Genomic DNA, 54,544 nt, shown 5'->3' with positions numbered 1-54,544 from the left:
CAGCGTGAGGATCTCGTCGATCTCGGTGCCGTCGAACAGCTCACCAGGGCTTTCGGGCGCGATCGACGGGTCGTCGTACAGGATGATGGGGGACGCCAGCATCACCCCGCTTCGTGACGACCCGCCGATCAGCACCGGCCACACGCGCTCGTTCACACACGCCTCGACGGCCGGCTTCGCCCACTCGGGCGGGTCGAGCATCGAGAGGAAGTGACCGGAGTCCACCGCCAGGATCACGTGCGCGGCGAGCAGCGCCCTGCGCAGCGCCGATTCGCGGACGCCGTCCGACGGCCACGTACTCGTGTTGCGCAGGTCCAGTCGCAGCCGCGTGCCGCCGAAGGGGCCGTCGAGCGCGTCGAGGCGAGCCGTGAGCACGCCGGTCAGCTCGCCGGAGCGGCGCACGAGCGTGCAGTGGTCGCCGACGCACTCGCGCGTTTCGGCCGGTGGAACCGAGAATGGCAGCTCCACCGGCTGCGCGAGCAGCTCGGCCACGGGGACCACGAAGTTCAGCTCGTGCTCCACGGCTTCGTCCCACGTCGTGTAGTCCTTGCCGGCCACGGTCACGGAGTCGACGAACCCGTGGCCGTCGTGCACCAGGCGTTCCTGGGCCTGCAGGAACCGCAGCGTCAGGTGCACCGAAGTGTGCTTGCGGGGCTCCAGCAGGCACTCCGTGCGTGACGTCGCGTACTCGCCGCGCTCCTCCGACGCATACGTTGGCGGCATCAGCACGCCCCACTGCCAGCGCACCCGGTTCTTCCGCGCCGACGCACGGTAGGGGTAGAGCAGGTAACCCTCGTACAGCACGGCGTCGCCGACGGCGCGGGCCTGGTCGAACACGCTGGTCACAGGTCATCACCCACGTTCGCCAGCAGGTGCTCCATCGCCGCGTCCCACGTCGGGATGGCGTGGCGCGACTTGTACCGCAGCAGCGCGTCCACGGTCTCGCGGTGCAGCTTCAGCCACGCGACGTTGGGGAAGTACTGGTTCATCAGCTCCTCCCACGCGGCGATCGGCATACGGCACTCGGCTTCGGTGTGCCACGGCACGGGCTCGACCCAGAACCCCGGGCCGCCCTTCGCGAACACCGTGCCGCTGAAGAGCAGCACGAGCGGGACCACGCCGTCGGCGAGCGCGTGGAAGTACTTGCCGGCGGCCACTTCCAGGTCGTACGTGCAGGGCACCTCGAGCTGGAACTCCGTGGTGCGCGTGAAGCTCGGCACCATCACCGCCACGGTCGCGAACTGGAACGGCTTCAGCGTCTCGCCCCAGCGCGAAGGGTCGCCGAACAGGTTCGTGAGCAGCTCCGCCTCCCCGCTGCTGTAGCGGCGCCGCTGCGGTTCGATCCGCAGCTGCACCCGCAGCACCAGCGCGTGGATCGGCTGGGCGGTGAGCTCGGTGATCTTCATGCTGAACGCGAGCGTCGGCGACGCCGCGTACTTCACCGGGCGCACGTCCAGGCAGTCGAAGGTCAGCTCAGCCATCCGCGGCGACCTCTCCGCGGGCGCGAAGGTCGGCGAAGAACCGGTCGATGGCTTCGTGCGCTTCGGAGCCGCCGTCGAAGCCGCGCCAGTGCAGGCGGACGAGGCCGACGAGTTCGTAACACACGTCGATCGGCACGAGGAACGCCTCGAAGCCGACGTCGTGCTTGTTGACCAGCACCGCTTCGACGTCGGGGGCCACGGTGGCGAACTCGGGCTGCTCCTGCAGCAGCTCCGTCCACGTGTCCAGCGGCAGCAGCGACTCCGTCGCGCCGGCGGGGCTCGGGTAGAACGCGACCGCGCGCTCCTGCACCGAGTTGTAGAACAGGAACGCCATCCGCACGGGGATCCCGGCCGTCTCCCACAGCGTCGCGCCGGCCGGGAACCGTGCGGTGTGCCGGTAGCGCGTCGGCACCGCGCGGTGCCGTTGGCCGCCGGCCCCGGTGTGCGTGAACAGCAGGTAGCAGCCCCGGCAGGTGCACATGATGGTGCGAGATTCCAGGTCGATCACGTGCCCGTGGCCGACGCCGACCGGCTCCGTGCACAGCTCACACCGTTCCCCGGGCGCCGGGCGCTCGGCGGGCGTCAGGAACTTGCGCAGACCGCCCGTCATGCCTGCTCCACGGGGACGGGGCACTCGATCGCTTCCAGCGGCAGCAGCGGACGTCCGCCCGGGCCGGTCTGCTCGGGCACCACCCCGGCCACGATGACGTCGGTCAGCTCCGGCGCGGCCTCGCGCACCACGCGTTCGATGGCCAGCTTCGCCGTGACGGTCGAGGACGGGCAGCCGTCGCACGTGCCCTGCAGCTGCAGCCGCAGCACGCCTTCGGCGTCGATGCCGACGATGTCGACGTCTCCGGAGTGCGAACCCAGGTACGGCCGCACCTCGTCGAGCGCCTCGGTTACGCGGTCCAAAGTGGACTTCGGGTGCAGGTCGTGGAGCACCAGCAGCCCGCGCACGTGGTCGTCGCCGGCGAGGCGCTCCAGCAGCACCTCGCCGGCGACGTCCTCTCGCAGGACGGACACGATCGTCGTCAGGCCGGCGCCGTAGAACTCGAGCAGCGTGTGGACGAGGTCCTCAGCCCTGTCCGCCACGGTGCTGCCCGCCTCCGCCGCGAGCTCACCGAGGAGCTGCTCGATTCGTTCGCCTACCTGGCCGATGTCGCGTTCCGTCATGGTTCAGAACACCTCTCCGCCGAACGCGTGGGGGGTGTGGATCCGGTCGAGCGTCTTGCCCTTGCCGGTGTACATGTGCACGCCGCAGGGCAGGCAGGGATCGAAGCTGCGCACGGCGCGCATGATGTCGATGCCCTTGAAGTTCTCCTGCGTGTTCTCCTCGAAGATCGGGGTGTTCTGCACCGCGTCCTCATACGGGCCCGGCGTGCCGAACGAGTCGCGCACGCTGCCGTTCCACGGGGTCGGCGGGTACGGGTGGTAGTTCGCGATCTTGCCGCCCTTGATCACCATGTGGTGCGAAAGGACCCCGCGCACCGCCTCGGTGAACCCGCACGACACGCCTTCCTCGGGCACCTTGAACGGCTCCCACGTCTTCGTGTTGCCACCGCGGACCTCCGCGAGTGCGCGTTCCGCGAAGTGCAGCGCGAGGCCGGCCGCGTACGCCTGGAAGTACGTGCGGGCGCGGTTGCGTTCGAGCGCGTTGCTCCACTTCGGGATCTTCCACTCGAAGCTGACCTCGGGTTTCGTGGCCGTGCGCGGCAGGTTGATCACCACGCTGTGCCCGGTGGACTTCACGTAGTCGGTGTCCACGAGCCCGGCCAGCGCCGTGACCCACAGCCGGGCGATCGGGCCGCCGCCGGTGTCGAGCGCGAGGTGGTCGGTGCCGTCGAACCAGCGCGGCGACATCGTCCACGAGTACTTGTCGTCGAAGTCGCGTTTCTGCGGACGCGGGATCGTGTGCTGGTTCCACGGGTGGCGCGAGTCCACGGGGTTGCCCAGCGGGTCGTGCGTCACGAACTTGTCCATGCCCTCCCAGTCCTCGTAGAAGGACGAGCCGAGCAGGATCCGGATGCCGAGGTTGATGTCGAGCAGGCTCGTGGTGACCAGCTTGCCGTCGACGACCACGCCGGGCGTCACGAACATCTTGCGGCCCCACGACTCCATGTTCTCGTAGGTGAAGTCGCAGTACTGCGGGTCGTTGAGGCTGCCCCAGCAGCCGAGCAGGATGCGCCGGCGCCCGACCTCTTCGTAACCGGGGATGGCTTCGTAGAAGAAGTCGAACAGGTCGTCGTGCATCGGCAGACAGCGCTTCATGAACTCGACGTAGCGCATCAGCCGGGTGAGGTAGTCGGTGAACAGCTGCACCGTCGCGATCGTCCCGACGCCGCCCGGGTACAAAGTGGACGGGTGGACGTGGCGGCCTTCCATGAGGCAGAACATCTCGCGCGTGGAGCGGCTGACCTGCAGGGCCTCGCGGTAGAACTCGCCCTCCAGCGGGTTGAGCGAGCGCATGATGTCGCCGATGGTCTTGTACCCGTGGTCACCCGCGTGCGGCGCCTCGGTGCGGTTGGCCAGCTCCAGCACGCCCGGGTTGGTCTCGGCCACCATCTTCTCGCAGTAGTCGACGCCGACCAGGTTCTCCTGGAAGATGTTGTGGTCGAACATGTACTCGGCGGCCTCGCCGAGGTTGATGATCCACTCGCCGAGGTGCGGCGGGCGCACGCCGTAGGCCATGTTCTGGTTGTAGACCGAGCAGGTGGCGTGGTTGTCGCCGCAGATCCCGCAGATGCGGCTGGTGATGAAGTGCGCGTCGCGCGGATCCTTGCCCTTCATGAAGATGCTGTAGCCGCGGAAGACCGAAGACGTGCTGTGGCACTCCACGACCTTCTTGGCCGCCCAGTCGATCTTCGTGTAGATCCCCAGGCTGCCGACGATGCGCGTGATCGGGTCCCACGCCATCTCGACGAGGTCGGTCCGGCCCTTGGTGCTGACGGCCTTGTCGCTTTCGGTTCGCGTCATGTCCCCAGTCCCTTCAGCGCCAAGAGGAGCGGTAGCCGGTTTCGAGCTGCTTGCCCTTGTGCCGCCACTTGGGTTCGGCGTCGGCCTTGCGTTCGGTGATCTTGCGCAGGCGCCGGATCACCGAGCCGTACGCGCCGCTCGCCAGCGAGGAGACGTGGGCGCCGGGCGGTTCGTCCATGAACGGCATGAACTTGTCCGGGAAGCCGGGCATGGTGCAGCCGATGCAGATGCCGCCGACGTTCGGGCAGCCGCCGACGCCGTTGATCCAGCCGCGCTTGGGCACGTTGCACTTCACGACCGGGCCCCAGCAGCCGAGCTTGACCAGGCACTTCGGCGAGTCGTACTCCTCGGCGAACTGGCCCTGCTCGTAGTAACCGGCTCGATCGCACCCCTCGTGGACGGTCGCGCCGAACAGCCATTGTGGACGGAGGTGGTCGTCGAGCGGGATCATCGGCGCGTGGCCGGCGGCCTGGTAGAGCAGGTAGGTGAGTGTTTCGGAGAAGTTGTCCGGGTGCGTCGGGCAGCCGGGGATGCACACGATCGGCAGGCCGGCGCCCGATTTCCAGTCCCAGCCCAGGTAGTCGGGCACGCCCATCGCGCCCGTCGGGTTGCCCTCCATCGCGTGGATGCCGCCGTATGCGGCGCAGGTGCCGGCCGCGACCACGGCGAGGGCCTTGGGAGCGAGGCGGTCGAGCCACTCGCTGGTGGTCATGGGCTGGCCGGTCTCGGGGTTGTTGCCGAAGCCGCACCAATAGCCCTCGGCCTTGATGGCCTCGTTGGGGATCGAGCCCTCGACGACCAGCACGAACGGTTCCAGCTCGCCGCGGTCGGCTTTGTAGAACCACTCGATGAACGTGTCGGCGCCCTTGTCCGGACCGCACTCGAAGTCGATCAGCGGCCAGTGCACCTGGATCTTCGGCAGGCCGGGCAGCGCGCCGAGCACGATCTCCTCGATGCTCGGCTGCGTGGCGGCGGTCAGCGCGACGGAGTCGCCGTCGCAGGACAGTCCGGCGTTGATCCACAGGATGTGGATGGGCTTCTCTTCTTCTCGGGCTTGGGTCACGGCTGTTCACCCTCGAGATCGTCGAGCGCACCGAGGGTGAGTTCCCACAGTGCGTGGTAAAGGGTCGTCTGGGCTTCTTGGATGCGGTGCACGGAAGGCGACGGCACGACGAAGAGGTGGTCGATGCTGGTGAGCTCGGCCATCTTCCCGCCGTCGTACCCGGCGATGCCGACGGTGACGAGGCCGCGGCGCGCGGCCTCGTCGAAGGCGGCCAGCAGGTTCGCCGAGTTCCCGCTGGTCGACAGGCCCACGGCGATGTCGCCGCGGCGGCCGAACGCGGCGACCTGCCGGGAGAACACGACGTCGAACCCGATGTCGTTGGACAGGGCGGTGACCACGGCGATGTCGTTGGTGAGGCCGAAGGCGGGCAGGGGCCGCGCGTTTTTGCGGGCGCCGCCGGCGGGGCTCTCGGGGCTGAGGAACAGGCTCGCGAGGTCCTGCGCGTCGGTGGAGCTGCCGCCGTTGCCGAAGGCCAGCAACCGGCCACCGCCGGCGAACGCCTTCGCGAGGTCCCGCGCGCACGCGGCGAGGCGCTCGCCGTCGGTCTCGAGAACCTGACGGCGCAGCGCGACGATCTCGCCGGCTTTCTCCACAGTGGACTGCCGGACCTGGGTCAGGACGGCGTCGAGGTCGCTCTTACCCGCGTACAGGAACGGGTACAGCTCCTCGAGACCACTCGCGCCCACGGAATCCATGGCCGCTCAGCTCCCTCGGCTACTCGGAAATCTCCAGACGTGCGATGGCTTCGCCGGCGTGGACGAGGATTCGGTCGCCGACACCGGCATCCACCAGTGCCACGCTCACTTCTTCCCTGCCCTGGCCGGTATCCACGACTGCGAACCCGAGGTCCAGGAGTTCGACGACGGTCACTTCGACCGCGGTATCGGAACAGGTGATGCACACCCCGTCATGACAGGCGGGGGCCGGTGCTCTGTCGGCGTCATGGGCGTTCACGACGCCACCTCCGGTGTGAGGACACCGGGCTGTTCGAAGAACACGTGCACGAGTTCCCACAGGACGTGGTAGGTCGTGACGTGGATTTCCTTGACCACGCGGGGGTCGTCGGAGCGTGCGTGCAGCACGTGGTCGGCCGTGATGGTGCCCGGCCCGGTTCCGCCCGTGAGCGCGATGGTGAGCATCCCCAGCTCACGGGCGGCTTCGAGACCGCGCCGGACGTTGACGCAGTCCCCGTCGGACGAGATGCCGAGCGCGATGTCCTGCGGCTCGGCGAGGAACTTGATCTGGTAGGCGAAGATCTCGTCCAGGCCCTTTTCGTTCGCGACGCTGGTGAGCGTGGCGACGTCGGCCGTCAGCGAGATCGCCGGCAACGCGCGTTTCCCCACGATCACGGGGTGCACGAACTCCACGGCCACGTGCTGCGCGTCGGTGCCCGCGCCCCCGTTGCCGAACACCACGAGCTTCCCGCCGCGGTGAAACCGCCGCGCCATTCCGTGACACGCCTGCGCCACCGCCTCCGCTTGCGAGCCCAGCTCTCCACCCGGCACGACGCGGCGCTCGAACAGCGCCGCCACCGCACCGGTAGAAGTACTCGGAAAGCCGACCATGGCGGCACTTCCCTGCGCTCGGTGGTGGGAGCAGTCTCGTCCCACACTAGAGCTGTGAGTTGGATCACACAATAGACCGCGGGAATGGGCAGTAATTCACCCGAGTGGCGTCTGGTCATGATCCGCGCGGCGGTGCGCGGAACCGGGTCCGGCGTTTCTTGCGAACGACGTGGGGATGGCTGCGGATTTCGGCGGGTGATGTTGCGGTGGAACCGGGTTCGGGCGGCTGCGGGGTTCGGTCGGGGATTCGGCGCTGAGCCACGGGGCGCTTTCGTTTTTGCGGTCTGTCCACAGGCCACTCCGAGTTGTGGACAACTGGGCGGGGGTGGCGGCGATTTCTCAGAACTGTCGGTGGTGGCCGACAGAATGGGACGGCGACGCCTCCCAAAAAAGCGGCGGCTGTATGTCCGGTTGGGGTTCAAGCCCGGTCATGCTCCCCTTGGGACTCCTCCGCCCGCGACAGCCACGTGTCCGCCTCCTCCGCCGCACCCCTCGCCTGCAGCATCCGCGCCAAGCTCAACATCCCCTGCACATCCCCGGTCTCCGCCGCCGCCCGGAAGAACCGCTCCGCCTTCGCCAGCTCATCCCGCGCCTCGGCCAGGTGCCCGAGGTTCGTCAGCGCCGGGATGCTTCCGTGCTCCGCCGCCTTGCGGTACCAGGCCGCGGCTTCGCCCTCGTCGCCGCGGTTGCGGGCCAGGACGCCGAGGTTGGTCATCGCGGCGGCGTCGCCGGCTTCGGCCGCGTCGAGGTACCAGGCTTCGGCCTCGTCGACGTCGCCGCGGCGGTGCAGGAGCAGGCCCAGGCGGACGGTGGCCTCGACGTTGCCGGAGGTCGCGCCCTGGCGGTACCAGGATTCGGCGTCCTGGAGCTTGCCGAAGCGTTCGGACTGGCGGCCGAGCAGGCAGGTCGCCGAGAGGTCGCCGTCGGCGAGGGCCTCGCGCCACCAGCGCGTGGCCTCGCTGTAGCGGCCGCGTTCGCGCATGACGATGCCGACGTCGATCATCGCGGACGTGTTGCCCGTGCTCGCGGCGCGGCGGCACCAGTCCTCGGCCTCGTCGTAGCGGCCGCGTTCGGCGAGCAGGTGCCCGAGCGCGCCCATCGCGTCGGCGTCACCGGTCACGGCGGCCTCGTGGAACCAGTACTCGGCGTCCTCGACGCGGCCGCGCCGTTCGTACGCGCGGCCGAGGCCCAGCATCCCGTGCGGCTCGCCGGCGTGAGCGGCCTCGTGGTACCAGCGTTCGGCCTCGTCGAGCACACCGCGCTCGGCCAGGAGGTTCGCCAACGCCGTCATCGCGATGCGGTCGCCGCCGGCCGCCGCGCGGCGGAACCACGTCTCGGCCTCCGCCTGCTCGCCGCGTTCGCGCAGCGCCGCGCCGAGGCGTGTCATCGCGACGACGTTGCCGCCCTCCGCGGCCTTGCGCTGCAGGTAGTCGTCGACGCGCGAGTTCCACTTCCGCAGCCGCCCGCTCATCGGCAACGCTCCCTTCCGCCTACCCCCACCCCAGTAGTCGCTCGACGCGCCGCGGACGTGACACCGTGGTCCCGGACACGGTTCGCGCGCAGCTGAGAGTGTCGGCGCGATCACGGGCCTCGCGCCGGGCATACTGCGCCGATCATTACCAATCCGACCACAGTCACGGCCGAATGGCTTCGTAGCAACGGCTACGCGCCGCTTGGGGGTCGGCCTACTTTGGTCGGATCGGTACTGCCGCCTCCTGAACCCGTCGAGAGGATCACGCGCGCATGGCCCGGACGTCTCCCACCCAGCGAATCCTGCTGGTCGTCGTGGTTCTCGTGGTGGCCGTCGCGGGGATCTGGTACGCCGGACGGCCGAGCGGCGCCGAGCCCACGGGTGCCGCACCCGCCGACGTCACGCAGCAGCTGGCGGAGCTGAAAATCGCGCCGCGCACGTCGATGTCCGGCTACTCCCGTGACAAATTCCCGCACTGGGACAACCAGGGGCACAACTGCAACACGCGCGAGCTCGTGCTCAAGCGCGACGGCAAGGACGTCAAGGCCGGCACCGACTGCAACCCGACGTCCGGCACCTGGTTCAGCGTGTACGACGCCGAGACCTGGACCAAGCCCGGCGACGTCGACATCGACCACATGGTGCCCCTCGGCCAGGCCTGGGCCAGCGGCGCGCGCGACTGGCCGCAGTCCAAACGCGAGCAGTTCGCCAACGACCTCACTCGCCCCCAGCTCTTCGCCGTCACGGACAACCTCAACCAGCAGAAGGGCGACAAGGCGCCCGACGAGTGGAAGCCGCCGCTGGTGTCGTTCTGGTGCACCTACGCGACGGACTGGGTGACCGTGAAGCACTTCTACGGCCTCACCATCACGACGGGGGAGAAGACGGCGCTGCAGGACATGCTGCGCCGCTGCCCGGCCTGATTCGCGGGCCGGAACTGTCGGACCCCTCGGTTACTGTCCCTGGCATGGCGACCTTCCTCCTCATCCACGGCGGTGGCGGCAGCGGCTGGGAATGGCACCTCGTCGTCGACGAGCTGCGGCGGCGCGGCCACGAAGCCGTGGCGCCGGACCTGCCGCTCGGCAACCCCGAGGCGAAGCTGGCGGAGTTCGCGGCCACGGCCACCGCGGCGGTGGAGGGAAAGCCGGACATCGTCGTGGTCGGGCATTCCTACGGCGGATTCACCGCTGGGCTGGCCGCGGCGCGGCTGGAAAACGCGCGGCTGCTCGTTTTCCTCGCCGGCATGGTGCCCGCGCCGGGGGAGCCGCCGGCCCAGTGGTGGGGCAACGTCGGGTTCGAAGGCCCGGGCGCGGACCTCACCGACACGGAGATCTACCTCGGCGACGTGCCGCCGGAGCTCGCCGCCGAAGCCCTGAGCCGCAGCCGCGACCAGCTCAGCGCGGAGTGGGACGACCCGTGGCCCGACGCGCAGTTGCCCGACCTCCCCACGCGCGTGCTCCTCTGCCGCGACGACAAGTTCTTCTCGCCCGAGCTGCAGCGGCGCGTCGCGCGCGAGCGGCTCGGCGTCGAGGCCGACGAGATCGACGGGTCCCACGGCGTCGCGTTGAGCCGTCCGGCTGAGCTGGCCGAGCGGCTCGAGCGGTATTTCGCCACGCTCTGACACCGCGGCGCCGCCAAATGGTCCAGACCTATTGACGCGCTGGCTCGGTGCTCCCTAACGTCGGTCTCCCGTGCACGGTTCCTCCACCCCGGTCCCCACTGGAGGTTCCGAAAGTGAAACTCAGAGCCCTCAGCGCCGCCGTGCTCGCGCTCGGCGCGCTCGTCACCGTCCCCGTCGCGACGGCCAGCGCCGCGACTTTGCCCGCGTGCCAGCACTTCTACACCGGCCCGATCCCCGACCGCCCCGTCTCCGGCGGCCACGGCCCGGGCTCCCTCGTCGGCGCGGTCAACGTGAGCAACCGCCTGCCCGCGCCCACCGGCGTCACCGGCGGCCTCGGCGGCGACGGCAAGGTCACCTTCACGTTCTCCCGCGTGCCGGGCGCCAAGGCCTACCGTGCATTCCGCAACGGCCAGGCCCTGCAGTGGATCAGCGACTGGGGCCAGCAGACGCTCCAGGTCACCGACGCGAGCCCCTGCCAGAACGCCAGCTACCAGCTCTACGCCATGACGGCCGAGGACAACTCACCCGGCTCGCTCGGCCAGATCTCCACCGCGTACCGCGTGGGCTCGTCCGGTCAGCTGGCGCCCTACGCCGTCGCCAAGGGCACCACGCTCAACTACCGCGTCACCGCCTACAACGACGTCGCCCAAACCGCCCTCGGCTACCAGGCCGGCCCGGGCTTCTGCGCCGTCGACGCCCGCAACATCCCTTGGGGCACCAGGATTTCCGTCCCGGGCTACGGCCACTGCTACGCGGCCGACATCGGCAGCTGGATCAAGGACGACATCCTGGACGTCTGGCTGCCGGGCAACCAGGCCAACGACTGGGGAGTGCAACGCCTGACGCTCACGGTGGAATAGCGAGCCATCGAACAGAAGAAAGGGCTTCCTCGAGTGAATCTCCGCTCGAGGAAGCCCTTTTCCTAGCCCGTCACCACTTGTCGTGCACCAGTGGCCGGATCAGTTCGTCGTACGTGGCCCGCACGCCGGCCGCCGCTTCTTCCGGCAGCGGGGCCAGCCCGGCGGCGACGGTGTTGCCCCGTGCCTGCTCCGCGTTGCGCGCACCCGGGATCACCACGGAAACCCCGAGCTGATCCAGAATCCACCGCAACGCGAACTGCGCCAGGGTCTGCCCCTCCGGCACCAGCCCGCGCAGGCGCTCCACGGCCTCCAGCCCGACCTCGAACGGCACGCCCGAGAAGGTCTCGCCGACGTCGAACGCCTCGCCGTGCCGGTTGAAGTTGCGGTGGTCGTCGGTCCCGAAGGTCGTCGCGGCCGTGTAGCGGCCCGACAGCAGGCCCGACGCCAGCGGCACCCGCGCGATGATCCCGGCGCCCGTCTCCACCGCCTTGGGCAGCACGCGCTCCAGGGGCTTGAGCCGCAGGCAGTTCAGGATGATCTGCACCGACGCGACGTTCGGCCGCGAAAGTGCCGTCAGGGCCTCGTCGCACGTTTCGACGCTGACGCCGTAGGCCTTGATCCGGCCTTCGTCGACCATGCGGTCCAGTGCGTCGTACACGGCGTCCGACGAGTACACGGCGGTCGGCGGGCAGTGGAGCTGGACGAGGTCGAGGGTGTCCATGCCGAGGTTGCGGCGGGACCGGTCGTTCCACTCGCGAAAGTTCTTCTCGACGTAGTTCTCCGGTACCTGCTCGGCGCGGCGGCCCATCTTCGTGGCCACGAACACGCCGTCGCCACGTTCGCGGCGGAAGCGGCCGACCAGCGTCTCGCTGCGGCCGTCGCCGTAGACGTCGGCGGTGTCGAAGAAGGTGACGCCTTCGTCGGCCGCCGCGTGCAGCACGCCCATGGCCTCGGATTCGTCGACGGTGCCCCAGTCGGCGCCGAGCTGCCAGCACCCGAGGCCGACGGCGGACACCTCACGCCCCAGCCGGGTGATCTTGCGAGTCTCCATACGAGCGATCCTAAGCGGACCCGGATCAGCGCCGAGCGGTCAAGGCACTCACGCGACCGGTCCCACCGCGAACGCTGCCCAGACGTACTTCCCGCCCGCGCACGGCTCGTAGCCCCACTCCTGCGACAGCACGTGGACCAGCTGCAGTCCCCGGCTGCGCGCGGCCTCCGGTGAGGGTTCCTTGAGGCGCGGCACCTCGTGGCCGGCGTCGAAGACGCAGACCACCAGCCGTCCCTCCGAGAGCCGCAGCTCCAGCCGATCCGGCCGCTCACCGTGCTCGAACGCGTTGGTCACCAGCTCGGACGTCGCCAGCAATACGTCGTCCCGCCATTGGTCGCCCACAGCCAGCTCTTCGAGCGCGGCGCGGACAGCGTGGCGGGCGATCGCGGGCGCGGTGACGTCGTCCGGGAGCGCCAGGCGCACGGTGGCGGGTGTCGTGGTGCCTCGCGTCGGCATCTTCGACGTCGTCATGGCTTCCACACCTCCCGACCTGTCCGTTACTCGCACCGGCTTACTACCCAAGCGGGTGGACCCCGAATCAGGTGCCCTCGGTGATGTCGGTCTCGACGAGTCCGGTTCGCAGTTTTTTCAGCGTCGACGCGAGCAGGCGCGACACCTGCATCTGCGAAACGCCCACGCGGCGCGCGATGTCCGACTGGCTCATGCCCGACCCGAACCGCAGCGCGACGATCTTGCGCTCCCGCTCCGGCAGGCTCTCCAGCATGGGCCGCAGCGCCTCGCGCAGCTCCGCCTGGCTGAGGTTCGCGTCGGGCGCGCCGAAGCGCGTGTGCGCGGAGTTCTCCAGCAGGTTGTCCAGCGAAGCGCCGTAGCGGCCCTGGCCGGCGCGCAGGCCTTCGTACACGTCCTCCATCGGCACGCCGAGGTGCTGCGCGATCTCACTCGGGCGCGGCGCGCGCGAGAGCCGCACGGTGAGCTCCTCGCGCGCGGCGGAGATGGACGCGTTGAGCTCTTTCAGCCGCCTCGGAACCCGTACCGACCAGCTGTTGTCCCGGAAGTGGTGACGCAGTTCACCCGAAATGGTGGGGACGGCGAACGCCAGGAAGTCGGTGCCCTGCGTCGGGTCGTAGCGGTCGACGGCGTGGATCAGGCCGACCGTCGCGATCTGCACGAGGTCGTCCATGGCCTCGTCGCGGTTGCGGAACTTCCGCGCGAGGTTGCGGGCGAGCTCCAGGTGCTCGCGCACCAGTCTGTCGCGGATCTCCTCGCGGCGCGGCGAGCCTTCGGGCAGCTGGGCCAGCTCGTCGAACAGCGACGCCACATCGGTCTCGCCGCCTTCGGCGGGGGTGGTCACGGGCGCGCCACCTCGCTCTCCCGGACGAGCTGAACCCGGGAGAGGTACCGGCCCTCGGCCGGGGTCACGGTGCGGCGAGCCGACGTGGCCAGCGCCGTGAGCAGCTGCCAGGACAGACCGGTGTCGTCACCGTGGTCCGGGGTGTCGGCGACCACCGACACGGTGACCTCGATGCGCCCCTCGATCCACGAGAAGACGCAGGTCAGCTTGCCGTCGGCCGAGGACGGCAGGAGCATCGAGCACGCCTCGTCCACCGCCATCCGCAGGTCTTCCACCGCGTCGAGGTCGAAGTCCTGGCGCATCGCGATGTCCGCGACGATCGTGCGCAGCGTGGGCACCACGTGCGGGATGGCCGCCGTCCGCACCTCGATGAGCTGGGCGTCCTCCCGATCGAGCGGGGCGTTGTCCTCCACGTGCGGTCCTCTCTCCGGCTCACTCGGCCGTGTCCTGTGCTGCCCGGTCTGCTCATGCCCGGGGTGTGAGCAAACCAAACCCGGGTTTGATTCGCGCGACCGGCGGGCATGTAGCGGTCGAAGTGCTGATCCCGGGAAAGGTGGGGACGAGATGGCTGACGTGAGCCGGCTGCCCAACGTGGTCGCCGAGGAGTGGGAGTGGCAGCTGCAGGGTTCCTGCCGCGGCGCGGACAGCAGTCTGTTCTTCCACACCGACAACGAGCGTGGGTCCGCACGCGAGCGTCGTGAGTCGCGCGCCAAGGCGATCTGCCAGACCTGCCCCGTGCTGGCGCAGTGCCGCAAGCACGCCATGACCGTACAGGAGCCGTACGGCATCTGGGGCGGCCTCGGCGAGATCGAGCGCCGTGAGCTGTTCATGCGGGAACGCCGCGCCGCCAAGCGCGACCCGCTGTCCGCCTGACCCAGCCCCGAACCCGCCCCGCGTGCCCCGACGGCACGCGGGTCGATGTGTGCGCGGCCGTTCGCCTGAACGCCCTTGCCGCCGTCCGGCTCTTGCTCTCCTGCGCCGTTGTCCGGGACAGTGGCGGCCGACGCGGCGGCGGTCACCCACTGGGTTAGGGTTGGACTTTCCAGATGCCTGGAACCGTGAACGGTTGCCGCTTGAACTACAGGCGCGTACCGGCGCAGCAGCAGCGCCTGACGAGGAGAAACTGCATGCCCGCAGCCGACCAGAACGCCACCCCTCCGGGGTTCGGCATCACGCTGGACACCGAGGCCGCCGAGCCGCGGGTGGTGGTCAACGGTGAGCTCGACCTGCTCACCAGCCCGCAGCTGCAGGAAGCCCTTGCCGGGTTGATCGCGGACAAGAGCTCGCAGCGCGTGGTGGCCGACTTGACCGGGGTGACCTTCTTCGACTCCTCGGCGTTGAACGTGGTCCTGCACGCCCAGCGGCAGGCCCGTGAGCAGGACGTCGAGCTCGCGGTGGTCCCCAGCTCGGCCGTGAGCCGCGTCATCGAGCTCACGGGAGTGGCCGAACACCTGAGCGTGTCGGAGGAACCGCCCGCCTGATCCCCGATACGGTCGCGCGGACCTGAATTCCGCTCGCGACCTGGGGGAGATCCACGATGATGGGGCGCACCCACGCCCTGACCGGCTGGTGCGCGGGGCTCGCCCTCGCGCCCGCGGTCGGCGCCGGTTCCGTGCACCAGGCGGTGGTCTTCGCCGCCACCACAGCCGGCTTCGCGTTGCTCCCCGACCTCGACCACCCCGGCGCCAGCGCGTCCCGCCTCCTCGGCTGGCTGACGGGCGCGCTGTCGTGGCTGCTGCGCCGCGTTTCGGCGGCGGTGTATGCCCTGACGAAGGGGCCGCGCGACGAGAAGGTGACCGGCAAGCACCGCCACCTCTCGCACACGGTGCTCTTCGCCGCCGGTCTGGGTGCGCTCGCATCGTGGGGGGCTTCCGCCGGCGGTCCGTGGGCCGTGTTCGGTGTGATGCTCTTCGGCCTGCTGCTCGCAGAAGGCGCCCTGGGCGACTGGCTGCTGCCGGTCATCATCGGCGCCATCCTGTGGTGGTACCTCACCGCGCCGCCCGATCACGTCGCGCAGCTGCAGCAGATCTCGGGCTGGCTCGGCATCGCCGTGGCGGCCGGCTGTCTGGTCCACTGTCTCGGCGACTCGCTCACCGAGTCGGGCTGCCCGTTCCTCTTCCCACTGCCCATCGCGGGCGAAACCTGGTACGAGATCCGGCCGCCGAAGATCTTCCGCCTGCGCACCGGCAAAAAGGTGGAGACACGGCTGGTGTTCCCGATTTTCGTCGTCGTGGGCGTGCTCCTGGTCCCCGGCGTGTGGGGCTGGACGACCTCGACGGCCGAACGCCTGTTCAGCCCACCGGCGGCACAGACCGCGACGCAGTGATCCGCTTCGCCGCCGCCGCGGTGTCGGTGTAGTCGCGGGTGTGGGAGATCTTGCCGTCGCGCACGGTCAGCACCATCACGTACGACGAGACGAACGGCTCGCCGCCGAAGTCGCCGTGGAGGTCGAACTCCGTGACGAGCACGGACGGGTCGGTGGTTTCGTGCACGACGACGTTGTCCGCCTTGGTCATGCGGCGCACCGACGCGGCCGCGCGGAAGCGGCGGCGCAGTTCCTCGCGCCCGCGCGTCACGCGCGGCACGCCGGCCGGGGTGAAGGGCATTTCCAGCACCACGTCCTCGGCGTAGAGGTCGGCGAGGTCGTCCCAGCGGTTCTCCACGGACGCGTCCAGGAACTGCCGGAACACCGTCGCGGCACCGGTCATGGTGTGCGCGGCCGCGGTGTTGGGGAAGTCGCGGTACGCCGTTATCTCTCCATTGTGGACGGTCACCAGCCCGACCGACGACGGGAACCCGTAGCTCTCCCCGGTGTGCGGGTTGCGGCCCTCGACCGTGAGCTCCGCGACGAACCCGTCGGCCAGTTCGCGGACGCCGACTTCCACGGAGTCCAGCCCGAGCGCTCGGGCGCGGCCGGCGCCGTCGCCGAGCGTCGCCAGGATCGCTTCGCGGCCCTCGACGCGGTGTCCGTGGAAGGGCAGTTCGTACACGGCTTCGGCGGCGAAGACGTCGGCGAGCGGCGCGGGGTCGAGCGTCTGCATGCTGCGGACGAACAGCTGCGAGATTTCGGACACGGTTCGGCTCATCAGGAGTTCTCCGAGGAAGAATAAGGTTGAATCGGAACGGTGCACCCGGTTCCCACGATACGGAGTGTGCGCTCCGATTGTCAACGAGATCGAGGAGGACGCCCGTGGACAAGCCAGTGCTGCGCGCCGACGCGCGCCGCAACCGGGCCCGCGTGCTGGCCGCCGCCGAGGAGGCCTTCGCGGCCGACGGCCTGGCCGTGCCCCTCGACGACATCGCGCGGCTCGCGGGCGTCGGCGCGGGCACGGTCTATCGGCATTTCCCCAGCAAGGAAGCGCTTTTCCAGGCCGTGGTGCTGGAGCGGCTGGAGCAGTTCGCGGCCGAGGCCCGTGAGCTCGTCGACGCCGAAGACCCGGGCGAGGCCTTCTACTACTACTTCGCACGCGTGATCAAGCAAGCCTCCCTCAACCGCGCGATCTGCGAAGCCCTCGGTGCCACCACGGGCTCCGCGTACAAGGCGGACGTCGGCACGGAGTTCCGCGCGAACCTCGCCGCCCTGCTCGAACGCGCGCAGGCCGCGGGCGCCGTCCGCACCGACCTCGACGGCGACGACCTGCGTGCGCTCATCGTCGGTGCGTTGGCGGTGGAGCACTATTCGCCCGGCAGTCATCACCTGGTCCGCGTGCTGCTCGACGGCCTCCGCACCGTCACCCCGGCAGGTCCCTGAGCTTCCGCAGCGGCGACGCGAGCAGGATCGCCGTCGACAACACCAGCCCGACGCCGACGACGTACGGCGTGGTGCGCATCGACGTCACCGTGGCTCAGGCCGCCACCCGCCAGGCTGCCCAGCGGCGCGGTGCCGCGGATCAGCGTCGTCGAGGTCACGCGACCCAGCAGCCGCCTCGGCGTGACGGCCTGGCGGAAGCTCACGGCGTAGACGTTGACGAGGATGATCCCGAACCCCCGCGCCTGCACCGCCGGCGACGTACCCGCCCAGGCCGTCTGGCGCCTGTCGCCGCTGCCCTGTGGTCGACCTCGGCCCTCTGCCGATCTCAACTCTCTGTGACCTGCCCTCGTGATTCGCCGAAGTCCGCTGCGTGACCCGCCCGAGTTGTCCACAGTGGCATCGAGTTGTGGATAACTCGGGCCTCTGCGCAGCTTTTCAACGGTCCTGTCGGCGCTGGCCGGTAGAATGGAGAGGGGACGCCCCCCTTGGGAGGGCGGGGGTTTTGCCTGGTGAGCGCCTCGCAAAGGGTGATTGTCGAGCGCCGAGCCGGGCGCTGGGGCGGCGGGTGGCTGCGGAGCCGGCGCGAGTGTCGTCAGAGCGAGCGGGCCGCGAGGGTGGCGCTGCTGGTGAGGTGAAAGCGGCAGAATCCAGTGGCGCCGCACAACGTTTGCTCGTCGAGGCCGGCCGGGCCCGGTCGCGGCGAGCCCTTGGACCTGCGGCGCGGTGTCATCTGATCGAAAACTTGAGTTTATTCGGCTCAACTTGCACCGTCTGTAACGGGGCATAAGATCAACGCGACTACTCCTCGTACCCGCGCGTCGGCTCGGCGAGGGAGGTGCCGGTTTGTCCAACACGGCTCCGACCTGGGGTTCTGTCGTCGTAACCGGGCTCGCCGGCTTCGCCGTCGGCCTGCTGGTGGCGGCACTCCTCGTGGCCGGGAACTCGCCGGTGCGTCCGGCTGATTCGTCGGTCCCGTCGTCGCCACCGCCCGCGCAACCGGTCACGGTGACGGTCACGGGTCAGCCGCCACCCCCGGTGACTGTCACGCAATCGCAGTCCGGACAGTCCGAACCCGCGCCGCCCCCGCGCACGACGACCTCGACGGTGTCCGTGACCCGCGAGCCGCCGGCGCCCGTGTCGGAGTCGGGCTCGCCGACGTCGCTGGGGCCGACGTCGGCCATCGCGCCGAACGTCGCCTCGTCGCAGTGGTGATGCAACCGGCCGGGCGCCCCCGTACGTCTGGCTGACGTGCGAAGACACCTGGCCGTCGCCGTCCTCCTGCTCAGCCTCGCCGCCTGCAGCCCACCACCGCTCATGTGCCCGGCGATCGCTGCGCCCGACGGCCTCGCCATCGACGTGCCGGCCGGGCAGTTCAGTCGAGCGGAAGTAACGGCGTGCTGGTCTGGCCACTGCACCCGGCGCCAGGTGGAGCTCCAGAACGCCACCACTGCCGGCCCCACCACCTGCACCGCCACGGCCTGCGCAGCATCGGCCACGCCGACCGGCGGGCGGTACGGGTTCGTCGAGATCCCCGGACTGCCCGCCGCGCCCGTCGAAGTCGAGCTCGCCTTCGACGGTGGCCGGCCGCAGCGAACGACCGTCCACCCGTCGGCGCCGAAAGCGAGCCGGTGTGGTGAGCCAGGAGTCCAAGTCCGCCTGGTCGTCGGGCCCGACGGGACCGTTCGCTAACCCACGTCCCGCCGGCGCCAGCCGAACAGGCCGACCACCAGGCACGCCACCGCGATCACCAGTAGCCACACGATCGGCGTCGCCGTGAAGGCCGCGCCCGGGAGCTTCGGCGGGTGCTGGAACGGCGAAACATCCAGCACCGCCTGTGGCGCGTTCACCACCGGCCCGAAGAGGCTGATCAGCAGCCCCAACGCACCGGCCGCCCAGGCCAGGCCGGTGAAGCGCGGCAGCAGCCCGAAAAGCAGCGTGCACACCGAAACGATCACCCACGTCGCCGGCACCTGCACCAGCACGGCCGTCAGCATGTCGGCCACGGAACCCCCGACGTCGCCGGAGCGCAGCCCGTGCGAAATGCCCAGCAGCACTCCGCCGACGAGCACCAGCAGGGCCGTCCCGACGTACGCGAACACGAGGTGGCTCGCCGCCAGCCGCAGCCGGCCGACGCGGGTGGCGAGGAGCGGTTCGAAGCGCACGCCCGTCTCCTCGGTGCGCATCCGCAACGTCGCCTGCACGCCGTAGAGCGCGCTGAGCATGGCGAACAGGCTCACCATCGTCGCGAGGAACGCGTCGACGATCGCATCGGAACCGCCGAGGCGCTCGAAGATCTGACGCGTCTGCTCGGTGTCGCCGACGAGGCCGGAGATGCCGCTCGCGATGGAGCCGAACAGCGCACCGCCGACGGCGAAGCCGATGACCCAGCCCAGCAGCGGGCCGCGTTGCAGCCGCCACGCCAGCGCGAACGGCGTGCGCAGCGAAGCCTTCGCTCCAGGCGGTCCCGGGCGGGGCGGCACCAGCCCGGTGCCGACGTCGCGTCGCGGCAGGAGGGCGTAGCCGGCGGCGCCCAGCACGAAACTCAGCACGACGGGCAGGAGCAGCACCCACCACCGTTCGCCCGCGAAGGGGCGCACCTGCTGCGACCAGCCGATCGGCGAAAGCCACGAGAGCCAGTGGGCGTCGGACGTCGAGTCGCCCGCGCCGCGCAGCAGGAAGGCGACGCCGATCACCGCGGTGCCGATGCCGTTGGCCGTGCGCGAGTACTCGGCGAGCTGCACGGCCACTGCCGCGACGCCCGTGAACACCAAGCCCGCCAACGCCGTGCCCGCGCCGAAGGCCAGCGCACCGTCGGCCGGCAGCTTCGCGCTGATCATCGTGCCGACCTGGATCACGCCGATCAGCACGCTCGCCGCGCCGGAGACGAGGACGGCCGCCGTCAGCGCCGCGTAGCGACCGACCACAGTGGACGCCAGCAGCTCCGCGCGACCCGAGTCCTCCTCGGCGCGCGTGTGGCGCGTGACCGTGAAGACCGCCATCAGCCCGATGAGCAGCGCGAGGAACCCGCCCATGCGCCACGCGATGAAGCCACCCGCCGTCGTGAGGTCGAAGGCGGGGCCGTAGAGCAGGGAGAACGACGGGTTCGCGGCGGCACCCGCGGTGAGTGCCGCGCGGCTGGCGGCGTCGGGGTAGAACTGGTCGTAGCTCGACACCGTGGCGGCCGGGACGATGCTGAGCAGCACGATCCAGATCGGCAGGATCACGCGGTCGCGCCGCAGCGCGAGCCGCGTGAGGTGCCAGGTGCCGACGAGCGCCGTGTTCGTGGCCGGCGCCCGCGTGAGGGTCGCGGTCATTTCCCGGTCCCCTCGGTGTAGTGGCGCAGGAAGAGCTCCTCGAGCGTCGGCGGCTGGCTGACCAGGCTGCGCACGCCGATCTGCGTGAGCTGGCGCAACGCGTCGTCGAGCGAGCGCGTCTCGACGTCGAACTTCACGCGGTTTCCGGTGACCTCGAGGTCGTGGACGTCGGCGAGCTTGGCCAGGCCGTTGGGCGGGCCGGCCAGCTCCGCGGTGATCGACGTGCGGGTCAGGTGGCGCAGCTCGGCCAGCGTGCCGGACTCGACGGTGCGGCCGTTGCGGATGATGCTCACCTTGTCGCACAACGCTTCCACCTCCGCGAGGATGTGGCTCGACAGCAGCACGGTGCGGCCCTGCGCGCGTTCCTCCTGGATGCACTCCTGGAACACCGACTCCATGAGCGGGTCGAGGCCCGAGGTCGGCTCGTCGAGGATCAGCAGGTCCACAGTGGACGCGAGCGCGGCCACGATGGCGACCTTCTGCCGGTTGCCCTTGGAGTACGTGCGGCCTTTCTTGCGCGGGTCGAGGTCGAACCGCTCGATGAGGTCCTTGCGCCGGCCCTGGTCGAGCCCGCCGCGCAGGCGGCCGAGCAGGTCGATCACCTCGCCGCCCGAGAGGTTGGGCCAGAGGTTGACGTCGCCGGGCACGTAGGCGAGGCGGTGGTGCAGGCTCGCCGCGTCGCGCCAGGGATCGCCGTCGAGCAGGCGCACCTCGCCCGCGTCGGCGTGCAGCAGCCCGAGCAGAACCCGGACGGTGGTGGACTTCCCGGCGCCGTTCGGGCCGAGAAAACCGTGGACTTCCCCCACGGGAACCTGGAGATCGAGGCCGTCGAGGGCCATCGCCGCGCCAAACGACTTGTGGAGGCCGGAGATCGAGATGGCGTTTCCCATGTTTCGGAAGCTACACTTGTTTCACGAAGTTGTGAAGTTAAGAAAATGTCTGGATCTAGTGATCATGGCCTGGGGCGTGCGAGAGGATGGACGGATGACGACGCAGCGAGACGAGGACGCCGTCCGCCGGTACGTCGAGAGCCTGGGCCTCGTGCTGTCGCAGATCGGGATGCAGCGCATGGCCGCCCGCGTCTTCGCGGCCCTGATGACGACCGACGAAGGTCAGCTCACGGCCGCCGATCTGGCGTCGCAGCTGTCGGTGAGCCCCGCGGCCGTTTCCGGTGCCGTGCGGTACCTGGAGCAGGTGGGGCTCGTGACGAAGGTCCGCGAGCCGGGCGAGCGCCGCGACCACTACCGGCTGTACGACGACCTTTGGTACGCGACATTCCTCAAGCGCGACCGGTTCCTGATCATGTGGCGCGACGCGGCCGAGGAAGGCATCGACGCGCTGGGCGCGGACACGCCTGCCGGCAAGCGGCTGGCGGAGATGCAGGACTTCCTGTCGTTCGTGCTGAAAGAGGTCACGAACCTCTACGACCGGTGGCACGAGGAGCGGTCCCGGCGGCGGGCGGCCGAAGCCTGATGGTCTAGCGGAACCCGGCGATCAGCGTTTTCGCCAGGCGGGCCGCGACGGCGGTGCCGCTGTCGGTGTCTTCGAAGGAGTCCAGGAAGGCCTGCTGGAAGCACGCGCCGAGCAGCAGCCGTGCCGCCGCGTCGAGGTCGGTGTGGGCGGGGATGCGGCCGAGCGCGGCTTCGGCCCGCAGGTACGTCTCCACCAGGACGATCGGCTGGTCGGGGCCGTGTTCGGCGTCGAGCGCGGCGCGGTGGGTGCGCAGCAGGTCGCGCGAGGAGAAGATCGAGACGGAGATCGGGAAGCTCGCGCGGTAGAACTCGAGCGCGGTGCCGGCCAGCTCGGTCAGGTTCTGTTCCAGCGACGCGTCGGCGGCATGGCGCGTGAGGCGCGCGGCCGTGGCGCCCAGTGCCGGCAGCTCCTCGCTCAGCACGGCGAGGAACAACGCCGTCTTGTCGCGGAAGTGCTTGTACAGCAAGGCTTCCGAATACCCCGCGGCCTGCGCGATGGCCTTCGTGGTCGCGTGTGCGTAGCCCTGCTCGCGCATGACCTTGGCGGCTGCGGCGACGAGGTCCTGACGGCTTCCCAACGGTGCTCCCTGAGGACGTTCTCAGTGTGGTGAGTGTTTACTCACCCTACCTGGTGAGTAAACACTCACCCCTGGGTCGGAGGAGTCGCCATGAAGATCACCGTTCTCGGCGCGAGTGGACGGATCGGCACGCTGGCCGTGCGGGAGGCGCTCGCGCGGGGCTGGCACGTGACGGCCGTGGTCCGGTCGCCCGAGCGGCTGCACGTCGCGAGCCATCCGCGGCTGGACGTCGCGGTGCACGCGCTCGACGATCCTTCGCTGGGTTCGGCGCTCGAGGGACGCGACGCGATCGTCCTGGCGCTCGGGGCGCGCGACCGCCGTCCGACCACGGTGAACGCCGACGGTGCGCGAGCCGTGATCGCGGCGGCCGGGACCACGCGGTTCGTCGCGGTGAGTGCGATCGGCCTGACGACCGAGGGCGACGACCCGTTCACGCGGTTCGTGGTCAAGCCCATCCTGGGTGCGGTGCTGCGCAACGGTTTCGACGATCTGCGCGTGATGGAGTCGGCGATCCGGGCCAGTGACCTGAAGTGGACGATCGTGCGTCCGCCTCGGCTCACCGACGGTCCGGCCACGGGCCGGGTGCGGTCGAGTTCGCGAGGCGCTTTGCGGGGCGGCTTCAGCATTTCGCGCGCGGACGTCGCGACGTTCCTGCTCGACGCGGCGGAGGATACGGCGTTGGTCGGGGAAACCGTCGGGATCGCGCGCGGTTGAGGACGAGTTGTCCACAACTCGCTCTGCCTGTGGACAACTCGGCCTCGCGGGCCGGAACGGTCGGTGATCGTGTTTAAGGTCGGTGGCATGGCTCTCCTCCGGCTCTTCCTGTTCGCCGCGCTGGCCCCGGTCCTCGCGGTGCAAGCGCTGCGCGTCCGCCGCGGCACCCCACGCCTGCCCGGCGCCGGCGGGCCGACCTCGGGCGTCCTCGGCGACGGCCCGGTGGTCCGGCTCGCCGTGCTCGGGGAGTCCACCGTGGACGGTGTCGGCGTGGCCGCGCACGCCGACGGGCTCACCGGTCAGCTCGCGAACGAGCTCGCCCGCCGTGGTCTGCGGGTGCGCTGGCAGGCGGTGGGTCTGACGGGGGCGACCGCCGCGGTGGTCCGGCGGTCGCTGGTCGCGCGGCTGGCGCCGGCCGACGTCGTGGTGGTCGCGCTGGGGGTGAACGACACTCTCGAGCTGCACTCGGCCGCGCGGTTCCGGCGCGACCTGCTGGGGGTGGTCGCCGACGTGCGGCAACGGCTGGGGCCGGTGCCGGTGGTCCTGGCCGGGGTGCCGCCGATGGCGAGCTTCCCGTCGTTGCCCCGGCCGCTGCGCGACGCGCTGTCCGCGCGCTCGACGGCGTTGGACGCAGCCGCGGCCGAGCTCGCGCGGCTGCCGGGTGTCACGTACTCGGCGATGACACCCGACCTGCTGCACGAGGGCACGTTCGCCGAGGACCGCTTCCACCCGGGGCCGATCGGGTACCGCGATTGGGCCGCGGCGCTGGCGCCCGCGGTGGTCGCCGGCCTACCCGGGGTCACGGTCGATCCGCATCCGAGGGAGCCGCGCCAACCCATCTGACCAGCGAAGACGAAAAGTCCCCAGAAATCTTCGCTCTCCGTGTATCTGGGGGGACCCTTGTTGCGTCCTATGGGGCAGCCGAGGGAAAAGGGAGACCCAGATGCCCGCCGAGTCCACCGAAGAGAACACGCCGACCACCCCCGCCCCGCCGGTCACCACCGGCAAGCCGCCGCACGGTGGCGGTGGCACGACGCAGCCTGACGGCGCTTTCGACCCCTACGACGAGCCGACCACCTCGAAGTAGCGAGACCGGGCGGCGCCCGGGGGCCGAGGGGGCTGCCGGACGCCGTCTGCCGGGCGGGTTCAGGGGAGGAGCCGCCCGGACGGGTTCGATGGGGAGCGGACCCGTGGAAGAGGGAGGGGAGCGCCGGCCGGTGCGGGTGCACGCCCGCGCCGGTCGGTGCACGAAGCCGCACCACCGGGCCGGCCCACGGGGGAGCCGCCCCGGCGCGGCACCACAGCCGGTCCACCGGATCGGCCCACGGAGGCCCGGTGCGGCTGGCGATCCGGTGCACCACACCGGATCGGGTGAGCGGCCAGGGCGGATCACGGAGCGGGCCGGAGGACCAACCGGCCCGGGTCGGCGGTCTGGCGCACCACGCCGGATCGGGTGATCAACCGGACCGGAGGACCAGACCGGTCCACGACGAGCCGGCCCGCCACCGCGGACCACGAGGACAGGAACCGGCACACCACGCCGGCTCACAGCGAGACCAGGTGACTGAGGACCGACCCGCCAGGTCGGGCCACGGAAGCCGGACCCGACGAGGGCGAGGACCGGCGTACCGAGCCGGCACGACCGACGACCGACTCGCCAGGCCGGAGCACCGCGACACGAGGGACCGACCCGCCAGGTCGGCCAAGGGCAACTGAACCGCGAGGACGAGGACCGGCGCACCGAGCCGGCGCACCGAGACGGCGAGGACCGAGACCGAGGACCGAGAACCGAGGACCGGCCCCACCAGGTCGGGCCGCGGAAACCGGCCGCAAGGGGCTGGCCCACCAGGCCGGCCCGCCCACGATCGGACCACCCAGCACCCGACCGTGAGCCACCGATCCACAGCACCGATCACCACCACTCCGCAGCACCACTCCGCAGCACCGACCCACCACGACGGCCCACCACCCGAGTAAGTGACCCGATGTATCCCAGCCCTTCCTGCCTGCTCCTTCCCCGAGAAGGCCCCCGAGACAGACCCGCGACACCGCCGCCGAACCCAACGCGCCTCGAGAGCGAGGCAGATACGGTGACCGACGTGCAAACCACCGAGGTAGACCCGCCATGGGAAGGCCTGACCGGCGTCGACCTGCACGCTGCCTGCATGGAGGCGGCGCGGGCCGGTGACCGGCGGGCGATGGCGAAACTCGTCGAGGAGCTGACGCCGCTCGTCTGGCACGTCGCGCGCGCGAACGGGCTGAACCGCCAGGTCGCCGAAGACGTCGTGCAGACGGTGTGGCTCGCTCTGTTCAGCCAGCTGGAGAAGCTGCGCGATCCGCGCGCGCTGGCCGCGTGGCTGATCACCACCGCGAGACGCGAAGCAGCCCACCCGTACGGGCGCCGCGTCCAGCCGGTGCCGTTGAGCGACGAGGTCGCCGAGAACCTCGAAAGCACCCACCCCGCGCCCGAGGACGAAGCCGTGCGCGCCGACAACGACCGACGGGTCTGGCGCGCCTTCCTCCGGCTGCCCACTCGCTGCCAGGAACTGCTTCGCCTCACCGTTCTCGCCGGCCGCGCCGAATACCAGGCGGTGGCCGAAGCGATGCGGATGCCGCGCGGCAGCATCGGACCCACCAGGGGTCGTTGCCTCGACACGATGCGCGATCTCCTCGCAGGAGAAGGGGGTGGCCGATGAACGACATCGGCGCGCCGGGAAGTGGCAGCGCTCTGCCGGACGACGAGACGCTGCTTGCCGATCTAGGCCGTTTCCTCGACGAACTGGACCCGCCACCGGACGATCTGGTGCAGCGGGTCCAGTTCGCGCTCGAACTGGAGAACCTCGACGTCGAGGTCGCGCGGTGGGAGCGCGCCGGCGAGCTCGCCGGCGTCCGCAGCACGGCCACGGGCACGATCACGTTCACCGTCAGCGACCTGACGGTGATGATCAACTTGACCCGCGTCGGCAAGCTGCACCGGATCGACGGCTGGCTCGCGCCCGCCGGCGAGTACGAGGTGGAGATCCGCGTGGCCGACGAGGGCACGTTCGCCACCGTCGCCGACGAGGGTGGCCGGTTCGTGCTCGAGAACGTGCCGTGCGGGACCACGCAGATCCTGGTGCACCTCGGTGAGGGGCCGCGGCGCCGGACTGTCGTGACTCCCACGGTCGTGCTCTAGAACCCGGACGGGCGTTACGGCGTGTCGCTGGAGTGTGCTCAGATAGAGGGTGTGTCCGAGCAGCAATCCGCCTCCGATCGGGTGATCGCGGCGGCGGCTGACTTCTACACGAGGGGCCGCGCCGCAGCCGCCGACTTCCGGCCGGGCGCCGCGGTACGCCTGTTCCACCAGGCGCTGAACCGGCTCGCGCGGGCTCCCGAGCCGGTGGGCGACGTCCTCGAGCTGCACACCCGCGTGCTCATCAGCCTGGCCTCGGCCGAGGCGGAGGTCACGTCGACCGAGGCGGGCCTGGCGCACCTCGAGGTCGCCGAAACCGTGCGGCTGCGGCTTCCGGAGGGCGCGGTGCGCGGCTCGTTGCGGCTGATCATCAGCCTGCAGCGCGCCGTTGTCGTGATGCGCGCGGGCCGCTCCGCCGACGCGCTGGCCCTCTACGACCTCGTGCTGCCGTCCATCGAGTCCGAAGTGGACGACGGCTTCCTGCTGCTCGTGCGGACGCTGAACAACCGCGCCCTCGTGCACATGGCGATGAACAAGCCGGACGCCGCGCACCGCGACCTCAGCCGCGCGCTCACGCTCGCCGTCGAGCACGGTCACACGTTGCTCGAAGGGAAGATCCGGCAGAACCTCGGCGACCACGCCCAGCTCGTCGGCGACGTGCCCGAGGCCTTGCGCAACTACGAGGAAGCGGCGCGGCTCTACGGCACCGTCAGCCCCGGATCGCTGCAGGTCGTGCGCCTCGACCAGGCGCGGGCGCTGCTCACCGCGGGCCTCGGCGAGGAAGCGGCGCGCCACCTCGACGAAGCGCTCCCGCAGCTGCGGGCCAACCGCACGGGCCAGTACGTCGCCGAAGCGGAAGTCGCCCGCGCCGCCGCCGCGCTGCTGGAGGGAGACTTCGAGCTGGCGCGCAAGTTCGCGTCCGCCGCGCGCCGCCGGTTCCTGCGCCGCGGCAACACGACGTGGGCCGAGATCGCCGGCCTCGCCCGGTTCCGCGCCGACGCGCACAAGATCCTCAGCACGCGGGGCGCCCGGTCGACCCCGCGGCTGCCCGCCGAACTCGTCGCGCTGGCCGAACGCCTGTCGGAGCTCGGGGTGCGTGACGAGGCGGCCGTCGCGCGGCTGCTCGCCGTCCGGCTCCTGTTGCGGCGCCGGGAAATCGACGAGGCCGCGAAGGTGCTGGCCCGGGTGCCGAAGCCGCGCGAGACGACGCCGATCGACCACCGGATGCTGTTCCGGTTGTGCCGCGCGGAGCTGGCCGTGGCCACGGGCCGGCCGCGGTCCGCGCTCGCGCAGGCGCGCGCCGGGCTTCGTGAGCTGGGCATGATCCGCGACCGCATGGGCGGGCTCGACCTGGTGTGCGGCACGGCCGTGCACGGCGAAGAACTGGGCCGGCTCGCGATGCAGCTCGTGCTGCGCCGCGCCCGCAACAACGCCGCGGGTGCCCGCCGCATGTTCGCGTGGCTGGAGCGCACGCGGGCCCAGGTCTACCGCTACGAACCGCTGCCGGTGATCGAGGATCCGGTGCTGTCGAAGCACATCACGGAGATGCGGCACCTGCAGCGCACGATCCAGCGCGCCCGTGCCGAGGGCGAGCCTGTGAAGGCGCTGGAGCAGCGCTATTCCGCACTGCAGCACGAGGCGAGCCGGCTCGGCTGGCACACGAGCCCGTGGGGCCGGCCGCGGCCGGTCGCGACGCCGGACGAGGTCGTGGCGCAGCTCGGCGACCGTGTGCTCGTGAGCCTGGTGCCGTACAACGGGCAGCTGTACTCGGTGGTCGTCGACCGCGGGTCGTTCCGGCTGCTGAAGCTCGGGCCGTACCACGACATCGTGGAGACGGCGAAGCAGCTGCACGCCGACCTCGACGCGTTGGCACCCGACCACCTGCCGCCGATGCTGGCCGAGACCGTGGCGGCGTCCGCCGTCCGGCGCGCGGACAAGCTCGACGCGCTGATCTCCGCGTCGCTGGTCAAGACGCTCGACGACCGCGAACTCGTGATCGTCCCGATCGGGCAGCTCTACGCGATGCCGTGGGGCGCGCTGCCGTCGCTGCGCGGCCACGCGGTGTCCATCGCGCCGTCGGCCACCGCGTGGATCACCGCCAAACGCGCTACCGACGCCGACGCCGTGCTGCTCGCCGGCGGTCCCGGCGTGCCCGGCGCGGTCGGCGAGGTGAGCAAACTGCGTTCGGTCTACCCGGACGCCCGGCTCGTCGACGGCTCCGGCGCCACCAGCTCCGCCGTCCTCGCCGCGCTCGACGGCACCCGCCTGGCCCACCTCGTCGCCCACGGCGCCCACGAGCCGGCCAACGCGTTGTTCTCCCGCCTCGAACTCGTCGACGGCCCACTGTTCGCGCACGAGACCTCGCGCCTCGCGAACCCGCCCGAACGCGTTGTCCTTGCGGCCTGCGAGCTGGCGATGAGCCACATCCGCCCGGGTGAGGAAGCCCTCGGCTTCGCCGGCACGCTGCTCGCGAGCGGCTCTCGGACGGTGATCGGCGCCGTCGCCCGCGTCGGCGACCGCGCGGCGGCGGACACGATGGCGGACCTGCACCGGCGGCTGTCCGACGGTACGCCGCCCGCGCTGGCGCTGGCGGAGGCGATCGCCGTGGACCCGCTGCGGCGACCGTTCGTCTGCCTGGGCGCGGGCTGACCGACTAGCCCAGGAAGTCCGCGAGCGGAACCGGCGTCAGGCCGTCTTTCTTGGCCTGCGCGAGAAAAGCTTCGTAGTCTTCCTTGAACGTCTTGCGGAAGTGCATCAGCACGATGTCGCCCGGGCGCAGCTTGTCGCCGACCTGGAACTGGACGTGGCCGTCGTTCACGGCCGCGGACCACAGCACGGCGACCCGCATGCCGCAGAGCTGGGCGGCGTGCAGCGTGTTCTGGTCGTAGTTGCCGAACGGCGGGCGGAACAACACCGGCCGCACGCCGAGCTCGCGCTGGAAGTCGTCGGCGTCGTCGCAGATCTGCTTTTGCTGGTAGGCCAGCGGTTTGCCCTTGAGGTTGGGGTGGTCGACGGTGTGGTCGCCCAGCGTCGCGCCCGTCGAGTCCAAAATGGACTTGAAGTAGGCCTCGTGGCCCTTCACGTAACGCTGGTTCAGGAACAGCACCGGGTGCCCGCCCGACTGCTGGATCAGGCCCGGCGCCGAGGGGTCCTTGACGGCGCCGTCGTCCATGGTGATGAACACGTACGGCTTCGTGGTGGTGATCCGGCGGACCACGCCGACCTTGCCGTCGGCGATGGAGGGCGCCTTCTGCTGCACCGTGCCGAACGGGTACGGCCCCGGCGGAACCGTCGGGTGCACCGCGCCGGGCGCGGGGTTCGGCTGGCTGGGCGACGGCGCCACAACCGGTGCCGGCGCGGAACAAGCCGCCACCGCGAACAACCCGGCCACCACCACACCCAGCTTCGTCACACGCTTCACACGAGGGGAGACGTCGCGCCCGGGGCCGGAGTTGAACCGCTGTGGCCCAGCGCACCCCGGTCAGCGCCCGGAGTCGGCCGCTTTGACCAGTTGTGCCGACAGAATCCGGATCGCACCGCGGAGCGCGGCGGCGGCGAAGGCTCCGGTGCCGGGCACGGACTCGGTGAACGAACCCGTCCAGCGCAGGTCCGTGCCGCCCGCGGAATTGGGGGTGAAGAACACCTCGGCGCGGTAGTCGCGGACCGGCCCGGAGCCGTCGAACGTGTAGACGTGGCGCCGGTCGGGCTCGTACTCCACCGTCTTCTCCCGCAGCAGCACCGGCCACAGTCCCACCTCGCGGACGGCGCCGACGCCGTTGGGATCGTCGTCACCCCGCCGTGCCCAGCGGGCCTGAACGATCAGCGGCCGGCCCCACGTCGACCACAGCGGACCCTCGGTTTCCAGGCGGAACAGGACTTCCGGCGGCGCCGTGCTCACGCGGTTGACCTCGAACGAGAACGTACGGCCCGGCATCGTCGGCCCCTTCCGTCTTGTTGACAGGGTGATAATTAACCCGAGACGCTCAGCGTAGGTCAAGATGGGTGCGTGAGCCGCCCCGACTTCGCCGCGCCGCACTGGCTGGTCCAGCTCCTCCGCTCGAAACCGGTCCCGGTGCCGTGGAACATGGTCGCCCGCGCCGTCCTCGCGCTCGCCACGCCGCTGGCCGTCGCGTACGCGGCCGGCGACATCGCGGTGGGTGCCCTGGTTTCCACCGGCGCGCTGCCCGCCGTGTTGTCCGAGGCCGCCGGGCCGTACCGCTACCGCGCGCGCCGGCTGGGCGGCGCGACGCTCGCGGCGGCCGGCGGATACCTCGTCGGCCTCCTCACGGGCGCGGTGCCGGCGTGGTCGATCCCGGCGATCGTGGTGATCGCCGCGGTGTCGGCGCTGATCAGCGCGGCCGGCAGCAACGCGTCGGTGGCGGCGCTGCAGATGTTCGTCTTCTGCGTGCTCGGCACCGCGCAGCACGCGACGGGCCTGAAGGTCGAAGAGCTGTTCGGCTACTTCTGCCTCGGCGCGGCCTGGAGCCTGTTCGTGGCGCTGGTGACGTGGACGGTCCGTGGCACGAGCCCCGAACGCACCGCTGTCGCGCAGGTCTACATCGAGCTCGCCGCGATGCTGTCGGCCACCGACGAGCCGACGTCGCGCGTCGCCCGCAACCAGCTGACCACGGCCATGAGCACCGCGTACGACCGGCTGCTCACCGCGCGCTCGTGGCTCTCGGGTCGCGACGCCGCGTACCGGCAGCTGCTGAACCTGTTGTCCGCCACCACTCCTGCCGTCGAGGCGTCCGTGGCGATGGTCAACGCCGGGCACCGGCCGCCGCCCGAGGTCATCGACTACCTCGCCGGCGCGGCCGCGTCCGTGCTCGCGACCCAGCCGCTGCCTGCGCCGCCGCCGATGCCCGAGGACGACCTCGACCCGGTGGAGTCCGCGCTCTACGCCGGTCTCGCGCGCATCGAGAAAGGCGACGACCGGCAGCGCCGCAAGCCCGCGTCGCCGGCGCAGCGCTTGCGCGAATGGCTCGGTTCGCTCGCTTCGGGTCCCTACACGTGGCTGGCCGCCCTGCGCCTCACGGTGTGCGTGGCGGTCGCCGAGGTCGTGGCGCTGCTGGTGCCGTTCGAGCGTTCGTACTGGATCACGCTGACGGTCGGCGTGGTGCTGAAACCCGACTTCGGCTCGGTCTTCGGCCGCGCGCTGCTGCGCGGCATGGGGACGATCGCCGGCGTCGGCCTCGGCGCGATCGTGCTCGCCGTCGGCGCGCGCGGCTGGGTGCTGGTGGTGCTGATCGCCCTGTTCGCGGGCGGTGCCGCGATCGGGAAGGTGCGCAACTACGGCATGCTCGGCACCTTCGTGACGCCGCTGATCATCCTGCAGATGGACCTCGCCCAGACGGGCAGCTGGTCGGTCGTCCTCGCGCGGCTGCTGGACACCGTCACCGGCTGCGTGATCGTGCTGCTGATCGGCTACCTGCTCTGGCCCGGCTCCCGCCGCCCGCGTGTCGGCGGCCGGCTGGCGGACAGCTTCGACACGGTCGCGGATTACGTGCGTGCCGCCTTGGTCCTCAACTCGACCCCCGAAGCACGACTGGCCCGTTCCCGCTCGCGCCGCGCCGCCTACCGCGCTCTCGCGGACCTGCGCACGGCGTTCCAGCAGGTGATCGTGGAGCCCTCACCCGCGGGCCGGCACGCCGTGGCATGGTGGCCGGTGATCGCCGGGCTGGAGCGCGTGGCCGACGCCGTCACCGAGGTCTCCGTGACACTCGGCCGCGGCGTGCCCGCCCCGTCGCCCGCGGAGATCTCGCTGCTCACCGACGCCTTGGCCGAACTCGCGGCGGCCGTGCGCGAACAGCGTGAGCCCGGATCCGTGCCCCTGCCGGACAGCGCCCAGCTCGCCGGCGTCGTCGACCAGCTCGGCTCGACCTTCGACGCGGTGCGCGGTCCGGACCTCGTCGAGACCACGCCGCTGCGGCTGGTGCGCCGGTTCCTGCCCTACCACCGGCGCACCTGACCGGCCGCCTACTGCTGCGGGGGCTGCTGCTGACCGTCGCCGGGCTTGTCGGTGCCGGCGAGCTTGCCGAGGAAGTCCTTGGCCTTCTCCACCCCGCCGTCGATCTGCGCGTCGTGGCCGCTCGTCTTGGCCTTGGCGAACCCGGCCGCCTTGTCGAGGCCCTGCTCGATCTTGTCGCTGTTGTCTCGCAGCGCCTCGGTGGCTTTGTTCTTGAGCTCGTCGAAGTTGATGCCCATGCTCGCTCCCCAATCCCGGAGTTCAGACGCCCCCATCGTCACACAACGGACGCCCCCGGCAACTCCGGCGAATTCCCTGGGGTCAGTTGACTTCCCCGCCGGCCACGCCGTCCTCCAGCGCCGTGATGCGGCCGCCGCGTTCGCCCAGGCCGATCAGGGCTTCGCGGGCGTCCGGGGCGGACAGGGTGATGCGGACGCCCGAGCGGGCGGCGTCGTGGGCGGCGGCCCAGGCCAGGGCGCCGTCGTGGCCGGCTTTGATGGTGGCGGCGAGGCCGCCGGTGGAGGCGAGCGAGCCGCGGGCGGCGCCGAGGCGGCCGAGGGCCTCGTCGACGATGGGCAGGAGCGCGTCGCGGTTGCCTTCGGTCATGGCGCGGACCAGTTCGGGGCTGGAGCCGGCCACGCGGGTGCCGTCGCGGTAGGAGCCGGCGGCCAGGGACATCGCGAGCGGGCCACCCTGGGCGCCGATGGTCGCCAGGATCGCGGCGAACAGGTGGGGCAGGTGCGAGATCCGCGCGACGGTCTCGTCGTGTGAGTCGGCGGGCAGCGGCACGGCGAACGCGCCGACGTCGAGCACCAGCCGGGTCACCTCGGCCCACGCCTCCAAGTCGGTGTCCTCCTCGACGCCGACGACCCAGGCCGCGCCCTCGAACAGCGAAGCGTTGCCCGCGAGCCAGCCCGACTCGGCCGTGCCCGCCATCGGGTGCCCGCCGACGTAACGCGTGTACGGCGCGCGCCGGCGCACGGCGTCGAGCATCGGGCCCTTCACGCTGACGACGTCGGTGAGAATGCAGTGCGGTGCGTGCTGCGCGACCAGCCGCAGCAGGTTCTCGACGGCCGGCAGCGGCACGGCGAGCACGATCAGCGCCTCGGCCGACTCCGCCCGGTGCAGCGCGGCTTCCACGTCGGTGGTCACGTCGTAGCCGGCGCGGCTGGCGGCGTCGGCGTCCACTTCGGACACCGCGGCGCCCCACGTGGTCCTGCCGCCGGCCACGCTCGCGCGCAGCAGCGACCCGCCGATGAGCCCGAGCCCGATCACGCACACATCTCGCACGGGCCTCATCCTGCCAGTGGCCGCAACCCGGCTACAGTGTGGCCGCCAGGCGCGTGCCCTGGTCGATGGCGCGTTTCGCGTCCAGCTCGGCCGCCACGTCGGCGCCGCCGATGAGGTGCACCGGCGTCGAACCCAGCGCGTCGGCCAGGTCCCGCACGGGCTCCTGACCGGCGCAGACGACCACCGTGTCCACCTCCAGCAGCCGCGGCTTCCCGTCGACGGTGACGTGCAGCCCGGCGTCGTCCACCCGCTCGTACGTGACGCCGGAGACCCGCTCCACGCCCTTCGCCTTCAGCGCGGCCCGGTGCACCCAGCCCGACGTCTTGCCCAGCGACGCCCCGATCGGCGTCTTCTTGCGTTGCAGCAGGTAGACGGTCCGCGGCGCCGGCGAAGGCCGCGCCACCCCGAGCCCACCCGGGGCCAGGTCGGGGTCCGTGACGCCCCACTCTGCCATCCACTCGTCGCGATCCAGGGACGACGACGTGAGGAACTCGCTCACGTCCACCCCGATCCCGCCGGCCCCGATCACGGCGACCCGCGACCCGACCGACGCGCCACCTCGCACGACGTCCACGTAGGACACCACCTTCGGATGGTCGATCCCCGCCAGCGTGGGCACCCGCGGCACGACGCCCGTGGCCAGCACGACCTCGTCGAACCCGGTCAGATCCGCCGCCGAGGCCCGCCGCGAGAGGTGCACCTTCACGCCCGTGACCTCCAGCCGCCGCGCGTAGTAGCGGATGGTCTCGGCGAACTCCTCCTTGCCGGGGATCCGCCGCGCGATGCCGAACTGGCCGCCGATCTCGTCGGCCGCCTCGAACAGCTCCACGCGGTGGCCGCGCTCGCCCAGCGCCGTCGCCGCCGCGAGCCCCGCCGGGCCGGCACCCACGACGGCCACGTGCTTCGCCCGCCGAGCCGGCGACAGCACCAGCGTCGTCTCGTGCCCGGCGCGTGGGTTGACCAGGCACGACACGGGTTTGCGGCGGAACGCGTGGTCGAGGCAGGCCTGGTTGCACGCGATACAGGTGTTGATCTCGTCGTCCCGGCCCTCCGAAGCCTTGCGGACCCACGCCGGGTCGGCGAGGAACGGCCGCGCCAGCGACACGAGGTCCGCATCGCCGCGCGACAGCACCTCTTCGGCGACCTGCGGCATGTTGATCCGGTTCGAGGTGACCACCGGGATCGACACGTGCGGCTTGAGCTTCCCGGTCACCCACGTGAACGCGGCGCGCGGCACCGAAGTCACGATCGTCGGCACACGCGCCTCGTGCCAGCCGATGCCGGTGTTGATGATCGTCGCGCCGGCGGCCTCGACGTCTTTCGCGAGGGCCACGACGTCGTCCCAGCTCTGGCCGCCTTCGACGAGGTCGAGCATCGAGAGCCGGTAGATGATGATGAAGTCCGGTCCCACCTTTTCGCGCGTGCGCCGCACGACCTCCACGGCGAACCGGCGGCGCTTTTCCGCGGAGCCGCCCCAGCCGTCGGTGCGCTTGTTGGTGCGCTCGGCCAGGAACTGGTTGATCAGGTAGCCCTCGGAGCCCATGATCTCCACGCCGTCGTACCCCGCCTCGCGGGCGAGGGCCGCGCAGTCGGCGAACGCGCGGATCGTCCGCCGGATGCCGTAGCCGGTCAGCGCGCGCGGGCGGAACGGGTTGATCGGCGCCTTGAGGCTCGACGCGGAGACGCTCAGCGGGTTGTAGGAGTAGCGGCCCGCGTGCAGGATCTGCAGCGCGATCTTGCCGCCGGCCTCGTGCACGGGTGCGGTGAGCTGCCGGTGTTCCTTGGCTTCCGCCGTCGTCGAAAGCTTCGATGCGAACGGCAGCAGCCAGCCCGTGCGGTTCGGCGCGAACCCGCCGGTGACGATCAGGCCGACGCCGCCGCGAGCGCGCTCGGCGTAGTACTCGGCGAGCTGCGGGAAGTGCGCCGCGCGGTCTTCGAGGCCGGTGTGCATCGAGCCCATGAGCACGCGGTTGCGCAAGGTGGTGAAGCCGAGGTCCAGGGGTTCGAGGAGGTGCGGGTAGGGCGTCATCGGGCGTCCTTCTCGTCGTGGTGCAGCGCGGTCAGGACTTCGTCGAGCCACTCGACCTGGCCTTTTTCGGCCCGGATTCCGCCGCGCAGCACGAGGTACTGGTGCCGGGCGCGGCCGCTCACGGGTGCGGGGAAGTCGCGTTTCTCGATCCGGCGGTACGCGTCGAGCCGCTCGGCGTGGGCGGCGCGGTGCCGGGCCAGCTCTTCGGCCACGGCCTGTTCGTCTCCGAACGACGCCCCGCGCAGCTTCACCGCCAGCTCCTGCGGCCCGGCCGACGCGTTGGGCTCCGCGAGCCACCGCCGCAGCTCGGCGCGGCCGGTTTCGCTGACGGTGTGCACCTTCTTGTCCGGCCGCCCGCCCTGCGCAACGGTCTCCACGGCCACCCAGCCGGCCTCTTCCATCCGCTTGAGCACGCGGTAGATCTGCTGGTGGGTGGCGCTCCAGAACAGGCCGATGGACCTCTCGAAGCGGCGCGCGAGCTCGTAGCCCGAACCCGAGCGTTCGGACAGCGAGACGAGGATCGCGTGCTCCAGTGCCATGGCGCTCAGGGTGCTATGCAACTAGGTGCAGTGCAACCCGGTGCAACGCAGGTCACCCGGCAGGGTGGGGCAAATCGGGTCGACGAATGGCGTGAACCGACCAGGATGGACACCGTGCACCCGGTTCTGGAACTGATCAACGAGCGGCTGGCGTCGGGCAGCGTGCCGGGGGAGCGGAGTGACGACCGCCGCCTCGTGCTCGCGATCGAAGGGGGCAGCAGCCGCGGCACGTACTCGAGCGGCATGGTCCTGGCCCTGGACGAGATGGGCGCGACACCCGCGTTCGACGCCGTCTACGGCTCGTCTGCCGGCGCGCTGAACGCCGCGTGGCTGCTCTGCGGACGCTCGCAGACGGGCGTGCGCACCTGGTGGAACCCCACCGTGATGCGCCGGATCATCAACCCGCTCCAAGCGCTGCGGGGCAAGTCCGTGATCGACCTGGACTACCTCGTGCACCAGGTGTATTCGGTGCTGGAGCCCATGGACTTCCCGGCGATCCTCGCCAACCCCGTCACCTTCCACCCCCTGGCGACCGACGCGGACACCGGCGAGTCCACCGACCTGCACCCGTTCATCTCCGAGGTTGCCGACATCAAAACCGCCCTGGCGGCCTCGTCGTGCATGCCTGTCCTCGCCGGCCCGCCCATCGCGATGGGCGGGCATCGCTTTGTCGACGCGGGCGTGGCGGAGCCGCTGCCCTTTCGGACGGCCCTCGCTCAAGGCGCGACGGACGTGCTGGTCCTGCGCACGCGCCGCTCGGACGAGCTCCCGGCCCCACCGCCCCGGGTCCAGGACGTCGTCGTGCCCCGCTTCCTGCGCCGCCACGCCCCGGGCACGATCAACGCCTGGCGCGACCAATACGCCCACGACCTCGACGACGAACGCCTGCTACGCGAAGACCCCCGCCTGGCGAGCATCCGCCCACCCGCCGGCTCCCCGGCCGTCGGCGCCCTGGAACGCGACCCCTCCGTCCTGCGCCGTGCGGTGGAACTGGGGCGGGACGCGGTGTACAGCGCGTTGGAGCAGCTGAGGGAAGCTTCCTGAAGCTCAGCTCCGCCGCGCTCGCCGGCGAACGCGTTCGATGCGCTCCTCGGCGGCTTCGGGCGTGGTCATTCCCTTCCGCGCCCGGCGCGCGAGGCGGTACACGACGTCGTCGGCCAGTGGCGCGTCGCGGAACTTCCGCCAGCGCATGGTGAACCAGTGCGACTTCATGACGCCGAGTCGCTCGTCCGCCTGCTCGGCGGCTTCGAGATCGACGGGACCGGCTGCCGCGTGCGTCACCAAGCGGCCGTGGCGCCGGTCAGCGCGGTTGGGCGTGCGCTTGTTGCGGTGGATGTTCTTGCGTGAGCTCTTGTCGTTCTCGCCGTAGTTGTTGCGCCGGTCCTTCTCGTAGCTCAGGGCCTTCTTCTCCTGCGGGCTCTTGCGCACCACTGCGTCAGACCGCCACGACGTGGTTGGCCCTCGACTGGACCACCAGCCGCTGCGCGCCCAGCGAAACCGCGAGGTACAGCAGGATCGAGGCGCTCCCCAGGCCCTTGGCCGGGCTGTTCGCGTCGATCACGAAGTCCAGTCCGATGTGGACGGCGATGGCGACCACCCACAGGGCGACGGTGAGCCACGTGCCCTGGCGCCAGAGCTGGCTGTCGGCGCGCCAGAGGCGCACGGTGTAGGCGCGGACGAGGCCGAAGAGGGCCGCGACGACCAGGCTGCCGATGAGCAGCAGGACGGCGGGCGTGCCCGGGGTGGTGCCCTTGAAGAAGGACGCGAGGGAGACCACGCCGAGCACAGCGAGGATGAGCAGGACGGTCGGTTTGCGGTCTTCGCGAACGAGGCGTTTCTGCGTCTGTCGCCAACACAGCCACGCCAGCACGACGAGTCCGATGAGGATGTTGACGGTGTTGCTCACGGTGGTCCCCTCCAGGCAGAACTCCAGGTGAGCACCAGCTTGGCGGGCGGCGGGCCGGCAAGCGTCAAACCCAGGGTTGATCCCGGGTCGGTTTCACCCCACCGGGGGCGGCGAAAACGGTCAGAGCGACGGTTTCCGCGCCACCCCGCCGATCACGCGCGACTCCGAAGGCGCCTTCGCGAACACGGAGTTGCGGTCCGGGTGCCACGCCGGCGCGTAGACGAGGCCGGGTTCCAGCAGCGGCCACCCGCCGAAGAACCGGGAGAACTCCGCCATGGTCCGCAGGACGCCGGGGTTGGTCGTGGACTCGTAGTACTCCAGGAGGTCGGCCAGCGCCTGGCGTTCGTCGTCGTCCACGGGGTTCTCGTTGGTCATCTGCGAGAGCACCAGCAGCGAACCGGGCGCGACGCGTTCGCGGTAGAAGGACAGGATGCCGTCGGGGTCCTGGTCGTCCTTGATGAAGTGCAGCACCGCGTTCACGATCAGCGCGACGGGCCGGCGCACGTCGATCACGTCGGAGTCCATCACGCGGTCCCACAGCTCTTCCGGCTGCAGCAGGTCGGCGGCCACGGCTTCGTGGCGCTCCGGGTCGGCGGTCTGGTCGAGCAGGATCTGCGAATGCGCGAGCGCCACGGGCTCGTTGTCGATGTAGAGCACGTTCACGTCGTGCTCGCGGCGCTCGTTGTCGGCGACCTCGTGCACGTTGCCGGCCGTCGGCAGGCCTGAGCCGATGTCGATGAACTGCCGGATGCCGGCGCGCACGGACTGGCGCACGGCGCGGCCCAGGAACTGCCGGCTGGTCAGGCAGTAGTCGCCCATGAGCGGCAGCCGCGCGCGCACCTTCTCGGCGAACTCGCGGTCGATGGCGTAGTTCGTGTGACCGCCGATGAAGTAGTCGTAGATCCGCGCCGCGGACGGCCGGTCGATGCTGCCTTCGACAGCGCGCAGGGCTTCGTCTTTTTCGATCATCGCCGTCCTCACCGCCGGAGTTCGCGCCCATGCTAACCACGGCCGGCGGCGGGCGGATCAAGCCGTGGTCAGGGCCTCCCGATAGGCGTTCACGGATTCCGTCAACTGGTCCATCGAAGTGCGCAGCCGGACGATCGTGTCGAGGTCGAAGCCCAGCGCCCGGCCGATGTGCGGCGGGATCCGCTCGGCCTGTTCGCGCAACGCCTCGCCTTGGTCGGTGAGCGTGATCCGCACGGACCGCTCGTCGTCGGCCTGGCGTTCACGCGTGACGAGGCCGGCCTTCTCCAGGCGCTTCAACAGCGGCGACAACGTGCCCGAGTCGAGGTTCAGCGCGGCGCCGAGCTCCTTGACCTGCTGGGCGTCGTGCTCCCACAGCGCCAGCATCACGAGGTACTGCGGGTACGTGAGGTCGAGCGGTTCGAGCAGCGTCCGGTAGAGCGACGTGACGGCACGCGACGCGGAGTAGAGCCCGAAGCAGAGCTGGTCGTCGAGCAGGAGCGAGCCGGTTTCGCCGGGATCCTGGCTGGTCATGGGTACCTCCTCTGCAAGGTGTAACTCTCGATGATCCCCGAGATGTGCCCGTCCGGGCAACTCAAGTGCCTTAGATCTCATTGTCCTCCGTTTAGTTGTGCACAACTGAGTTGCGTAATAACTTCTGAAGAGTCAGCAACGGACACCGCCTGGAGGAGACCCGAGATGACCACCCCGAACCCGCAGAACCTCGCCCTCGAACCCGCCGCGCAGGCGTTCTCCGAGGCCACGGCCGCGCACCCGTTCCTGTTCGAGCTCCCGCCGGCCGAAGGCCGCAAGGCCGTGGACGGCGTGCAGGACGGCCCCGTCGAGATGCCGCCCGCCGACATCGAGGTCGTCCAGGTGCCGGGTGGCCCGAACGGCGACGTCGAGGTCCGCATCGTCAAGCCCCAGGGCGTGACCGGTCCGCTGCCGATCCTCGTGTACGTCCACGGCGCCGGCTGGGTCTTCGGCGGCTTCCACACCCACGAGCGCCTGGTCCGCGAGCTCGCCGCCGGCACCGGCGCGGCCGTGGTCTTCCCCGAGTACAGCCTTTCGCCCGAGGCGCGCTACCCCGTCGCGATCGAGGAGAACTACGCGGTCGCGAAGTGGGCCGTCGAGCACGGTGCCGAGAAGGGGCTCGACACCTCGCGCGTCGCCATCGCCGGCGACTCCGTGGGCGGGAACATGACCGCCGCGCTCACGATCATGGCCAAGCAGCGCGGCGACGTGCGCTTCCTGCAGCAGGTGCTCTTCTACCCGGTCACCGACGCCAGCTTCGACACCGAGTCCTACCGCCTGTTCGCCACGGGCTACTTCTTGCAGCGCGACGCCATGAAGTGGTTCTGGGACCAGTACACGACCGACGAGGCCCAGCGCGCCGAGATCACCGCGTCGCCGCTGCGCGCGTCGCTCGAAGAGCTCGCCGACCTGCCGCCGGCGCTCGTGATCACCGGCGAGGCCGATGTGCTTCGAGACGAGGGCGAGGCGTACGCGGCGAAGCTGCGCCAGGCGGGCGTCGCCGTGACGGCCGCGCGCTACGGCGGCGCCATCCACGACTTCGTGATGGTCAACGCGCTGCGCGAGACCGGGGCCGCCGATGCCGCGATCAAGCAGGCGATCAGCGTCCTGCGTACCGCCTTCGGGGCCTGAAACCGCAGCTGAGACGCCCGGCGGGCTACCCTCTTGATCTTGTGACGGCGCTCACCTGATCACAACGGGGGTGGCCCGCCGAACGTTTCTTGTACAGGGGTTTGTACAGCGGGTTCGATCTTCCGGACACGCGCCGGAGGAGGGGGTCCCGTGCACCTGAGCAGCATCCGGCTGGACTCGCCGGTCGAAGTGATCGTGATCGGCGTGCTGGCCGTGCTCGCGGTCGTGGCCGTCCCGTGGTTCTGGGACCGCTGGCGCAAGCGCAAGCAGCTCGGGCGCAGCGCCACCGTGCTCACGGCCGTGGTGCTGGTCGTGGTGAGCGTTTCGCTCGTGGGCAACCTGATCGGCGGCTTCTTCCCGACGCTCGGCTCGTTGCTCGGCACGGGCGTGTACGCGGCCGAAAGCGTCGACGCTGAGGCCGGCGACAACGGCGCGGACCTCGACAGGATGCGCGACCTCGGCGTGGTCCACGCGCGCGAGGGCAAGGGGACCGTGCTGCACATGAAGGTCACGGGCCGGCGTACCGGGCTGGTGCGCGACGTCGCCGTGTACCTGCCGCCGCAGTACTTCCAGCAGGCGTACCACTCGCTGAAGTTCCCGGCGATCGAGTGGATCCCGAACTACCCGTCGGGCCCCGAGGTCGCCACGAGCGGCTACCACCTGCCCGAACAGCTCGACGCGGCGATCGCCAAGCACGTGCTGCCGCCCACCGTCGTCGTGATCCCGGACCCGACGGGCGTCCCGAAGGTCGGCCACGACACCGAATGCGTCGACGAGGTCGGCGGCACCCCGAACGACACCTATCTCGCCGCCGATGTCCGCGAGTGGGCGATCCAACGGCTCGGTCTCAATCCGGCGCGCGGCGCGTGGACCATCGCGGGCTGGTCCTCGGGCGGCTACTGCGCCATGAACCTCGTGACGCGCCACCCGCAGTGGTTCGCGCAGGCGGTCAGTGTCAGCGGCTACGACCGGGCCCAGGTGGACTCCGAAACCGAAGACCTCTTCCACGGCCGCCACGACATCGACGACGCCAACAACGTCCGCGTGAACGTGCGGCTGCATCCGTCCCCTGTGGACATTCTCGCGATCTCGGGGGACAAGGAGAACTACGAGAGCTTCGCCATCGACCAGATCCGCGCCGCCGCGCAGGCCCCGATTCGCTTCTCCTCGTGGCGCATCCCGGATGCGGGCCACAACATGAACACGTTCAAGTCACAGCTCCCGGATGTCCTGGCGTGGATCGGCGCGCGCATCCCCGCGCCGTCCGCGGCCGGGCGGCAGGTCGACGTCAGCGGCGGTGTGCGGCCGTGGCCGCTGCCGAAGTCGGGGGCGCGCGGCGCGTTGTCCGCGATGGACGAGTGACGGTCACATTCCCAGCAGTGGCAAGAGGTTCTTCACGACGGACGTGATCTGCGCCGACGCGGTGGCGTAGCCGACCGACTGCGGCTGTTCGGTGAGGACGGTGACGAGGTAGCGGTCGTTCTTGCCGACGGTGCCCGAGGTGTGGAGCATGCGGGTCGGGCGGCAGCAGGACCAGCCTTGCTTCACGGCGAAGTTGCCGGCGCCCAGGGCGTCGGGAATGCCGAAGTACTGGCGGAAACCGTCGGCGCCGAACTCGGTGGCGCCGTGCAGGGCGGCGAGGATGATCGTGCGTTCGTCGGCGGGGGCCTTGGTGAACAGGTAGCGGTAGATCTTCGTGATGTCGCCGGCCGTGATCTCCGTGTCGCCCCAGCGGCCCGGGCTGGCGGGCGGGTGCGTTCCGGTGAGGCCCATGCGCTGGATTGCGCTTTCGACGATGTTCGTCTCCCCGTTGGCAACCCACAGCGCGCTGGCGGTGTCGTCGTCGCTGCGGGACAGCATTTCCTTGACGACACCGGCCTGGGTGCCGTTCTCCAGAGCGGACACCGCGATCATCAGCTTCACCAGCGACGCCGACGTGTAAGTACGGTCCGCGTTCACCGAAAGCAGGGTGGTCCCCGCCGTGCGGTCGTAGACCACGACGCTCACGTGCCCGCGCGGGACGAGCGCCTCCAATGCTTGGGCGGTCGTCGCGCCGGACTTGGCGCCACCGGACGACGGAGTGGTTTTGCCGGACGGCGTGGGCGACGGGGAAGACGGGGTATCCGGAGCCACGGAATCGGTCGAGCTCTCCGTGCCGGCTGCCGCGACCGGTGTCGGTCCCAGCGCGGTGACGATGTGGCGCTGCGGCTCCGCCACCACGAGCACCAGCGCGACGAGTGCCCCCAGGCACAGCCCCACGAGGAAGAGGATGTTCACTTTGCGCATGACCGGACTTGTCCGGTCACCCGTTCGGTGTTGCCGAATCGGGGGCCTTTTGTGGCATTGATCTCGAACAAGGCCGAATTCGGTGACGCTCCGGGGGCCTGCGGGCAAGCACCGGCGTTTCACTCCGGGTGAAGACGGGGTACTCCCTCCGCGTGAGTCAGCTCACCACGGGAAGGACTGAAGTCATGGTTCATGCGCACGGAGCCCGGATCCGGGTGGAGGGTCTGCAGCCCGCGCAGGTCCTGGCCGCCCTGGTGGGCATCGCGTTCCTCGTCTACGGCGTCATCGGCTTCGCGCGGACCGGCGTCGGGGCCTTCACCGGGCACCACGACGCGGGCTTCTGGCGGTTCTCCGGCAACCCGATGAACAACCTCGTGCACGTCGTGACCGGCGTGATCGGCGTGCTGCTCGCGTTCGGTTCCGGTCGCGCGCGGACGTTCGGCTGGCTGCTCTTCGTCGGCTACGGCGTGCTGTTCGTGTGGGGCCTGATGATCACCGGGATGGTCGCGGCCAACCCGTTCGCCGTCGCCGGCAACCCGCTGGACCTCACGACGCCGGACAACTGGCTGCACCTCGGCATCGCCGTGCTGGGTCTGGTGATCGCGATGGCGCCGGCGCGGCGCAAGGTGCGGCTGCCGGAAGAGGACGTGGAGCCGATCACGGCGGATCGGGCTCAGACGAGCGTGATCGAGCGGGTCGAGGACGACGACCACACGCCGACACGGGAGACGACGCGCGAGACCCAGACCCGGGAGATCCCGGCCCGGGACAAGCGCGGCCCAGGTCTGGCGCACTAGCCTCCCGGCGCGCCAACGTTTCAGGCCGAAGGCCCGGCAACCCCCGCGGTTGCCGGGCCTTCGGTGTTCGGGAACTGCCCCTCCTTCCGCCGCCCGTGGCCGGTTGTCCAAGCGACGCGCTGTCGGGGCGCGGCGCCGGGTCTGGGGTCAGTAGCTGTACGGGTCGCTCGGCGCGGCCGCCGGGGCGCTGGTGGCCGGGGCACTCGTGGTCGGCTTGGCGGGCGCGGTTCCGGTGCTCGTCGTGGTGCCGGACTTGCAGCCGTTGGGCTCGATCACGAACCAGGTGCCCTTCACGCCCATGCCGTTGGCCTGGCCGGGCGCGGTGTCCTTCGAGTACCGGTACAGCGGCCAGCCGCCGAGCGTGGCCTGCGTGGTGCCGTCGGCGCGCTTGACGCTGCCGAGCAGCTTGGCGTCGATGCCGTCGAGCGCGACGTCGCCGGTGGTCAGCACCGGCGGCCACAGCTTGGCGCAGTCACCGTTGCAAGTGGACTTCGAGGGTTTCTTGCTGTCCTTGGTGAACAGGTAGAGCGTGCGGCCGTCCTGGTCGACCACGGCCGCGCCGACGCCGTCGACCTCGCCGGCGCTGAGCTTCACACCGTCCGAAGTGGACTTGCCGGCTTTGCCGCCGGTCGGCGTGGCCGCGAACCAGGTGCCGTTCACGCCCTGGCCGGTGGCGTCGCCGGGCGTGGTGTCCTTGGCGTAGGTGTAGAGCGGCCAGCCGTTCACGGTCACCTGCTCGGTGCCGTCGGCGCGGGTCACGCTGCCGACGAGGCTCTTGTCGACGCCGTCGAGCTGCACGTCGCCCTTCGACAGCAGCGGCGGCCACGCCTTGGCGCAGTCGTCCACGCACGCGGACTTCGGCGGTTTGGCGGTGTCCTTGTCGAAGCGGTAGAGGGTGTGGCCGTCGGCGTCGGTGAGGACTTTGCCCAGCCCACCGACGTCGGTGGCCGCGAGTTTGACGGCCGTCTCGGTCACGGCCGCGGCGTTGCCGACCTGACCGCCCCCGGTCCCGCCGCCGGGCGCCGGCGCGGGTGGAGCGGTCGTGCCCGAGCAGGCGCTCAGCAGCGTGAGCCCTGCGGCCGCCGAGACGACGATGACGCCCGTGCGGAACCTGCGAAGCATGGAACTTCTCCTTGGGTACGTGGTCGCCGCGCCAGGCGCAGCTGCCGGTACCCCCCGCGTTCCGCGAGGAACGCTTCCCACCCTCCTACACGGGAGGTCGCGCGAAGCGGTTCAGCAGAAGTCGCAACTACTTTCCGTCACCTTCGAGGGCGAGGTCGACCAGTCGCCCGGCCGCGCCCGTGTACTGCGCGGGATCGAGGAGGTCGTCGAGCTTCGCGGGGTCGAGGACGTCGGTGAGCTCGGGAACCTCGGCGAGAACCTCCCGCAGCGGCCGGTTCTCGCCGACCGCCCGCTTCGACGCTTCGCCGAGCACGTCCTTCGCCCGCGCCTTGCCGAGCAACGGCGCCAGCGCGGCCGACAGCCGTTCCGACACGATCAGCCCGTGCGTGAGGCCGACGTCCGCCCGCATCCGCTCCGCGTCCACGGTCAAGCCGCGCGCCAGCTCGACGGCTGTGTTCGCGGCCCCGCCCGTGAGGCGCAGACACTCGCGCAGCAGCTGCCACTCGGCCTGCCACACGCCGGCGGACCGCTCGTCCTCGGCCAGCCCGGACTGCGTCACGCCCGCCGCGAGCACCGGTACCTGCAGCGCGGCCGAACGGATCAGGGCCGACAACACGGGGTTGCGCTTGTGCGGCATCGCCGACGAGCCGCCGCCAGTGGGCTCGGCGACCTCACTGATCTCGGTGCGCGTGAGCACCTGGACGTCGACGGCGAACTTGCCCAGCGCCGTGGCGGTTTGGGCGAGCGCGGCCACGAGATCGGCGACGGGCGTGCGGTTCGCGTGCCAGGGCAACGTCGTGGTGGCCAGGCCGGTCTCCTCGGCGAAGGTCTCGACGAGCCGTTCCGCGTAGTCCGCGGTGCCGTCGCCGTACTCGACGTACGCGGCCAGCGTCCCCGCCGCGCCGCCCAGTGACACGGGCAGCTCGAGGCGGCGCACCCGCTCGGCCGCGTCGAGCACGTACTGCCGCCAGCCCGCGGCCTTGAGCCCGAATGTCGTCGGCACGGCGTGGGCCGTGAGCGTCCGGCCGGGCATCACGGTGTCGCGGTGCGCCCGAGCCAGGTCCGCGAGGGCCGCGGCGGTGGTCGCCAGGTCGTCGCGCAGCAGCTCCAGCGCATCCTTCGCGACGATCATCAAGGCTGTGTCGACGATGTCCTGGCTCGTCGACCCGCGGTGCACGTAGTCGGCGTGCTCGGCACCGACCGCCGCCGTGAGCTCCTTGACCAACGCGACAACGGGGTTCGCCGTCGCCCGCGCCGCCTTCGCCAACGCCGGCACGTCGATCTCCCGCGCCACCTCGGCGGCCTTCGCGGTGATCGCCTCCGCCGCCCCGGCCGGCACGGTTCCCAGCCGCGCCTGGGCCCTCGCCAGCGCCGCCTCGGCCGCCAGCATCGCCCTCACGACGGCGTTGTCCCCGGTCACGGCTTCGACCGGTGTTCCGGCCCGCACAGGCGACAACAACCCGGAATCAGGATCGACGCTCATGGCGCCCAGCATCGCACGCAGGTCCCGCCGCCACCGTGCTCCTGTGCGGAGCCTCGCATCGGGTCAGTGGCCCACCGTCCCGTCGAGGGATTCGCGCAGCAGGTCGGCGTGGCCGTTGTGCCGTGCGTACTCCGCGATCTGGTTCACCAGCAACCAGCGCAGCGTGAACGGCTCACCGGTCACCAGCGACGTCCCCTGGTCCTCCAGCGACGAAGCCGCCGCGACGATCTCCCGCGAGCGGGCGCACTCCTCGCGCCACAACGCCATGGCTTCGGTGACGTCGCCGTCGAGGGAGTCGAAGTCCTGGTTGGGGTCGTCGTCGGAGTAGTGGAGCAGGGGCACGTCCTCGCCGGAGAACTGTTGCCGGAACCACCACCGCTCGACGCCCGCGAGGTGCCGCAGAATCCCGTGCAGGGAAAGGCCCGACGGGGACACGGCCTTGGTCGACAGGGCCTCCTGGCCGAGGCCCGCGCACTTCAGCGCGAACGTCTCGCGGTGCCACTCGAGGAACGCGACCAGCGTGTTGCGCTCACTCGCGAGCCGGGGTATCGCCTCTCGCGTGCCTTCGGCCGTGGGCGAGAAGTGCTGGGGAATCTCCATCCGCCCACGGTCTCACCCGGCACCGACAATTCCGGCTCACCGGGCAACGAGCCGCGAAACCGCCGTGGCCAGGGCCGTTCGCTGCGAATCCGGCCACAGCGCGGCATTCCCGGCCTGCGCGATGTTGCCGTACGTCAACGCCAGGATCAGGTCGAGCAGAGTGGCGGCCGGCAACGCCGCCGACACCGTCCCCGAAGCCTGCGCCGCCGCGATGCCCGCCACCTTGTCGGCCATCGCGCGCTCGACGGGAGCCAGCGACGGCAGCAGATCCGGCCGTTCGAGGGCCTGCCACAGGTTGAGCCGCACCATCCGCGGATTGGCGCGGTAGAAGTCGAACACCTGGCACGCGTACCCCGGCAGGTCCGCGGCGTCGAACGTCACCGCGGCTTGCGCCTGCAGCACCTTCTCCGTCAGCACGGCCTCGAACAGCCCGTCCTTGCTGCCGAAGTACGCGTAGATCATGCGCTGGTTCGCGCGGGCTCGTTCGGCGATGCGGCCGACGCGCCCGCCCGCGAGCCCGGCCTCGGAGAACTCCTCGATGGCCGCGTCGAGGATGCGGCGGCGGGTGGCGGCGGCGTCGCGGGCCGGAGCCTCAGTCATGGGCGTCCACCGAGCGGCTCAGCTCCTCCCACCGGTCCAGCTCGGCGAGTTTCCGCTGCTCCGCGGGCCGGATGAAGTCCACGGCCTCGCCCGAGAGCGGCAGCCACAACGGCGGGTCGGTCAGCTCGAACACGCTCAGGATCATCGCCGCCGCCCGCGCCGGGTCGACGCCCGGGGCCCGCCCGGTGGCGTGGGCCGTGCGCATCGGCGCCAGCACGGAGGCGTACGCGGCGCTCGGCTCGGGCGCGTCCATCGACGAGTACAGCGACGTCGCCATCGACCCCGCCTCCACCACCGTCACGCGGACGCCGAACCCGGCCGTCTCCAGGGCCAGCGCCTCGGAGAACCCCTCCAGCGCGAACTTCGCCGTGACGTACGGCCCGAGCCCCGCCGCCGGCGCCAGCCGCCCGCTCACCGACGAGATCTGCACGACGTGCCCCGCGCCCTGCGCGCGGAACACCGGAAGGGCGGCACGGCTGACGTGGATCGCACCCCAGAGGTTCGTCTCGACCTGATCGCGGAAGTCGGCGAGCGGGGTGTCCTCGAGGCTGGAGACATTGGCGTACCCGGCGTTGTTGACCACGCCGTCCAGCCGGCCGAACTCGTCCACCGCGACCTGCACCGCGCTCGCGGCGGCCTCGGGATCCCGCACGTCGAGGGCCACCGCGCGGGCGGATTCGGGGTACGCGGAGACGAGGTCCGCGACTGCGTCGGCTCGGCGTGCTGTGGCCACGACTTGGTGGCCGGCATTGAGGGCGGTGACCGCGAGTGCCCGGCCGAGGCCGCGGGAGGTTCCGGTGATGAGCAGGGTGCGTGGCATGGTTGTCCTTTGAATAAGTAACTAGATACTTACTAACGTAGCGGAGGTTCCTCCGGATTGCCAGGGATGGGTCTGTCCTCGCAGGGCGTGTTGCGTTGGGAGTGCACCCCGAAGCTGGATTGTGTTGACGGCCGGTGACGCGTTGTCAAGGCGGGAAAGCGTGCCTTGACAACGCGTCGCCGGCCGCAAGGAGGCTTCGGATCGGGGTGCGGGGAGGGGGCTGGCTACATGCGCCCCGCGGTGAGTTAGGGCCCGTTGCGTTGGCGGGGTGGTAGTCCGTCGCGTTGGTGGGTGGTAGTCCGTTGCGCCGGTGGGCGGTCGTCCGTCGCGTTGGTGGGGTGGCGGGCCGTCACCGTGGGAAGTGCGGCCGGGGGCGACAGCTCAACGCAAGCTGTCGTGCTCGGCCTGGGGTCAGCTCTGAACGGTCGCCCGGAGTACCTTCCGAAGGATCTTGCCGGCGGCCGACTTCGGGATGGCGTCCACGAATTCCACCTGCCGCACCTTCTTGTACGGGGCCACCCGTTCGGCCACGAACGCCTGCACCGCGGCCGCGTCCAGCTCTGGTGACCGGCGTACGACGAAGGCCTTGGGTACCTCGCCGGCCTCGTCGTCGGGGACGCCGATCACGGCGGCGTCGGCGATGCCCGGGTGTGTCAGCAGCAGGGCCTCCAGTTCGGCGGGCGGGACCTGGAAACCCTTGTACTTGATCAGTTCCTTGAGCCGGTCGACGACGTGGAACACACCACCGTCGTCGACGGTCACGATGTCGCCGGTGTGCAGGTAGCCGTCGCTGTCGATGGTCGCGGCGGTGGCCGCGGGATTGTTGAGGTAGCCGCGCATGACGTTCGGGCCGCGTACCCACAGCTCGCCGCGTGAAGCGTCTTCGCCGGTCACGGGGTCGACCACGCGGGCCTCGACGCTCGGCATCAGCAGCCCGATCGACCCGCGGTCGACGTCGGGCCGGTCGGCCGGGATGCCGTGGGTGCAGGGGCTGGTCTCGGTGAGGCCGTAGCCCTGCAGGACCGTGACGTTCAGCCGCGCGGCCAGCTCCTGGGCGATGCCGGCGTCGAGCGGCGCGGCGGCGCTCATCACCACGTCGACGCAGCCGAGGTCGTAGTCGGTGACGAACGGGACCTTCGCCAGCGCCAGCGCGATCGGCGGCGCGATGAACAGGTGGTCCACGCGGTGCTCGGCCACGGCGGCGAGGAAGCCCTTGAGGTCGAACCTCGGCATGGTCACCACGGTCGCGCGGTTGAGCAGGCTGATGTTCATGATCCCGTTCATGCCGTAGATGTGGAACAGCGGCAGCACGGCGATCGCGCGCTTGCCCGGGCGCAGCTCGGTCAGCGGCTGCATCTGGCTGAGGTTCGCGGCGACGTTCCGGTGCGTCAGCAGCACGCCCTTCGGCAGCCCGGTGGTGCCCGAGGAGTACGGCAGCACGGCGAGGTCGTCGGCGGTCGGCTCGGGAGGCACGGAGGCGGAACTGGTCAGCAGGTCGTCGAGCGACGGCACGCCGTCGGCCGCGTCGAGCACCACGAGCTCTTCGACGCGTACGCCTTCTTCTTTCACGGCGGCGCGCGCGGTGCCGAGCCCGGCGGACGTGGTGAACAGGATCCGCGCGCCCGCGTCGCGCAGCTGGTGCGCCAGCTCGGCGGGGGTGTTGAGCGGGTTGGCGGGCGACACCGCGGCGCCCGAGCGCAGCACGCCGTGGAACACCACGGGGTACTCGGAGCAGTTCGGCGCGGCGAGCACGGCGACGTCGCCCCGGCCGATGCCGCGTTCGGCCAGCGCGGCGGCGAGGCGTTCGACGCCCGTGGCGAGTTCGCCGTAGGTCAGCCGCTTGCCTGAGCCGGCGTCGATGACCGCGGGGTACGCGGCTTCCTCGGGCGTGAGTGAACCCAGCAGCAGACCGGGCAGGGATCCTTCGGGGATGACGACGTCGGGGTAGGTGCTGCGAATGACCATCGCTCCTCCTGGGCAGGCCGCGGGTTCAGCGCCCGGGCTTGGGTTCCTTGGGCAGCCCGAGCAGCAGGTCGCCGACGATGCCGCGCTGGATCTGTGAAGAGCCGGCGTAGATCGTCCCGGCGCGGGAGTTGAGGTAGACGCTGGTCCACGACGCGGTCGAGTTCGGCGCGCCGGGATCGTCGGTGTGGTACCAGTTCGGCGACGGCCGCCCCGACGGCGTCAGCGCGTCGAGACCCAGCACGTCGAGCGCGAGCTCCGTGACCACCCGATGGTACTCGCTCCACAACAGCTTGAAGGCCGCCGCGCGCGGCCCGGGCTCCTCGCCGTCGATCAACTGCGCGGCCGTGCGGAGGCCGTGGCAACGCAGCTGTTCCGCCTGCACGTGGCACCACGCGACGCGGCGGCGGATGTCCGGATCGGTGTCCAGCCCTCGCTCGCGGACCAGGTCGACCAGCCGGTCGAGCTCGGCGCGGAAGCGGATCGGGGCGTGCAGGGCGGTTTCGCCGCGCTCGAAGCCGAGCAGGGTCATCGCGACGGTCCAGCCGCGGTCGACGTCGCCCACCACGAGGTCGCGGTCGGTGGTGGCGTCGGTGAAAAAGACCTCGTTGAAGTCGGTGCCGCCGGTGATGTTGCGAATCGGCCGGATTTCCACCCCGGGCTGGTCGAGGGGGACCAGCAACATGCTGATCCCCTTGTGCGGCGCCGCTTCCCGGTTGGTGCGGGCGAGCACGAACATCCAGTTGGCCACGTGCGCGCCCGAGGACCACAGCTTCTGGCCGTTGAGCCGCCAGCGGTCGCCGTCGGGCTCGGCGCGCAGGGCGAGCGACGCGAGGTCGGACCCGGCGCCGGGCTCGGAGAAGCCCTGGGCGAACACGTATTCGCCGGAGACGATGCGCGGCAGGAACCGCTGGAGCAGTTCGGGTTTCGCCCAGTGGAGCATGGTGTTGCCGAGCATGCCGATGCCGAACGCGTCGTTGTCGGAGCCGAACGGGATCCCGGCGGTGGACAGTTCTTCCACCAGCACCACGAGTTCGGCCGGGCTGAGGCCGGCACCGCCGTATTCGACCGGCCACGCGGGCGCGACCCAGCCGCGTTCGGCCAGCGCCGCGCGGGCCCGGGTGCGGAACTCGGCGTAGGCGTCGCCTTCGAGGCCGCCGATGCCACGCCAGCCGGGCGGCGCGAGGGCGGCGACGAACTCGCGGACCTGCTCGCGGAAACTTCCCACGCGGCCTCCTGCCTGGGTGACAACTCTGTCCTGACCTCAACAGTTGCGTAGATAGACCCGATAGTCAATGCTTCGATGCGGGCCTGGTTCTTCGAGGAGGCGTGATGGGTTACGCGACGACGGACGAACAGCGCGAGCTCGCCGCGTCGGTGCGGCGGATGCTCGCCGACGCCGCGCGCACGGCGCCGCTGCCGCCCGCGTGGGAAGCCGTGGGCGCGGGTCTCGACGGGGCCCTGTGGAAGACGTTCGCCGACGCCGGTCTGCTCGGGTTGGGCGTGCCCGAGGAGCCCGGCGGGTCCGGTGGTGGTTTACGTGAACTGTGTGTCGTGGCCGAGGAAGTCGGGGCCGCGTTGCCACGGATCCCGTTCGCCGCGGCGGTTTCCGCGGTGGCCGTCCTGAGTTCTGTGCACAGTGTGGACAACATTGTGGATGGTTCGGTCTTGGCGGTGTCGGCGTGGGAGACGTTCCCCGTGTTTCCCGGGCACCGTTCGCCGTTGCGGCTGAGCGGGTCCACTGTGGACGGCGTGCTGCGCGTGGTGCCGTTCGGCCTCGACGCGGACGTGCTCGTGGCGGCCGTCGAGGGCCGGTTCGTGCGGATCGACCTGACGTCGGCCGGGGTGCGGCGGGAGTCGGTGGGGGCTTTCGACGTGATCGAGCCGGCCGCGGCGGTTTCGCTGTCTTCGGTGCCGGCCCTCGAGCTGCCCGGGGCCGATGTGTCGGCGCGGGTGCTCACGGTGCTCGCGGCGGAGCTGGTCGGCACGGGGCGGCGGGCGCTCGACGGAGCGGTGGAGTACGCGAAGCAACGGCAGCAGTTCGGGCGGCCGATCGGGTCGTTCCAGGCGCTCAAGCACCTGCTCGCCGACCGGTTCGTGCAGCTCGACGCCGCGCGGCTGCTGGTCGAGTGGGCTGCCTCCACCGTGGATTCCGGCGTCGACGGCCTGGCCGCGGCGCGCACGGCCGTGGCCGCCGCGAGCGACGCCGCCGACGCCGCGACCCGTGACGCCCTGCAGGCCCACGGTGGGATCGGCTTCACCTGGGAGCACCCGTCGCACGTGCACCTCAAGCACGCCCGCGCGCGGCGCCAGCTGCTGGGCTCCACGGCGCGCCAGCTCGACGCGGTGGCGGAGCACGTGTTCGCCTGAAACCTGGGTGCCTCCTTGATCCGGTTCGGGTAGGTTTCCGACCCGGAAAGAGGGGGAAAAATTCATGCGGGTTGTCGTGATCGGTGCTGCGTTGCTCGTGGCGTTGGCGGCATGCAGTTCCGGGCCGCAGGCGAGTGCGCCGGCGGGGCCTGAGGCGCTGGGACCCGACGGCTTGCGCGGCCTCGCGCCGGGCGTCGCCAAGGCGGCCACGGGCACCACGCTCGCGGCCGAGCCGATGTCGGGCTTCGACGGCTGCAAGGCGTACACGTTCGCGGGCGGGCCGGCGCCCGAGCCGGGCGCACTCGAGGCCGAGCAGCAGGCCGTGGCCAAGGCCGACGACCTGAACCGGAAGGCCCGGGACGCCGACGCGCACGTGCTGGATCCGGGGCTGCGCGGTTCGGCGGCCGACTACGCGAAGTCGGCCGCTCAGTCGGCCGCGGCCGCCAAGCTGAGCGCGCAAGCGGCGGCGGCCACCGTCGTCGTCACCGAGCTGCGCGAGGAACGCGCGGCCGAGCTCGCGGCGGGTGGCGGGGCGGTGTTCGCCGGGGACAAGGTGCGCTCGGTGGTGGCTCCGCCGCAGGTCAAGACGCCGGAGGGAGCCGGGGCGGGCACGCCGCTGGCCGATCTGCACCGGCTCTACGACGCCAAGGGACTCAAGCCGACGCCCGAAGGTCACTTCGCGGTGGCCGTGCCGGGTCACCCGACGTGGACGTACGACTTCACCGCCGTCGGTACGAAGGTCACGTACGTCGCGTTGCTGGACGCCTCCGTGAAGTGCCGCTGACGGTCAGTTCTCCGGGTACGAGGGGACACTCGCGACCGGCTGTCGTCGACCGGGTGGCACCGCGCGTGGTCTGATCGGCTTCAGGAGTCCTTGCTGAAGGAGAGCGCGTGACGAGGTTTGAGTTTCCCGGGTCTCAGGGCACGTCGCTCGCGGCGCGGCTGGAGCTGCCGGAGGGCAAGCCCAGGGCGTACGCGCTCTTCGCGCACTGCTTCACGTGCAACAAGGACGTGCTCGCGGCGACGCGGGTCGCGCGGGGGCTCACGGCGTTCGGCGTGGCCGTGCTGCGGTTCGACTTCACCGGGCTCGGCGGGTCGGAGGGCGAGTTCGCCAACACGGACTTCAGCTCGAACGTCGGCGACCTGGTCGCGGCCGCGAACCACCTGCGCGACGAGTACGAGGCGCCGCAGCTGCTGGTCGGGCACTCGCTGGGCGGGGCGGCCGTCCTGGCGGCGCGGCACGCGGTGCCGGAGGTGCGGGCCGTGGCGACGATCGCCGCCCCCGCGGATCCGCAGCACGTGGCGAAGCTGCTGGGCGACTGCCGTGACGAGATCGAGCGCCACGGCGAGGCCGAGGTGGTGCTGGCGGGGCGGCCGTTCCGCATCCGCAGGCAGTTCCTGGAGGACATCGCCGCGCAGCCGCAGGCCGAGCGGATCCGCGGGCTCAAGGCGGCGCTGCTCGTGATGCATTCTCCGGTCGACGCCGAGGTGGGTGTGGAGAACGCCCGCCTCATCTTCGACACCGCCCGCCACCCGAAGTCGTTCGTCGCGCTCGACGGGGCCGACCACCTGCTCACCGGCCGCGCGGACGCCGCGTTCGCCGCGGACATCCTCGCCACCTGGGCCAAGCGCTACCTGGTCTGACCCACGCCCCCAATGAGGTTTTCTCAGTAGGGCGAGGTGGGGGTGCGTGTTGCCGTGAGGTGAGGCGTGGGGCCGCTGGTAGGACTGGATTTGCGAAGATCG

General features: G+C 70.9%; 60 protein-coding genes (1 of these 60 cut by a window edge). 24 read left to right on the top strand and 36 right to left on the bottom strand.

Annotated features, from left to right (window positions below; genetic code table 11):
* The 10 genes from ACFY1H_RS47830 to ACFY1H_RS47785 all read right to left on the bottom strand — a co-directional run.
* On the bottom strand, window positions 1-846 hold the 5' portion of the coding sequence (locus ACFY1H_RS47830; RefSeq protein WP_366577422.1) for a hypothetical protein. 477 nt of this gene lie to the left of the window's left edge; only the first 846 of its 1,323 coding nucleotides appear in the window; its start codon is at window positions 844-846; its stop codon lies off the left edge, out of view.
* Entirely contained in the window at window positions 843-1,481 is a 639-nt protein-coding gene (locus ACFY1H_RS47825) for a DUF6084 family protein (protein ID WP_366577424.1), read from the bottom strand. The genes ACFY1H_RS47830 and ACFY1H_RS47825 overlap by 4 nt, the downstream gene beginning before the upstream one ends.
* Window positions 1,474-2,091: a DUF5947 family protein gene (locus tag ACFY1H_RS47820; RefSeq protein WP_366577426.1), complete on the bottom strand. Its 618-nt coding sequence runs from the start codon at window positions 2,089-2,091 to the stop codon at window positions 1,474-1,476. Before ACFY1H_RS47820 ends, ACFY1H_RS47825 begins: the two co-directional genes overlap by 8 nt.
* A complete protein-coding gene (locus ACFY1H_RS47815; RefSeq protein ID WP_366577428.1) occupies window positions 2,088-2,654 on the bottom strand; it encodes a NifU family protein in 567 nt (188 codons plus the stop codon). Before ACFY1H_RS47815 ends, ACFY1H_RS47820 begins: the two co-directional genes overlap by 4 nt.
* Window positions 2,655-2,657: 3 nt before the next feature.
* A complete protein-coding gene (locus tag ACFY1H_RS47810; protein WP_366577430.1) occupies window positions 2,658-4,454 on the bottom strand; it encodes a nickel-dependent hydrogenase large subunit in 1,797 nt (598 codons plus the stop codon).
* Window positions 4,455-4,467: 13 nt separating this feature from the next.
* Complete coding sequence (locus ACFY1H_RS47805; RefSeq protein ID WP_366577432.1) at window positions 4,468-5,517, bottom strand: hydrogenase expression protein HypE; 1,050 nt, start codon at window positions 5,515-5,517, stop codon at window positions 4,468-4,470.
* The gene (locus ACFY1H_RS47800) at window positions 5,514-6,212 is read right to left on the bottom strand and encodes an SIS domain-containing protein (protein WP_386956567.1); all 699 of its coding nucleotides are present in this window, start codon (window positions 6,210-6,212) and stop codon (window positions 5,514-5,516) included. Before ACFY1H_RS47800 ends, ACFY1H_RS47805 begins: the two co-directional genes overlap by 4 nt.
* Before the next feature lie 19 nt (window positions 6,213-6,231).
* Window positions 6,232-6,420: a HypC/HybG/HupF family hydrogenase formation chaperone gene (locus tag ACFY1H_RS47795; protein WP_366577902.1), complete on the bottom strand. Its 189-nt coding sequence runs from the start codon at window positions 6,418-6,420 to the stop codon at window positions 6,232-6,234.
* Window positions 6,421-6,467: 47 nt separating this feature from the next.
* Window positions 6,468-7,082: an SIS domain-containing protein gene (locus ACFY1H_RS47790; RefSeq protein ID WP_386956566.1), complete on the bottom strand. Its 615-nt coding sequence runs from the start codon at window positions 7,080-7,082 to the stop codon at window positions 6,468-6,470.
* A 418-nt stretch (window positions 7,083-7,500) separates the two neighbouring features.
* Complete coding sequence (locus ACFY1H_RS47785) at window positions 7,501-8,553, bottom strand: tetratricopeptide repeat protein (RefSeq protein WP_366577438.1); 1,053 nt, start codon at window positions 8,551-8,553, stop codon at window positions 7,501-7,503.
* Between the two features lie 272 nt (window positions 8,554-8,825).
* Between ACFY1H_RS47785 and ACFY1H_RS47780 the strand changes: the two genes are divergently transcribed.
* The 3 genes from ACFY1H_RS47780 (at window position 8,826) to ACFY1H_RS47770 (ending at window position 11,034) form a co-directional block, all read left to right on the top strand.
* Window positions 8,826-9,476 carry an HNH endonuclease family protein gene (locus ACFY1H_RS47780; RefSeq protein WP_366577440.1) on the top strand — a complete coding sequence of 217 codons (651 nt, stop codon included), beginning with the start codon at window positions 8,826-8,828 and terminating at the stop codon, window positions 9,474-9,476.
* A gap of 44 nt (window positions 9,477-9,520) precedes the next feature.
* On the top strand, window positions 9,521-10,174 hold the full coding sequence (locus ACFY1H_RS47775; RefSeq protein WP_366577442.1) for an alpha/beta hydrolase: 654 nt from the start codon (window positions 9,521-9,523) through the stop codon (window positions 10,172-10,174).
* Between the two features lie 113 nt (window positions 10,175-10,287).
* Window positions 10,288-11,034, top strand: coding sequence for a 3D domain-containing protein (locus ACFY1H_RS47770; protein WP_366577444.1), 747 nt, complete (start codon window positions 10,288-10,290; stop codon window positions 11,032-11,034).
* A gap of 70 nt (window positions 11,035-11,104) precedes the next feature.
* On the opposite strand, the gene ACFY1H_RS47765 is transcribed toward ACFY1H_RS47770, so the two are convergent.
* From ACFY1H_RS47765 to ACFY1H_RS47750, 4 genes are all read right to left on the bottom strand, one after another.
* Entirely contained in the window at window positions 11,105-12,085 is a 981-nt protein-coding gene (locus ACFY1H_RS47765; protein WP_366577446.1) for an aldo/keto reductase, read from the bottom strand.
* A 48-nt stretch (window positions 12,086-12,133) separates the two neighbouring features.
* On the bottom strand, window positions 12,134-12,556 hold the full coding sequence (locus ACFY1H_RS47760; protein WP_386956565.1) for an ATP-binding protein: 423 nt from the start codon (window positions 12,554-12,556) through the stop codon (window positions 12,134-12,136).
* A 67-nt stretch (window positions 12,557-12,623) separates the two neighbouring features.
* Window positions 12,624-13,397 carry a SigB/SigF/SigG family RNA polymerase sigma factor gene (locus tag ACFY1H_RS47755; RefSeq protein ID WP_364044307.1) on the bottom strand — a complete coding sequence of 258 codons (774 nt, stop codon included), beginning with the start codon at window positions 13,395-13,397 and terminating at the stop codon, window positions 12,624-12,626.
* Entirely contained in the window at window positions 13,394-13,810 is a 417-nt protein-coding gene (locus tag ACFY1H_RS47750) for an anti-sigma factor (RefSeq protein ID WP_366577451.1), read from the bottom strand. The genes ACFY1H_RS47755 and ACFY1H_RS47750 overlap by 4 nt, the downstream gene beginning before the upstream one ends.
* A gap of 151 nt (window positions 13,811-13,961) precedes the next feature.
* On the opposite strand from ACFY1H_RS47750, the gene ACFY1H_RS47745 reads away from it, so the two are divergent.
* The 3 genes from ACFY1H_RS47745 to ACFY1H_RS47735 all read left to right on the top strand — a co-directional run bounded on the left by ACFY1H_RS47745 (window position 13,962) and on the right by ACFY1H_RS47735 (window position 15,723).
* Window positions 13,962-14,270: a WhiB family transcriptional regulator gene (locus tag ACFY1H_RS47745; protein WP_326567734.1), complete on the top strand. Its 309-nt coding sequence runs from the start codon at window positions 13,962-13,964 to the stop codon at window positions 14,268-14,270.
* Between the two features lie 254 nt (window positions 14,271-14,524).
* Window positions 14,525-14,878, top strand: a complete 354-nt coding sequence (locus tag ACFY1H_RS47740; RefSeq protein WP_220245742.1) for an STAS domain-containing protein — start codon at window positions 14,525-14,527, stop codon at window positions 14,876-14,878.
* A 59-nt stretch (window positions 14,879-14,937) separates the two neighbouring features.
* Window positions 14,938-15,723: a metal-dependent hydrolase gene (locus tag ACFY1H_RS47735; protein ID WP_366577904.1), complete on the top strand. Its 786-nt coding sequence runs from the start codon at window positions 14,938-14,940 to the stop codon at window positions 15,721-15,723.
* On the opposite strand, the gene ACFY1H_RS47730 is transcribed toward ACFY1H_RS47735, so the two are convergent.
* Window positions 15,689-16,483 (bottom strand): nuclear transport factor 2 family protein, encoded by a 795-nt coding sequence (locus ACFY1H_RS47730; RefSeq protein ID WP_386956564.1) that lies wholly within the window; start codon window positions 16,481-16,483, stop codon window positions 15,689-15,691. The genes ACFY1H_RS47735 and ACFY1H_RS47730 overlap by 35 nt on opposite strands.
* A 104-nt stretch (window positions 16,484-16,587) precedes the next feature.
* Here ACFY1H_RS47730 and ACFY1H_RS47725 point away from each other — a divergent pair, with 104 nt between their 5' ends.
* The 3 genes from ACFY1H_RS47725 (at window position 16,588) to ACFY1H_RS47715 (ending at window position 18,837) form a co-directional block, all read left to right on the top strand.
* A complete protein-coding gene (locus ACFY1H_RS47725; RefSeq protein ID WP_386956563.1) occupies window positions 16,588-17,148 on the top strand; it encodes a TetR/AcrR family transcriptional regulator in 561 nt (186 codons plus the stop codon).
* 843 nt (window positions 17,149-17,991) lie between these two features.
* Entirely contained in the window at window positions 17,992-18,360 is a 369-nt protein-coding gene (locus ACFY1H_RS47720; protein WP_366577457.1) for a hypothetical protein, read from the top strand.
* A 36-nt stretch (window positions 18,361-18,396) separates the two neighbouring features.
* Window positions 18,397-18,837, top strand: coding sequence for a hypothetical protein (locus tag ACFY1H_RS47715; RefSeq protein WP_386956562.1), 441 nt, complete (start codon window positions 18,397-18,399; stop codon window positions 18,835-18,837).
* On the opposite strand, the gene ACFY1H_RS47710 is transcribed toward ACFY1H_RS47715, so the two are convergent.
* Window positions 18,834-20,462 (bottom strand): ABC transporter permease, encoded by a 1,629-nt coding sequence (locus ACFY1H_RS47710; RefSeq protein ID WP_366577461.1) that lies wholly within the window; start codon window positions 20,460-20,462, stop codon window positions 18,834-18,836. The two genes, ACFY1H_RS47715 and ACFY1H_RS47710, sit on opposite strands and share 4 nt — an antisense overlap.
* Window positions 20,459-21,352, bottom strand: a complete 894-nt coding sequence (locus ACFY1H_RS47705; RefSeq protein WP_386956561.1) for an ATP-binding cassette domain-containing protein — start codon at window positions 21,350-21,352, stop codon at window positions 20,459-20,461. Before ACFY1H_RS47705 ends, ACFY1H_RS47710 begins: the two co-directional genes overlap by 4 nt.
* A 94-nt stretch (window positions 21,353-21,446) precedes the next feature.
* Here ACFY1H_RS47705 and ACFY1H_RS47700 point away from each other — a divergent pair, with 94 nt between their 5' ends.
* The gene (locus tag ACFY1H_RS47700; protein WP_386956560.1) at window positions 21,447-21,935 is read left to right on the top strand and encodes a GbsR/MarR family transcriptional regulator; all 489 of its coding nucleotides are present in this window, start codon (window positions 21,447-21,449) and stop codon (window positions 21,933-21,935) included.
* A gap of 4 nt (window positions 21,936-21,939) precedes the next feature.
* Here ACFY1H_RS47700 and ACFY1H_RS47695 read toward each other — a convergent pair whose 3' ends face one another.
* The gene (locus tag ACFY1H_RS47695; protein WP_366577467.1) at window positions 21,940-22,512 is read right to left on the bottom strand and encodes a TetR family transcriptional regulator; all 573 of its coding nucleotides are present in this window, start codon (window positions 22,510-22,512) and stop codon (window positions 21,940-21,942) included.
* 90 nt (window positions 22,513-22,602) lie between these two features.
* On the opposite strand from ACFY1H_RS47695, the gene ACFY1H_RS47690 reads away from it, so the two are divergent.
* The 6 genes from ACFY1H_RS47690 to ACFY1H_RS47665 all read left to right on the top strand — a co-directional run bounded on the left by ACFY1H_RS47690 (window position 22,603) and on the right by ACFY1H_RS47665 (window position 29,047).
* Entirely contained in the window at window positions 22,603-23,226 is a 624-nt protein-coding gene (locus ACFY1H_RS47690) for an NAD(P)-dependent oxidoreductase (RefSeq protein ID WP_386956559.1), read from the top strand.
* An 87-nt stretch (window positions 23,227-23,313) separates the two neighbouring features.
* Entirely contained in the window at window positions 23,314-24,069 is a 756-nt protein-coding gene (locus tag ACFY1H_RS47685; protein WP_386956558.1) for an SGNH/GDSL hydrolase family protein, read from the top strand.
* A gap of 100 nt (window positions 24,070-24,169) precedes the next feature.
* Entirely contained in the window at window positions 24,170-24,313 is a 144-nt protein-coding gene (locus ACFY1H_RS47680; protein ID WP_366577473.1) for a hypothetical protein, read from the top strand.
* Window positions 24,314-25,316: 1,003 nt separating this feature from the next.
* Window positions 25,317-25,922: an RNA polymerase sigma factor gene (locus ACFY1H_RS47675; RefSeq protein WP_285970991.1), complete on the top strand. Its 606-nt coding sequence runs from the start codon at window positions 25,317-25,319 to the stop codon at window positions 25,920-25,922.
* Window positions 25,919-26,401, top strand: coding sequence for a carboxypeptidase regulatory-like domain-containing protein (locus ACFY1H_RS47670; RefSeq protein WP_366577477.1), 483 nt, complete (start codon window positions 25,919-25,921; stop codon window positions 26,399-26,401). Before ACFY1H_RS47675 ends, ACFY1H_RS47670 begins: the two co-directional genes overlap by 4 nt.
* Window positions 26,402-26,452: 51 nt before the next feature.
* The gene (locus tag ACFY1H_RS47665) at window positions 26,453-29,047 is read left to right on the top strand and encodes a CHAT domain-containing protein (protein ID WP_386956557.1); all 2,595 of its coding nucleotides are present in this window, start codon (window positions 26,453-26,455) and stop codon (window positions 29,045-29,047) included.
* Between the two features lie 4 nt (window positions 29,048-29,051).
* On the opposite strand, the gene ACFY1H_RS47660 is transcribed toward ACFY1H_RS47665, so the two are convergent.
* On the bottom strand, window positions 29,052-29,795 hold the full coding sequence (locus ACFY1H_RS47660; RefSeq protein WP_386956581.1) for a polysaccharide deacetylase family protein: 744 nt from the start codon (window positions 29,793-29,795) through the stop codon (window positions 29,052-29,054).
* An 84-nt stretch (window positions 29,796-29,879) separates the two neighbouring features.
* Complete coding sequence (locus ACFY1H_RS47655) at window positions 29,880-30,332, bottom strand: SRPBCC family protein (RefSeq protein ID WP_366577479.1); 453 nt, start codon at window positions 30,330-30,332, stop codon at window positions 29,880-29,882.
* Window positions 30,333-30,404: 72 nt separating this feature from the next.
* Here ACFY1H_RS47655 and ACFY1H_RS47650 point away from each other — a divergent pair, with 72 nt between their 5' ends.
* Entirely contained in the window at window positions 30,405-32,366 is a 1,962-nt protein-coding gene (locus ACFY1H_RS47650; protein ID WP_386956556.1) for an FUSC family protein, read from the top strand.
* 8 nt (window positions 32,367-32,374) lie between these two features.
* On the opposite strand, the gene ACFY1H_RS47645 is transcribed toward ACFY1H_RS47650, so the two are convergent.
* From ACFY1H_RS47645 to ACFY1H_RS47630, 4 genes are all read right to left on the bottom strand, one after another.
* Complete coding sequence (locus ACFY1H_RS47645) at window positions 32,375-32,602, bottom strand: antitoxin (RefSeq protein ID WP_366577483.1); 228 nt, start codon at window positions 32,600-32,602, stop codon at window positions 32,375-32,377.
* An 82-nt stretch (window positions 32,603-32,684) separates the two neighbouring features.
* Window positions 32,685-33,662: a prephenate dehydrogenase gene (locus ACFY1H_RS47640; protein WP_386956555.1), complete on the bottom strand. Its 978-nt coding sequence runs from the start codon at window positions 33,660-33,662 to the stop codon at window positions 32,685-32,687.
* 22 nt (window positions 33,663-33,684) lie between these two features.
* The gene (locus ACFY1H_RS47635; RefSeq protein WP_386956554.1) at window positions 33,685-35,682 is read right to left on the bottom strand and encodes an FAD-dependent oxidoreductase; all 1,998 of its coding nucleotides are present in this window, start codon (window positions 35,680-35,682) and stop codon (window positions 33,685-33,687) included.
* Window positions 35,679-36,221 (bottom strand): PadR family transcriptional regulator, encoded by a 543-nt coding sequence (locus tag ACFY1H_RS47630; RefSeq protein WP_386956553.1) that lies wholly within the window; start codon window positions 36,219-36,221, stop codon window positions 35,679-35,681. The genes ACFY1H_RS47635 and ACFY1H_RS47630 overlap by 4 nt, the downstream gene beginning before the upstream one ends.
* 105 nt (window positions 36,222-36,326) lie before the next feature.
* Between ACFY1H_RS47630 and ACFY1H_RS47625 the strand changes: the two genes are divergently transcribed.
* Window positions 36,327-37,265, top strand: coding sequence for a patatin family protein (locus tag ACFY1H_RS47625; protein WP_366577491.1), 939 nt, complete (start codon window positions 36,327-36,329; stop codon window positions 37,263-37,265).
* 3 nt (window positions 37,266-37,268) lie between these two features.
* Here the strand turns inward: ACFY1H_RS47625 and ACFY1H_RS47620 are convergent, their stop codons facing one another.
* From ACFY1H_RS47620 to ACFY1H_RS47605, 4 genes are all read right to left on the bottom strand, one after another.
* Window positions 37,269-37,652: a hypothetical protein gene (locus ACFY1H_RS47620; protein WP_386956552.1), complete on the bottom strand. Its 384-nt coding sequence runs from the start codon at window positions 37,650-37,652 to the stop codon at window positions 37,269-37,271.
* Window positions 37,653-37,656: 4 nt separating this feature from the next.
* Window positions 37,657-38,127 (bottom strand): hypothetical protein, encoded by a 471-nt coding sequence (locus ACFY1H_RS47615; RefSeq protein ID WP_386956551.1) that lies wholly within the window; start codon window positions 38,125-38,127, stop codon window positions 37,657-37,659.
* 120 nt (window positions 38,128-38,247) lie between these two features.
* The gene (locus ACFY1H_RS47610; protein ID WP_366577497.1) at window positions 38,248-39,096 is read right to left on the bottom strand and encodes an SAM-dependent methyltransferase; all 849 of its coding nucleotides are present in this window, start codon (window positions 39,094-39,096) and stop codon (window positions 38,248-38,250) included.
* Window positions 39,097-39,153: 57 nt separating this feature from the next.
* Window positions 39,154-39,627 carry a MarR family transcriptional regulator gene (locus ACFY1H_RS47605; RefSeq protein WP_366577498.1) on the bottom strand — a complete coding sequence of 158 codons (474 nt, stop codon included), beginning with the start codon at window positions 39,625-39,627 and terminating at the stop codon, window positions 39,154-39,156.
* A 165-nt stretch (window positions 39,628-39,792) separates the two neighbouring features.
* Between ACFY1H_RS47605 and ACFY1H_RS47600 the strand changes: the two genes are divergently transcribed.
* Together ACFY1H_RS47600 and ACFY1H_RS47595 are read left to right on the top strand one after the other, a co-directional pair.
* Entirely contained in the window at window positions 39,793-40,758 is a 966-nt protein-coding gene (locus tag ACFY1H_RS47600) for an alpha/beta hydrolase (RefSeq protein WP_386956550.1), read from the top strand.
* A 150-nt stretch (window positions 40,759-40,908) separates the two neighbouring features.
* Window positions 40,909-42,120: an alpha/beta hydrolase-fold protein gene (locus ACFY1H_RS47595; protein WP_366577502.1), complete on the top strand. Its 1,212-nt coding sequence runs from the start codon at window positions 40,909-40,911 to the stop codon at window positions 42,118-42,120.
* Between the two features lie 3 nt (window positions 42,121-42,123).
* On the opposite strand, the gene ACFY1H_RS47590 is transcribed toward ACFY1H_RS47595, so the two are convergent.
* Entirely contained in the window at window positions 42,124-43,044 is a 921-nt protein-coding gene (locus ACFY1H_RS47590) for a hypothetical protein (RefSeq protein ID WP_386956549.1), read from the bottom strand.
* Between the two features lie 185 nt (window positions 43,045-43,229).
* Between ACFY1H_RS47590 and ACFY1H_RS47585 the strand changes: the two genes are divergently transcribed.
* The gene (locus ACFY1H_RS47585) at window positions 43,230-43,841 is read left to right on the top strand and encodes a DUF4383 domain-containing protein (RefSeq protein WP_366577508.1); all 612 of its coding nucleotides are present in this window, start codon (window positions 43,230-43,232) and stop codon (window positions 43,839-43,841) included.
* Window positions 43,842-43,988: 147 nt separating this feature from the next.
* On the opposite strand, the gene ACFY1H_RS47580 is transcribed toward ACFY1H_RS47585, so the two are convergent.
* The 7 genes from ACFY1H_RS47580 to ACFY1H_RS47550 form a co-directional block, all read right to left on the bottom strand.
* Entirely contained in the window at window positions 43,989-44,963 is a 975-nt protein-coding gene (locus ACFY1H_RS47580; protein WP_366577510.1) for an SCO0930 family lipoprotein, read from the bottom strand.
* A gap of 127 nt (window positions 44,964-45,090) precedes the next feature.
* Entirely contained in the window at window positions 45,091-46,446 is a 1,356-nt protein-coding gene (gene pcaB, locus ACFY1H_RS47575; RefSeq protein ID WP_386956548.1) for a 3-carboxy-cis,cis-muconate cycloisomerase, read from the bottom strand.
* Between the two features lie 63 nt (window positions 46,447-46,509).
* Entirely contained in the window at window positions 46,510-47,046 is a 537-nt protein-coding gene (locus tag ACFY1H_RS47570; protein WP_386956547.1) for a DinB family protein, read from the bottom strand.
* 36 nt (window positions 47,047-47,082) lie between these two features.
* Window positions 47,083-47,646, bottom strand: a complete 564-nt coding sequence (locus tag ACFY1H_RS47565) for a TetR family transcriptional regulator (RefSeq protein WP_386956546.1) — start codon at window positions 47,644-47,646, stop codon at window positions 47,083-47,085.
* Window positions 47,639-48,466 carry an SDR family NAD(P)-dependent oxidoreductase gene (locus ACFY1H_RS47560; RefSeq protein WP_386956545.1) on the bottom strand — a complete coding sequence of 276 codons (828 nt, stop codon included), beginning with the start codon at window positions 48,464-48,466 and terminating at the stop codon, window positions 47,639-47,641. Before ACFY1H_RS47560 ends, ACFY1H_RS47565 begins: the two co-directional genes overlap by 8 nt.
* 411 nt (window positions 48,467-48,877) lie before the next feature.
* Complete coding sequence (locus ACFY1H_RS47555; RefSeq protein WP_386956544.1) at window positions 48,878-50,431, bottom strand: AMP-binding protein; 1,554 nt, start codon at window positions 50,429-50,431, stop codon at window positions 48,878-48,880.
* Between the two features lie 25 nt (window positions 50,432-50,456).
* Entirely contained in the window at window positions 50,457-51,656 is a 1,200-nt protein-coding gene (locus ACFY1H_RS47550; RefSeq protein ID WP_386956543.1) for an acyl-CoA dehydrogenase family protein, read from the bottom strand.
* A gap of 104 nt (window positions 51,657-51,760) precedes the next feature.
* Between ACFY1H_RS47550 and ACFY1H_RS47545 the strand changes: the two genes are divergently transcribed.
* The 3 genes from ACFY1H_RS47545 to ACFY1H_RS47535 all read left to right on the top strand — a co-directional run bounded on the left by ACFY1H_RS47545 (window position 51,761) and on the right by ACFY1H_RS47535 (window position 54,442).
* Window positions 51,761-52,798, top strand: a complete 1,038-nt coding sequence (locus tag ACFY1H_RS47545; RefSeq protein ID WP_386956542.1) for an acyl-CoA dehydrogenase family protein — start codon at window positions 51,761-51,763, stop codon at window positions 52,796-52,798.
* A 64-nt stretch (window positions 52,799-52,862) separates the two neighbouring features.
* Window positions 52,863-53,582 carry a hypothetical protein gene (locus tag ACFY1H_RS47540; protein WP_366577526.1) on the top strand — a complete coding sequence of 240 codons (720 nt, stop codon included), beginning with the start codon at window positions 52,863-52,865 and terminating at the stop codon, window positions 53,580-53,582.
* A 107-nt stretch (window positions 53,583-53,689) separates the two neighbouring features.
* Window positions 53,690-54,442 (top strand): alpha/beta hydrolase, encoded by a 753-nt coding sequence (locus ACFY1H_RS47535; protein ID WP_366577527.1) that lies wholly within the window; start codon window positions 53,690-53,692, stop codon window positions 54,440-54,442.
* The last annotated feature ends 102 nt before the right edge of the window (window positions 54,443-54,544 follow it).

Origin of the sequence: Amycolatopsis sp. NPDC001319, assembly GCF_042896185.1 — a bacterium.
GTDB lineage: Bacteria > Actinomycetota > Actinomycetes > Mycobacteriales > Pseudonocardiaceae > Amycolatopsis.
This window is presented reverse-complemented; position numbering and strand designations above follow the sequence as displayed.

Coding starts and splice junctions, on each gene's coding strand:
- ACFY1H_RS47705 (WP_386956561.1), bottom strand. CDS start 21,352: ATGGGAAACGCCATCTCGATCTCCGGCCTCCACAAGTCGTTTGGCGCG.
- ACFY1H_RS47790 (WP_386956566.1), bottom strand. CDS start 7,082: ATGGTCGGCTTTCCGAGTACTTCTACCGGTGCGGTGGCGGCGCTGTTC.
- ACFY1H_RS47815 (WP_366577428.1), bottom strand. CDS start 2,654: ATGACGGAACGCGACATCGGCCAGGTAGGCGAACGAATCGAGCAGCTC.
- ACFY1H_RS47820 (WP_366577426.1), bottom strand. CDS start 2,091: ATGACGGGCGGTCTGCGCAAGTTCCTGACGCCCGCCGAGCGCCCGGCG.
- ACFY1H_RS47730 (WP_386956564.1), bottom strand. CDS start 16,483: ATGAGCCGAACCGTGTCCGAAATCTCGCAGCTGTTCGTCCGCAGCATG.
- ACFY1H_RS47670 (WP_366577477.1), top strand. CDS start 25,919: ATGAACGACATCGGCGCGCCGGGAAGTGGCAGCGCTCTGCCGGACGAC.
- ACFY1H_RS47710 (WP_366577461.1), bottom strand. CDS start 20,462: ATGACCGCGACCCTCACGCGGGCGCCGGCCACGAACACGGCGCTCGTC.
- ACFY1H_RS47545 (WP_386956542.1), top strand. CDS start 51,761: ATGGGTTACGCGACGACGGACGAACAGCGCGAGCTCGCCGCGTCGGTG.
- ACFY1H_RS47610 (WP_366577497.1), bottom strand. CDS start 39,096: ATGATCGAAAAAGACGAAGCCCTGCGCGCTGTCGAAGGCAGCATCGAC.
- ACFY1H_RS47590 (WP_386956549.1), bottom strand. CDS start 43,044: ATGCGCAAAGTGAACATCCTCTTCCTCGTGGGGCTGTGCCTGGGGGCA.
- ACFY1H_RS47775 (WP_366577442.1), top strand. CDS start 9,521: ATGGCGACCTTCCTCCTCATCCACGGCGGTGGCGGCAGCGGCTGGGAA.
- ACFY1H_RS47540 (WP_366577526.1), top strand. CDS start 52,863: ATGCGGGTTGTCGTGATCGGTGCTGCGTTGCTCGTGGCGTTGGCGGCA.
- ACFY1H_RS47765 (WP_366577446.1), bottom strand. CDS start 12,085: ATGGAGACTCGCAAGATCACCCGGCTGGGGCGTGAGGTGTCCGCCGTC.
- ACFY1H_RS47825 (WP_366577424.1), bottom strand. CDS start 1,481: ATGGCTGAGCTGACCTTCGACTGCCTGGACGTGCGCCCGGTGAAGTAC.
- ACFY1H_RS47580 (WP_366577510.1), bottom strand. CDS start 44,963: ATGCTTCGCAGGTTCCGCACGGGCGTCATCGTCGTCTCGGCGGCCGCA.
- ACFY1H_RS47645 (WP_366577483.1), bottom strand. CDS start 32,602: ATGGGCATCAACTTCGACGAGCTCAAGAACAAAGCCACCGAGGCGCTG.
- ACFY1H_RS47780 (WP_366577440.1), top strand. CDS start 8,826: ATGGCCCGGACGTCTCCCACCCAGCGAATCCTGCTGGTCGTCGTGGTT.
- ACFY1H_RS47745 (WP_326567734.1), top strand. CDS start 13,962: ATGGCTGACGTGAGCCGGCTGCCCAACGTGGTCGCCGAGGAGTGGGAG.
- ACFY1H_RS47565 (WP_386956546.1), bottom strand. CDS start 47,646: ATGACTGAGGCTCCGGCCCGCGACGCCGCCGCCACCCGCCGCCGCATC.
- ACFY1H_RS47785 (WP_366577438.1), bottom strand. CDS start 8,553: ATGAGCGGGCGGCTGCGGAAGTGGAACTCGCGCGTCGACGACTACCTG.
- ACFY1H_RS47585 (WP_366577508.1), top strand. CDS start 43,230: ATGGTTCATGCGCACGGAGCCCGGATCCGGGTGGAGGGTCTGCAGCCC.
- ACFY1H_RS47690 (WP_386956559.1), top strand. CDS start 22,603: ATGAAGATCACCGTTCTCGGCGCGAGTGGACGGATCGGCACGCTGGCC.
- ACFY1H_RS47600 (WP_386956550.1), top strand. CDS start 39,793: ATGACCACCCCGAACCCGCAGAACCTCGCCCTCGAACCCGCCGCGCAG.
- ACFY1H_RS47635 (WP_386956554.1), bottom strand. CDS start 35,682: ATGACGCCCTACCCGCACCTCCTCGAACCCCTGGACCTCGGCTTCACC.
- ACFY1H_RS47630 (WP_386956553.1), bottom strand. CDS start 36,221: ATGGCACTGGAGCACGCGATCCTCGTCTCGCTGTCCGAACGCTCGGGT.
- ACFY1H_RS47560 (WP_386956545.1), bottom strand. CDS start 48,466: ATGCCACGCACCCTGCTCATCACCGGAACCTCCCGCGGCCTCGGCCGG.
- ACFY1H_RS47555 (WP_386956544.1), bottom strand. CDS start 50,431: ATGGTCATTCGCAGCACCTACCCCGACGTCGTCATCCCCGAAGGATCC.
- ACFY1H_RS47760 (WP_386956565.1), bottom strand. CDS start 12,556: ATGACGACGTCGAAGATGCCGACGCGAGGCACCACGACACCCGCCACC.
- ACFY1H_RS47740 (WP_220245742.1), top strand. CDS start 14,525: ATGCCCGCAGCCGACCAGAACGCCACCCCTCCGGGGTTCGGCATCACG.
- ACFY1H_RS47685 (WP_386956558.1), top strand. CDS start 23,314: ATGGCTCTCCTCCGGCTCTTCCTGTTCGCCGCGCTGGCCCCGGTCCTC.
- ACFY1H_RS47700 (WP_386956560.1), top strand. CDS start 21,447: ATGACGACGCAGCGAGACGAGGACGCCGTCCGCCGGTACGTCGAGAGC.
- ACFY1H_RS47800 (WP_386956567.1), bottom strand. CDS start 6,212: ATGGATTCCGTGGGCGCGAGTGGTCTCGAGGAGCTGTACCCGTTCCTG.
- ACFY1H_RS47625 (WP_366577491.1), top strand. CDS start 36,327: ATGGACACCGTGCACCCGGTTCTGGAACTGATCAACGAGCGGCTGGCG.
- ACFY1H_RS47570 (WP_386956547.1), bottom strand. CDS start 47,046: ATGGAGATTCCCCAGCACTTCTCGCCCACGGCCGAAGGCACGCGAGAG.
- ACFY1H_RS47605 (WP_366577498.1), bottom strand. CDS start 39,627: ATGACCAGCCAGGATCCCGGCGAAACCGGCTCGCTCCTGCTCGACGAC.
- pcaB (WP_386956548.1), bottom strand. CDS start 46,446: ATGAGCGTCGATCCTGATTCCGGGTTGTTGTCGCCTGTGCGGGCCGGA.
- ACFY1H_RS47680 (WP_366577473.1), top strand. CDS start 24,170: ATGCCCGCCGAGTCCACCGAAGAGAACACGCCGACCACCCCCGCCCCG.
- ACFY1H_RS47640 (WP_386956555.1), bottom strand. CDS start 33,662: ATGAGGCCCGTGCGAGATGTGTGCGTGATCGGGCTCGGGCTCATCGGC.
- ACFY1H_RS47810 (WP_366577430.1), bottom strand. CDS start 4,454: ATGACGCGAACCGAAAGCGACAAGGCCGTCAGCACCAAGGGCCGGACC.
- ACFY1H_RS47655 (WP_366577479.1), bottom strand. CDS start 30,332: ATGCCGGGCCGTACGTTCTCGTTCGAGGTCAACCGCGTGAGCACGGCG.
- ACFY1H_RS47735 (WP_366577904.1), top strand. CDS start 14,938: ATGGGGCGCACCCACGCCCTGACCGGCTGGTGCGCGGGGCTCGCCCTC.